The 56,887-nt window shown below is 61.7% G+C and carries 52 protein-coding genes (1 of these 52 cut by a window edge); 10 read left to right on the forward strand and 42 right to left on the reverse strand.

Going from position 1 to position 56,887, the window contains the following annotated elements:
• From ACE3OO_RS00005 to rpsL, 4 genes are all read right to left on the reverse strand, one after another.
• A partial coding sequence (locus ACE3OO_RS00005; protein ID WP_374304638.1) for a GTP-binding protein occupies window positions 1–126 on the reverse strand: 126 nt, incomplete at its 3' end.
• Window positions 127–180: 54 nt separating this feature from the next.
• Window positions 181–2,259, reverse strand: a complete 2,079-nt coding sequence (gene fusA / locus ACE3OO_RS00010) for an elongation factor G (protein WP_374298379.1) — start codon at window positions 2,257–2,259, stop codon at window positions 181–183.
• Between the two features lie 30 nt (window positions 2,260–2,289).
• On the reverse strand, window positions 2,290–2,760 hold the full coding sequence (gene rpsG, locus ACE3OO_RS00015; RefSeq protein WP_374298382.1) for a 30S ribosomal protein S7: 471 nt from the start codon (window positions 2,758–2,760) through the stop codon (window positions 2,290–2,292).
• A gap of 15 nt (window positions 2,761–2,775) precedes the next feature.
• Window positions 2,776–3,147 (reverse strand): 30S ribosomal protein S12, encoded by a 372-nt coding sequence (gene rpsL / locus ACE3OO_RS00020; protein ID WP_341896894.1) that lies wholly within the window; start codon window positions 3,145–3,147, stop codon window positions 2,776–2,778.
• A gap of 1,198 nt (window positions 3,148–4,345) precedes the next feature.
• On the opposite strand from rpsL, the gene gltA reads away from it, so the two are divergent.
• Together gltA and ACE3OO_RS00030 are read left to right on the forward strand one after the other, a co-directional pair.
• Complete coding sequence (gene gltA, locus ACE3OO_RS00025; protein WP_374298385.1) at window positions 4,346–5,650, forward strand: citrate synthase; 1,305 nt, start codon at window positions 4,346–4,348, stop codon at window positions 5,648–5,650.
• Window positions 5,651–5,697: 47 nt separating this feature from the next.
• On the forward strand, window positions 5,698–5,907 hold the full coding sequence (locus tag ACE3OO_RS00030) for a hypothetical protein (protein WP_374298387.1): 210 nt from the start codon (window positions 5,698–5,700) through the stop codon (window positions 5,905–5,907).
• A gap of 71 nt (window positions 5,908–5,978) precedes the next feature.
• Here ACE3OO_RS00030 and gloA read toward each other — a convergent pair whose 3' ends face one another.
• The 16 genes from gloA to rpsB form a co-directional block, all read right to left on the reverse strand.
• Window positions 5,979–6,419, reverse strand: a complete 441-nt coding sequence (gene gloA / locus ACE3OO_RS00035) for a lactoylglutathione lyase (RefSeq protein ID WP_374298390.1) — start codon at window positions 6,417–6,419, stop codon at window positions 5,979–5,981.
• Window positions 6,420–6,476: 57 nt separating this feature from the next.
• Window positions 6,477–7,697, reverse strand: a complete 1,221-nt coding sequence (gene lpxB / locus ACE3OO_RS00040; RefSeq protein WP_374298392.1) for a lipid-A-disaccharide synthase — start codon at window positions 7,695–7,697, stop codon at window positions 6,477–6,479.
• Window positions 7,687–8,517 carry an LpxI family protein gene (locus tag ACE3OO_RS00045; RefSeq protein WP_374298394.1) on the reverse strand — a complete coding sequence of 277 codons (831 nt, stop codon included), beginning with the start codon at window positions 8,515–8,517 and terminating at the stop codon, window positions 7,687–7,689. Before ACE3OO_RS00045 ends, lpxB begins: the two co-directional genes overlap by 11 nt.
• Window positions 8,498–9,304 carry an acyl-ACP--UDP-N-acetylglucosamine O-acyltransferase gene (lpxA, locus tag ACE3OO_RS00050; RefSeq protein WP_374298396.1) on the reverse strand — a complete coding sequence of 269 codons (807 nt, stop codon included), beginning with the start codon at window positions 9,302–9,304 and terminating at the stop codon, window positions 8,498–8,500. The genes ACE3OO_RS00045 and lpxA overlap by 20 nt, the downstream gene beginning before the upstream one ends.
• Window positions 9,305–9,308: 4 nt before the next feature.
• Window positions 9,309–9,779, reverse strand: a complete 471-nt coding sequence (gene fabZ, locus ACE3OO_RS00055; RefSeq protein ID WP_374298397.1) for a 3-hydroxyacyl-ACP dehydratase FabZ — start codon at window positions 9,777–9,779, stop codon at window positions 9,309–9,311.
• Complete coding sequence (gene lpxD, locus ACE3OO_RS00060) at window positions 9,772–10,803, reverse strand: UDP-3-O-(3-hydroxymyristoyl)glucosamine N-acyltransferase (protein WP_374298399.1); 1,032 nt, start codon at window positions 10,801–10,803, stop codon at window positions 9,772–9,774. The genes fabZ and lpxD overlap by 8 nt, the downstream gene beginning before the upstream one ends.
• A gap of 2 nt (window positions 10,804–10,805) precedes the next feature.
• Window positions 10,806–11,372 carry an OmpH family outer membrane protein gene (locus ACE3OO_RS00065; protein ID WP_374298401.1) on the reverse strand — a complete coding sequence of 189 codons (567 nt, stop codon included), beginning with the start codon at window positions 11,370–11,372 and terminating at the stop codon, window positions 10,806–10,808.
• A 15-nt stretch (window positions 11,373–11,387) separates the two neighbouring features.
• Window positions 11,388–13,658, reverse strand: a complete 2,271-nt coding sequence (gene bamA / locus ACE3OO_RS00070) for an outer membrane protein assembly factor BamA (RefSeq protein WP_374298404.1) — start codon at window positions 13,656–13,658, stop codon at window positions 11,388–11,390.
• Between the two features lie 85 nt (window positions 13,659–13,743).
• Window positions 13,744–14,880, reverse strand: a complete 1,137-nt coding sequence (rseP, locus tag ACE3OO_RS00075) for an RIP metalloprotease RseP (protein ID WP_374298406.1) — start codon at window positions 14,878–14,880, stop codon at window positions 13,744–13,746.
• Window positions 14,881–14,900: 20 nt separating this feature from the next.
• Window positions 14,901–16,127 (reverse strand): 1-deoxy-D-xylulose-5-phosphate reductoisomerase, encoded by a 1,227-nt coding sequence (locus ACE3OO_RS00080; protein WP_374298407.1) that lies wholly within the window; start codon window positions 16,125–16,127, stop codon window positions 14,901–14,903.
• The gene (locus ACE3OO_RS00085; RefSeq protein ID WP_374298409.1) at window positions 16,118–16,846 is read right to left on the reverse strand and encodes a phosphatidate cytidylyltransferase; all 729 of its coding nucleotides are present in this window, start codon (window positions 16,844–16,846) and stop codon (window positions 16,118–16,120) included. The genes ACE3OO_RS00080 and ACE3OO_RS00085 overlap by 10 nt, the downstream gene beginning before the upstream one ends.
• Window positions 16,827–17,564: an isoprenyl transferase gene (locus ACE3OO_RS00090; RefSeq protein ID WP_374298411.1), complete on the reverse strand. Its 738-nt coding sequence runs from the start codon at window positions 17,562–17,564 to the stop codon at window positions 16,827–16,829. Before ACE3OO_RS00090 ends, ACE3OO_RS00085 begins: the two co-directional genes overlap by 20 nt.
• Before the next feature lie 2 nt (window positions 17,565–17,566).
• A complete protein-coding gene (gene frr, locus ACE3OO_RS00095; RefSeq protein ID WP_374298413.1) occupies window positions 17,567–18,124 on the reverse strand; it encodes a ribosome recycling factor in 558 nt (185 codons plus the stop codon).
• Window positions 18,125–18,177: 53 nt separating this feature from the next.
• Entirely contained in the window at window positions 18,178–18,888 is a 711-nt protein-coding gene (pyrH, locus tag ACE3OO_RS00100) for a UMP kinase (protein ID WP_374304639.1), read from the reverse strand.
• A 192-nt stretch (window positions 18,889–19,080) separates the two neighbouring features.
• Window positions 19,081–20,004 (reverse strand): translation elongation factor Ts, encoded by a 924-nt coding sequence (tsf, locus tag ACE3OO_RS00105; RefSeq protein ID WP_374298415.1) that lies wholly within the window; start codon window positions 20,002–20,004, stop codon window positions 19,081–19,083.
• A gap of 110 nt (window positions 20,005–20,114) precedes the next feature.
• Window positions 20,115–20,909 carry a 30S ribosomal protein S2 gene (rpsB, locus tag ACE3OO_RS00110; protein WP_374298417.1) on the reverse strand — a complete coding sequence of 265 codons (795 nt, stop codon included), beginning with the start codon at window positions 20,907–20,909 and terminating at the stop codon, window positions 20,115–20,117.
• A gap of 290 nt (window positions 20,910–21,199) precedes the next feature.
• Between rpsB and ACE3OO_RS00115 the strand changes: the two genes are divergently transcribed.
• Window positions 21,200–22,513, forward strand: a complete 1,314-nt coding sequence (locus ACE3OO_RS00115) for a pentapeptide repeat-containing protein (RefSeq protein ID WP_374298419.1) — start codon at window positions 21,200–21,202, stop codon at window positions 22,511–22,513.
• Window positions 22,514–22,577: 64 nt separating this feature from the next.
• Window positions 22,578–23,900 (forward strand): pentapeptide repeat-containing protein, encoded by a 1,323-nt coding sequence (locus ACE3OO_RS00120; protein ID WP_374298421.1) that lies wholly within the window; start codon window positions 22,578–22,580, stop codon window positions 23,898–23,900.
• Here ACE3OO_RS00120 and ACE3OO_RS00125 read toward each other — a convergent pair.
• On the reverse strand, window positions 23,897–25,156 hold the full coding sequence (locus ACE3OO_RS00125; RefSeq protein WP_374298423.1) for an MFS transporter: 1,260 nt from the start codon (window positions 25,154–25,156) through the stop codon (window positions 23,897–23,899). The genes ACE3OO_RS00120 and ACE3OO_RS00125 overlap by 4 nt on opposite strands.
• Before the next feature lie 162 nt (window positions 25,157–25,318).
• Here ACE3OO_RS00125 and ACE3OO_RS00130 point away from each other — a divergent pair, with 162 nt between their 5' ends.
• Genes ACE3OO_RS00130 through ACE3OO_RS00140 form a run of 3 tightly spaced genes read left to right on the forward strand, consistent with a single transcriptional unit; the run spans window position 25,319 to window position 28,612 of the window.
• The gene (locus ACE3OO_RS00130; protein ID WP_374298425.1) at window positions 25,319–26,389 is read left to right on the forward strand and encodes an HlyD family secretion protein; all 1,071 of its coding nucleotides are present in this window, start codon (window positions 25,319–25,321) and stop codon (window positions 26,387–26,389) included.
• A 4-nt stretch (window positions 26,390–26,393) separates the two neighbouring features.
• A complete protein-coding gene (locus ACE3OO_RS00135; protein WP_374298427.1) occupies window positions 26,394–27,974 on the forward strand; it encodes a DHA2 family efflux MFS transporter permease subunit in 1,581 nt (526 codons plus the stop codon).
• The gene (locus ACE3OO_RS00140) at window positions 27,971–28,612 is read left to right on the forward strand and encodes a TetR/AcrR family transcriptional regulator (protein WP_374298429.1); all 642 of its coding nucleotides are present in this window, start codon (window positions 27,971–27,973) and stop codon (window positions 28,610–28,612) included. Before ACE3OO_RS00135 ends, ACE3OO_RS00140 begins: the two co-directional genes overlap by 4 nt.
• Here ACE3OO_RS00140 and pepN read toward each other — a convergent pair.
• Window positions 28,609–31,239 carry an aminopeptidase N gene (gene pepN, locus ACE3OO_RS00145; protein WP_374298431.1) on the reverse strand — a complete coding sequence of 877 codons (2,631 nt, stop codon included), beginning with the start codon at window positions 31,237–31,239 and terminating at the stop codon, window positions 28,609–28,611. The two genes, ACE3OO_RS00140 and pepN, sit on opposite strands and share 4 nt — an antisense overlap.
• Window positions 31,240–31,248: 9 nt before the next feature.
• On the reverse strand, window positions 31,249–34,719 hold the full coding sequence (gene dnaE / locus ACE3OO_RS00150; protein ID WP_374298433.1) for a DNA polymerase III subunit alpha: 3,471 nt from the start codon (window positions 34,717–34,719) through the stop codon (window positions 31,249–31,251).
• Window positions 34,720–35,013: 294 nt separating this feature from the next.
• Between dnaE and ACE3OO_RS00155 the strand changes: the two genes are divergently transcribed.
• Complete coding sequence (locus ACE3OO_RS00155) at window positions 35,014–35,547, forward strand: GNAT family N-acetyltransferase (RefSeq protein WP_374298435.1); 534 nt, start codon at window positions 35,014–35,016, stop codon at window positions 35,545–35,547.
• An 84-nt stretch (window positions 35,548–35,631) separates the two neighbouring features.
• Window positions 35,632–36,552 carry a DMT family transporter gene (locus tag ACE3OO_RS00160; RefSeq protein ID WP_374298437.1) on the forward strand — a complete coding sequence of 307 codons (921 nt, stop codon included), beginning with the start codon at window positions 35,632–35,634 and terminating at the stop codon, window positions 36,550–36,552.
• 3 nt (window positions 36,553–36,555) lie between these two features.
• On the opposite strand, the gene ACE3OO_RS00165 is transcribed toward ACE3OO_RS00160, so the two are convergent.
• Window positions 36,556–37,287, reverse strand: coding sequence for an SDR family oxidoreductase (locus tag ACE3OO_RS00165; protein ID WP_374298439.1), 732 nt, complete (start codon window positions 37,285–37,287; stop codon window positions 36,556–36,558).
• A gap of 127 nt (window positions 37,288–37,414) precedes the next feature.
• On the opposite strand from ACE3OO_RS00165, the gene ACE3OO_RS00170 reads away from it, so the two are divergent.
• Window positions 37,415–38,017, forward strand: coding sequence for an NAD(P)H-dependent oxidoreductase (locus ACE3OO_RS00170; RefSeq protein ID WP_374298441.1), 603 nt, complete (start codon window positions 37,415–37,417; stop codon window positions 38,015–38,017).
• 8 nt (window positions 38,018–38,025) lie between these two features.
• Here ACE3OO_RS00170 and ACE3OO_RS00175 read toward each other — a convergent pair whose 3' ends face one another.
• The 18 genes from ACE3OO_RS00175 to nuoF all read right to left on the reverse strand — a co-directional run.
• The gene (locus ACE3OO_RS00175) at window positions 38,026–38,703 is read right to left on the reverse strand and encodes an ABC transporter ATP-binding protein (protein ID WP_374298443.1); all 678 of its coding nucleotides are present in this window, start codon (window positions 38,701–38,703) and stop codon (window positions 38,026–38,028) included.
• Window positions 38,696–39,949, reverse strand: a complete 1,254-nt coding sequence (locus ACE3OO_RS00180; protein ID WP_374298445.1) for a lipoprotein-releasing ABC transporter permease subunit — start codon at window positions 39,947–39,949, stop codon at window positions 38,696–38,698. Before ACE3OO_RS00180 ends, ACE3OO_RS00175 begins: the two co-directional genes overlap by 8 nt.
• A 17-nt stretch (window positions 39,950–39,966) precedes the next feature.
• A complete protein-coding gene (gene proS / locus ACE3OO_RS00185; RefSeq protein ID WP_374298447.1) occupies window positions 39,967–41,295 on the reverse strand; it encodes a proline--tRNA ligase in 1,329 nt (442 codons plus the stop codon).
• Between the two features lie 108 nt (window positions 41,296–41,403).
• The gene (locus tag ACE3OO_RS00190) at window positions 41,404–41,742 is read right to left on the reverse strand and encodes a hypothetical protein (protein WP_374298449.1); all 339 of its coding nucleotides are present in this window, start codon (window positions 41,740–41,742) and stop codon (window positions 41,404–41,406) included.
• Between the two features lie 461 nt (window positions 41,743–42,203).
• Complete coding sequence (locus ACE3OO_RS00195; protein WP_374298451.1) at window positions 42,204–42,467, reverse strand: DUF1467 family protein; 264 nt, start codon at window positions 42,465–42,467, stop codon at window positions 42,204–42,206.
• A gap of 14 nt (window positions 42,468–42,481) precedes the next feature.
• Window positions 42,482–42,886, reverse strand: coding sequence for a methylmalonyl-CoA epimerase (mce, locus tag ACE3OO_RS00200; RefSeq protein WP_374298453.1), 405 nt, complete (start codon window positions 42,884–42,886; stop codon window positions 42,482–42,484).
• A gap of 107 nt (window positions 42,887–42,993) precedes the next feature.
• Window positions 42,994–44,658 (reverse strand): ribonuclease J, encoded by a 1,665-nt coding sequence (locus ACE3OO_RS00205; RefSeq protein ID WP_374298455.1) that lies wholly within the window; start codon window positions 44,656–44,658, stop codon window positions 42,994–42,996.
• 5 nt (window positions 44,659–44,663) lie between these two features.
• Window positions 44,664–45,428, reverse strand: coding sequence for a type III pantothenate kinase (locus ACE3OO_RS00210; RefSeq protein WP_374298457.1), 765 nt, complete (start codon window positions 45,426–45,428; stop codon window positions 44,664–44,666).
• 12 nt (window positions 45,429–45,440) lie between these two features.
• Entirely contained in the window at window positions 45,441–46,175 is a 735-nt protein-coding gene (locus tag ACE3OO_RS00215) for a biotin--[acetyl-CoA-carboxylase] ligase (RefSeq protein ID WP_374298459.1), read from the reverse strand.
• 25 nt (window positions 46,176–46,200) lie between these two features.
• On the reverse strand, window positions 46,201–47,634 hold the full coding sequence (gene nuoN, locus ACE3OO_RS00220) for an NADH-quinone oxidoreductase subunit NuoN (RefSeq protein WP_374304640.1): 1,434 nt from the start codon (window positions 47,632–47,634) through the stop codon (window positions 46,201–46,203).
• 36 nt (window positions 47,635–47,670) lie between these two features.
• Complete coding sequence (locus ACE3OO_RS00225) at window positions 47,671–49,185, reverse strand: NADH-quinone oxidoreductase subunit M (protein ID WP_374298461.1); 1,515 nt, start codon at window positions 49,183–49,185, stop codon at window positions 47,671–47,673.
• Window positions 49,186–49,189: 4 nt separating this feature from the next.
• Complete coding sequence (nuoL, locus tag ACE3OO_RS00230) at window positions 49,190–51,118, reverse strand: NADH-quinone oxidoreductase subunit L (protein WP_374304641.1); 1,929 nt, start codon at window positions 51,116–51,118, stop codon at window positions 49,190–49,192.
• 13 nt (window positions 51,119–51,131) lie between these two features.
• Window positions 51,132–51,440, reverse strand: coding sequence for an NADH-quinone oxidoreductase subunit NuoK (gene nuoK / locus ACE3OO_RS00235; RefSeq protein WP_300298993.1), 309 nt, complete (start codon window positions 51,438–51,440; stop codon window positions 51,132–51,134).
• A gap of 2 nt (window positions 51,441–51,442) precedes the next feature.
• Window positions 51,443–52,057, reverse strand: coding sequence for an NADH-quinone oxidoreductase subunit J (locus tag ACE3OO_RS00240; RefSeq protein ID WP_374298464.1), 615 nt, complete (start codon window positions 52,055–52,057; stop codon window positions 51,443–51,445).
• A gap of 26 nt (window positions 52,058–52,083) precedes the next feature.
• Complete coding sequence (gene nuoI / locus ACE3OO_RS00245; RefSeq protein ID WP_374298466.1) at window positions 52,084–52,572, reverse strand: NADH-quinone oxidoreductase subunit NuoI; 489 nt, start codon at window positions 52,570–52,572, stop codon at window positions 52,084–52,086.
• Window positions 52,573–52,575: 3 nt separating this feature from the next.
• Entirely contained in the window at window positions 52,576–53,607 is a 1,032-nt protein-coding gene (nuoH, locus tag ACE3OO_RS00250) for an NADH-quinone oxidoreductase subunit NuoH (RefSeq protein ID WP_374298468.1), read from the reverse strand.
• On the reverse strand, window positions 53,600–55,663 hold the full coding sequence (gene nuoG, locus ACE3OO_RS00255) for an NADH-quinone oxidoreductase subunit NuoG (protein WP_374298470.1): 2,064 nt from the start codon (window positions 55,661–55,663) through the stop codon (window positions 53,600–53,602). The genes nuoH and nuoG overlap by 8 nt, the downstream gene beginning before the upstream one ends.
• Window positions 55,664–55,696: 33 nt before the next feature.
• A protein-coding gene (nuoF, locus tag ACE3OO_RS00260; RefSeq protein WP_374298472.1) for an NADH-quinone oxidoreductase subunit NuoF crosses the window boundary here: on the reverse strand, window positions 55,697–56,887 show its 3' portion. The gene runs 108 nt beyond the window's last position; only the last 1,191 of its 1,299 coding nucleotides appear in the window; the start codon falls outside the window, past its right edge — the gene reads right to left on this strand; it ends in the stop codon at window positions 55,697–55,699.

The raw sequence follows: 56,887 nt of genomic DNA on the forward strand, positions 1-56,887 counted from the left end.
CGCGCCGCCGCTCTCAGCCAGAACCTTCGTGATCGCAGCCGTCAAAGACGTCTTGCCATGGTCAACGTGACCAATCGTACCAATGTTGCAATGCGGTTTCGTACGCTCAAACTTTGCCTTGGCCATCTGCCTTCTCCGCTATTCGGATCTGTGTCTGTTTCGGTGCCTAGTGTCTTCGGATCAGCCAGCGAGCTTCGCCAGCACTTCGTCCGACACGTTCTGCGGCACCTGGGCGTAATGATCGAAAGTCATGGTGTACTGCGCGCGCCCCTGGGTCATGGAACGCAGGTTGTTCACGTAGCCAAACATATTGGCCAGCGGCACCATCGCGTTGATGACCTGCGCGTTGCCGCGCGGCTCGGTACCGGTCAGCTGGCCGCGGCGGGACGAAAGGTCGCCCATCACGTCGCCGACGAAGTCTTCCGGCGTCACCACCTCGACCTTCATGATCGGCTCAAGCAGCTTGGCGCCAGCCTTCGGCGCAACTTCGCGGAACGCCGCGCGGGCGGCGATTTCGAAGGCGAGCGCCGAAGAGTCGACGTCATGGTAGGCGCCGTCATACAGCGTGGCCTTGAAGTCGATGACCGGGAAGCCGGCCAGCACACCCGAAGCGGCGACCTGACGGATGCCCTTTTCGACGGCCGGCACGTATTCCTTCGGCACGTTGCCGCCAACCACATCATTCTCAAACTGCACGCCCGCACCGGCTTCCAGCGGTTCGAAGCGCAGCTTGACGCGGGCGAACTGGCCCGAACCACCCGACTGCTTCTTGTGGGTGTAGTCGATTTCGGCGGTCTTGGTCAGGGCCTCGCGATAGGCGACCTGCGGGGCGCCCACGTTGGCCTCGACCTTGAACTCGCGCTTCATGCGATCGACGATGATTTCGAGATGGAGCTCGCCCATGCCCTTGATCACGGTCTGACCGCTTTCCTGGTCGACCGACACGCGGAAGGACGGATCCTCGGCGGCCAGGCGGTTCAGGGCGATTGCCATCTTCTCCTGGTCGTTCTTGGTCTTCGGCTCAACCGCGACCTCGATGACGGGCTCAGGGAATTCCATGCGTTCCAGCACGATCGGATGGTTCGGATCGCACAGGGTGTCGCCAGTGGTGGTGTTCTTCAGGCCGGCCAGCGCAACGATGTCGCCCGCGCGGGCTTCCTTGATTTCCTCGCGGCTGTTCGCATGCATCTGCAGCATGCGACCGATACGCTCGCGGTTTTCCTTCACAGTATTCAGGACGCCCGAACCGGCTTCCAGAACGCCCGAGTAGATGCGCACGAAGGTCAGCGAACCGACGAACGGGTCGTTCATGATCTTGAACGCCAGGCCAGCGAACGGCTCGTCGTCCGAGGTCTTGCGGGTCATCTCTTCGTCGGAGCCGGGCTTCATGCCCTTGACAGCGTCGACGTCGACCGGCGACGGCAGGTAGTCGATCACGGCATCCAGCAACGGCTGCACGCCCTTATTCTTGAAGGCCGAGCCGCACAGGACCGGCACGAACTTGCCGGCAATGGTGCCCTTGCGGATACAGGCCGTCAGGGTCTTATCGTCAGGCTCCTTGCCTTCGAGATAAGCCTCAAGCGCGGCATCGTCCATCTCAAGCGCAGCTTCGATCATCTTCTGACGCCACTCGACGGCCTGATCCTTCAGGTCAGCGGGAATCTCGTCGTAGAAAAACTCGGCGCCCAGGCTTTCATCCTTCCAGATGATGGCGCGGTTACGCACCAGATCGACTACGCCCTTGAAGTCGGCCTCAGAGCCGATCGGCAGCGTCAGCACCAGCGGGGTGGCGCCGAGGCGATCGACGATCATGTCGACGCAACGGAAGAAATTGGCGCCCATGCGGTCGAGCTTATTGACGAAGCACATGCGCGGCACGCCGTACTTGTCGGCCTGACGCCACACCGTCTCCGACTGAGGCTCAACGCCGGCAACGCCGTCGAACAGGCAGACCGCGCCGTCGAGCACACGCAGCGAACGCTCCACCTCAATGGTGAAATCGACGTGGCCAGGGGTGTCGATGATGTTGATGCGATGGTCGTTCCAGAAGCAGGTGGTAGCAGCCGAGGTGATCGTGATGCCACGCTCCTGCTCCTGCTCCATCCAGTCCATGGTGGCGGCGCCGTCATGCACTTCGCCGATCTTATGCGAACGGCCGGTGTAATAGAGGATGCGCTCCGTCGTGGTGGTCTTGCCGGCATCGATGTGGGCCATGATGCCGATATTGCGGTAGCGCTCGTAGGGGGTCGTGCGAGGCATGACGATCTCCGGGTACTCTCTAAGCCGCTCTTACCAGCGGTAATGCGAGAAGGCCTTATTGGCCTCCGCCATACGATGGGTGTCTTCGCGCTTCTTCACCGAACCGCCGCGACCATTGGCAGCATCCAGCAATTCGCCCGACAGACGGTCGATCATGGTGTTTTCACCGCGCGAACGGGCCGCCGAGATCAGCCAGCGGATCGCCAGCGCCTGACCGCGATCGTGGCGAACCTCAACCGGAACCTGATAGGTCGCACCGCCGACACGACGCGAGCGCACTTCGATCTGCGGCCGCACGTTGTTCAGCGCATCATGGAACATCTTGACCGGATCGTTGCCGGTCTTGGCCTTGATACGATCAAGAGCGCCATAGATGATGGCTTCGGCGGCAGATTTCTTGCCGTCATACATCAGCATATTCATGAACTTGGTCAGCACGAGATCGCCGAACTTCGGATCCGGCAGGATTTCGCGCTTTTCAGCAGCGTGGCGACGCGACATCGGGTCTCTCCTGGATTACTTCGGACGCTTCGCGCCGTACTTCGAACGGCGCTGCTTGCGGTCCTTAACGCCCTGCGTGTCGAGCACGCCGCGGATGATGTGGTAGCGCACACCGGGCAAATCCTTGACGCGGCCGCCACGGATCATCACCACCGAGTGTTCCTGCAGGTTATGGCCTTCGCCAGGAATGTAGCTGGTGACTTCGAAGCCGTTGGTCAGGCGCACACGGGCGACCTTACGAAGGGCCGAGTTCGGCTTCTTCGGCGTCGTGGTGTAGACGCGCGTGCAGACGCCGCGGCGCTGCGGGCATTCCTGCAATGCAGGGACCTTGTCACGGACCGGCTTCGGCGAGCGCGGCTTGCGGATCAGCTGGTTGATCGTCGGCATACGAGTGGAAACTCCGCCAAGTTTGGTTCAACACACAAAAACAACCCAAGGCGAACCACCGACGGCCCTTACGGCCCGGCAATCCGCCTTGAAACTTCGCTCCCGACCCATCCTTACGATCCATCGATCGCGGAGAGGGGTCATTATGTCTCTTGCGTAAGCCTAGCCTCGACGTGAGCGCTACGGAGACCCTGGCCGTTCATCGATCTGTGTCTAGGTAGAACCTACCACCAAGTCGAATCGCGGGGCGGACATTACTCACCGCCCCCTGCGCGGTCAAGCGCGATTTGAGCAATTCCGATGAAGTTTTTCGGCCTGGTCGAGATCACTGAAAAAGACTGGGATTCACGGCCATTCCCGGTCCCAGACGGTTCGGTCACGCGGCTCCGAAAATGGGTACAATAAGAGAACGCCGCGCCCCTTCAGGAGCCGAGGCGAGGACGGCGCAGAAAAAGCCTGGTCGAATCGCCGTAACCGAGATGGCACGCAGAGTTATATTTCACAAATCTTCAGTGCCAAACCTTTGCCCTCCCCGCCTTGGCATTGTCGAAAGCCCGACAATCGGTCCACGATCAAGGCCAACGCGCCTAGCCCCATGTTGAAATAGACCCTGCAGGCTTCCGTTGCGGAAGGTCGCCGCCTCTGCCCCCGTCGGGTCATCAGCAAACCAACTCCGGACCTTAGGGTTGTGAGGAAAAAGTTAGGGCCGCCGATCATGGAATTCATACCTGAAGGCGTTTATCGACGCGACCGGCACAGCCATGGCCTTTTCCTGATTGCCCCGGACAGCAGCCGTTCACGGCCTCCTGGGCCGCAGCAAGACAATGGACCGGCGAAGACTTGGCGCTGCTTGGGCCCCATCACTATCAGTTCGGATAGCTGATGCAGTTGTAGTGGCTGATCGGCTGGTCCAACCCGCCGTTATGGGTCCGCGCGCGGCGCGACAGGGGATCAAGGGCACAGACACCCAGCATTGAAAACCTCGGGTAAGCAACGGCCGCGCGTTGCTCCACCGCCAACATGCCCCTTGCCGCCTGAAACCATGGTTACATCGCGGTAATGCCGCCGGATGGAAAATTATTCATCCAAGGTCGGATATTTTGCGACGGACGGAACACTTTCCTCCGGCGCGCTGCCCCCCCTATAATCATTTGCACAACAACCAGATACGCAGTCACCCAACCCTGGGGGTAAACGAATGACCGCCGGCAGCAAGCCCGTCACGCTCAACGATCCCAACACCGGTAAGACGATCACCCTGCCCATGATGGACGGTTCGGTCGGTCCGTCGGTGATCGACATCCGCAAGCTCTATGCCGAGTCCGGCCATTTCACCTACGATCCGGGCTTCACCTCGACTGCCAGCACCGAAAGCAAGATCACCTACATCGATGGCGATGAGGGTGTGCTGCTGTATCGTGGCTACGACATCGCTGATCTGGCCGAGAAATCGACCTTCCTGGAAACCTGCTACCTGCTGCTGAACGGCGAATTGCCGAATGCCAAGCAGCGCGAGGATTTCGAGAAGTCGATCACCATGCACACCATGTTGCATGAGCAGATTCACTTCCTCTTCCGCGGCTTCCGCCGCGATGCGCATCCGATGGCCGTAATGTGCGGCGTCGTCGGCGCACTGTCGGCCTTCTATCACGACCAGACCGATTATGACGATCCGCACCAGCGCATGATCGCGCAGCATCGTCTGATCGCGAAGATGCCGACCATTGCGGCCATGGCCTACAAGTATTCGGTGGGTCAGCCCTTCATGTATCCGCGCAACGATCTGGGCTATGCCGAGAACTTCCTGCAGATGACTTTCGGCGTGCCGGCTGAGCCCTACAAGATCAGTCCGGTTCTGGCCCGTGCGATGGATCGCATTTTCATCCTGCATGCCGACCACGAGCAGAACGCCTCGACCTCGACTGTCCGTCTGGCCGGCTCATCGGGCGCCAATCCGTTTGCCTGCATTGCCGCTGGCATCGCCTGCCTGTGGGGGCCCGCTCATGGCGGCGCCAATGAGGCCGTCCTGAAAATGCTGGAAGAGATCGGCTCGATCGACAAGGTCGGCGAGGCGGTCAAGAAGGCCAAGGACAAGAATTCCGGCTTCCGCCTGATGGGTTTTGGCCATCGCGTCTATAAGAACTATGACCCGCGCGCCAAGGTGATGCGCCAGACCTGCTACGAAGTTCTGGACGAGCTGGGCGTCAAGGACGAACCCCTGCTCAAAATGGCCATGGAGCTGGAGCGGATCGCTCTGGAGGACGATTACTTCGTTTCCAAGAAACTGTATCCGAATGTCGACTTCTATTCGGGCATCATCCTGCGGGCGATGGGCTTCCCCACCGCCATGTTCACCGCCCTGTTCGCCTTGGCGCGCACGGTCGGCTGGATCGCCCAGTGGAACGAGATGATCGAGGATCCGGCCCAGAAGATCGGCCGTCCCCGCCAGCTTTATACCGGTTCGCCCAAGCGCGCGTTTATTCCACTCGACAAGCGTAAATAATCCGCGTTTTATAAAGGCTGTTGGCGGCACCGATGGGAGGCGGGCCGATGGGCAAGCGAGCGGAACAGCATGGCGGTGAACCGCCGACGGGCAACCGGACGACCGGTTATGGCTGGCTGCGTCCGGGCTATCTGACCATGCCGGCGCCATCCAACGACAACCGGATGCCGCCGGGGTCCCTGCTGCGCAAGCCGCAACTCTGGGTCTGGATCGGCCTGATGGCTCTCGGCCTGACCTGGGTCGCCACCCGCTTCTAAACAGCCCGATCCTCTCAAAACACAAAAAGGCCCGGCAATGCCGGGCCTTTCGTTTTTCGGAGCGGTCCGACTTATTTCTTCTCGATCAGCTCGACTTTATAGCCGTCTGGATCCTCGACGAATGCGATCACGCTGCCACCATGTTTCATGGGCCCGGGCGGGCGCGGAATTTTCACGCCGGCGGACTGGAGCGTCTCGCACAAACCGTAGATATCGGGCACCCCGATGGCGATGTGGCCGTAGCCGCTGCCGATTGTGTATGGCTCCTTCTGGCCCCAGTTATGGGTCAACTCGATCACGGCCTGATCCTTCTCATCCCCGTAGCCAACAAAGGCCAGGGTGAACTCGCCGCCCGGATAATCCTGCCGGCGCAGCAGTTTCATGCCCATTTTATTGACATAGAAATCAAGCGACTTATCCAGATCCAGCACCCGCAGCATGGTATGGAGCATACGGAATGGCGCGGTCTGACCGGCAGTTGCTGGTTTGGCGGTGGTTGCGGTCTGGCTCATGAAAATCCTCCGGGGCAAGACGAATGCAATATGGTGATTCGACAGCAGAAGTCGAGATCAGGTCGGCGGCGACAAAAGCGGCCGATGATGCTGTGCCGCAACCGCCAGCAAGGTGCGTGCCGCACGGTGGCTTGGCGAAAATGCCTCGTCAGCGCCAAGTTGGTTTGCCACTGCGGCACATGCCTCGATCTGACGCTGGCGTGCGGCCGGATCGGTCAACAACGCTTTCAAGGCCGGGGCGATCAGGTCGGCACGACAATCCTGTTGCAGGAATTCCGGCATCACCAGCTTCTTTTGCAGGATATTGACCAGTCCCGCATAAGGGATGCGGATCAAGCGCCTGACAATCGCCGCTGTCAGCGGATTCACCTTATAGGCCAGTACAGTCGGCGTACCGGCCAAACCCAACTCCAGCGTAGCGGTGCCGGAAGCGGCAAGTGCGGCCTCGGCAGCCAGCATGGCGGCATAGCGCTCATCAGCCCGATCCAGCACGATGACAGGGTAAGGCAGACTGGGCGCAGCCTCCCGCACCATCTGAGCAACGGTTCCGACCGTCGGCAGCAGCAATTGCAATTGCAGCCCCTCGGCCTTCAAATGCAATAACGCGTCCCTGAAAACCGGCAGCAACCTCGCCACTTCGCCGCGCCGGCTACCTGGCATCACGGCCAGCAGGCGGGTATCCGCTGCCAAGCCGTGGCGACAGCGGAAATCAGTCCCCTTGGCCGCGGCTGCGGCTTCGCGTTCGCGGGCGGCCCGCAGGGTTTCAACGGCAGGATGGCCAACAAAAGTGGTGGGCAGGCCGACCACTTCGAAATATGGCGGTTCGAAAGGCAGCACAGCCAGCAGATGATCATACAGCCGCGCCAGGCGCCGGGCCCGTCCCGGCCGCCATGCCCATACGGTGGGGGCAACGTAATGAACCAGAGGAAAATCCCGCACCATCAGCTTCTGTGCCACGCGACGCGTAAAACCCGGGCTGTCGATAGTCACGACGATATCGGGCGGATCGTTCAGCAGGAATTGCGCAGTCTGCCCGATGCGGCGCAGCAGGGCCTTCGCCCGTGGCAATACTTCGACCAGGCCCATCACAGCCAGATCAGCAATCGGGAACAGACTTTTCAGTCCCTCTTCCGTCATCTGCTCGCCGCCGATTCCGGTAAACACCACATTGCCGCCGGTCTCCACCTGCAGAGCCCGCATCAGTCCGGCACCGAGCACATCGCCGGATGGCTCGCCGGCAATGAGCGCAACGCGCAACGGTCTGGCTTCATCCGCCATGGCGTTGCCCGATCAGAAACAGACCCAGACGGTCAGCCGCAGCAGCGGTCGCAGCCGCATCCACAATCAATGCCGCACCGGCCTCGACCGCAATGCCGGACAATCCAGCAGCGGCGGCATTCTCAATGGTCGTTACGCCGATGGTGGGCAAATCGACCCGACGATCCTGCTGCGGCTTCACACATTTTGCCAGCACGCCGCCTCGCGCTTCCGGTCGCGACGTCATGCGCAGCAACAATGCATCCGTACCCGCATCGTCTTCCAATCCGACCACGATTCCATGCGCCGCCACGGCGGCCTGCCCATGATCGGCGATGCCCAGATCCCGCGCGGCCGCCATAGCCAGCTTGATATCGCCGGCCTGCTGCTCGGTCGGCTGTCGTGCTGAATACACCTGTTCGCGTACCAGCAATCCCTGCATCAGGGCATCGACGCCAACAACATGGAAACCTTCACCCTCAAAAGTATCTGTCACCACCCGCAATAAAGCATCGTCGCCAATCAGTGCGGCTTTGATCAGTTTCGGCAGCAGCATGGCGCCGCGCCAATCAGGTTTCAGGGCTGAGAAGTCAGGCTTCGATACACGGCCGCAGAGGCAGACCTGCTGCACGCCTGCGGCCTTCAGGGCTTTGAGCAACCGCCCCACCTGCGGCAAGTCGAACCAATCGTGCTCGGCATCGCCAACATTCTCGGGTTCGCAAAAACCGTTCAAGGCCGCGATGAAAAGCGGTCGGCCTTCGGCCTGGCAGACATCGCGGATCAGCGCGGGAATCTGCCCCCCGCCTGCGATGAGGCCAAGCTTAGGCGGATTTGGGTCCATCCGGCAGCGGCTGACAGACGCCTCGCGCCGAGGCGTTGCGGATGAAATCGACAACGTCCTGCACTAGACCGACACTGGGGAAAAGCTGGGCAACATCTTCCATGCGCTCGGCCAGCGTGCCCTCATCGGCAAACAGCATGCGATAAGCCGAGCGCAGCTTGTGAATTTCATCCCGATCGAAGCCACGCCGTTTAAGGCCGACCAAGTTGAGACCCGACAGATGTGCCCGGTTGCCGGTCACCATCCCGAATGGGATGACATCCTGCTCAACGCCCGACATGCCACCGATCATGGCGTGCTTGCCGATGCGGCAGAACTGGTGCACGGCCGCAAGACCGCCGACGAAAGCATAATCGCCCACCTCGATATGGCCGGCCAAGGTGGCATTATTGGCCATGATCACGTGATCACCGACAATGCAGTCATGCGCCACATGAGCACCCGCCATAAACAAGCAATTATCGCCCACCTTGGTCAGCATGCCGCCGCCTTCGGTGCCGGGATTCATGGTCACGCCTTCGCGGATCATGTTGTTTTTGCCGATCACAAGGCGAGAAGGCTCGCCCTTGTATTTCAGGTCCTGCGGTTGATGGCCGACCGATGCGAAGGGGAAAATCTTCGTTCCGCTGCCAACGCTGGTGAAACCGGCCACGACGGCATGGCTGACCAGTACGACCCCGTCGCCGAGTTCAACACTGGAACCCACCTGACAGAACGGCCCGATCCGCACGTCAGCGCCGAGCTTGGCGCCGTCTTCGATGACGGCTGAGGGATGGATCTGGGCCATTCGCTTACTTCTTGTCGAGGATCATGGCCGAGAAGATCGCCTCGGCCGCCAGCTTGCCATCCACCATGGCCTTGCCCTCGAACTTCCAGACCGGACCGCGCTGCTTGATGGCACTGACATGGATGTGCATCTGATCGCCTGGAGTCACCGGTTTGCGAAACCGCGCCTCATCGATGGTCATGAAATACACCAGCTTACCTTCAGACTCCTTGCCAAGCGTGTAGACAACCAGCACGGCGGCCGTCTGCGCCATGCTTTCGACAATCATCACGCCAGGCATTACCGGCTGGCTGGGGAAATGGCCGGTGAATTGCGGCTCGTTGATCGTGACATTCTTGATGCCGACCGCACTTTGGCCTGCATGCATGTCCACCACGCGGTCGATCAGCAGCATCGGATAGCGATGCGGGATCATCTCCATGATCCGCAGGATGTCGACGGTCCCGATGCTGGCGCCCGTCTGGCCTTCACTCATTCTGCCCACCCTTCTTCTGCGCCAGACGCCGCAGAACGGCCACCTGGCGGAAATATTCCTTCACCTTGGTCGCCGGGATGCCGAAATAGCTGTCCCCGGCCGGGATATCGGTCATGACGCCCGATTTCGCCCCGATCCTGGCGCCAGTGCCGATCTTGAGGTGGCCGGCAATGCCGCTCTGTGCCGCCAACACGACGAAATCGCCGAGTTGGGTCGAGCCCGCGACACCGGCCTGGGCCACAATGATACAGCCGCGCCCGAGGGTTACGTTGTGCCCGATCTGGACCAGATTATCAATCCAACAACCCGGGCCGATCACCGTGTCTGGGCCGGCGCCACGATCAATCGTGCTGTTGGCGCCGATTTCGCAATCATTCCCAATCAGTACCCGCCCCAATTGCGGCACCTTCACATGGCCTGCCGGGTCTGGTGCAAAACCAAAACCATCCTGGCCGATCCTCACACCGGGATGCAGAGTGACACGATCACCAATCAGGCAATGGGACAGGGTGACATTGGCGCCAATGCGGCACTCCGCACCCACCGACACATTGCGACCGATCACGCTGCCTGCACCAACCACACTGCCCGGCCCGATTTCGGCGCCAGCCTCGATCACAGCGGCCGCAGCCACCGTCACACCCGCCCCCAGCCTGGCCGTGGGGTCAACAATCGCCGAGGCATGAATGCCGGCAGCCGGACGCGACGGCGGATAAAATGCCTGCGCCGCCCGCGCATAGCTCAGGTATGGCTTGGCCGAGAACAACAAAGCCACGCCGGCTGGCGCGAGCCCGGCATGCTTTTCATGCAGGATACAAGCCCCCGCCCCGGTAGCGGCGAAGCTTTCGGCGTATTTGGGATTGTCAAGGAATGCCAACTGATCTGGACCGGCCTGATCCAGAGACGCCACATCACTGACCGAACGGCCGGCCTGCCCGGGATCTGCCAGCCTGGCACCACATCGCGCGGCAAGCTCGCCCAGCGTGAAAGGCCCTGCCCGCTCGAAGAAGCGAGAGTCAGCCATCCTTATTTACCGGCGGGTAGAGCCACCTTGACCGACGGCAGACGTTGATCCAGGCGCTTGAGCACTTCGGCGGTGATATCGATATTCTCACCAATGAATATCTGCACCTGAGCGCGGTCCAGCACGATATTGAAGCCGCGTTCCTGGGCCAAGCCCTTCAGAATCTCGACCACCTGCAACGTTACCTGGTCGCGTACGCTGTTCAGCATCTTCTCCAGCGACTGCGAGCGCTCCTGGATACGTTTTTGCAGGTCGATCACCTTACCCTGAAAGGCCTGGCGACGCTGCTCGAAGGCCTCCGGTGCCAGAACTGAGCGCTGCCGTGCGATTTCCTGCTCCTCAGCACGCAGCTTCTCTTCTTCCTTGGCAATCTCGGACTGGAAATTGAAACGATACTGCTCGAGCTGCTGACGGGCATTCTTCAGCGCGGCGGCCTCGCGATTGATCCGCTGGCCATCGATAACAGCAATGACGGCGGGCGGGACCTTGGCCTGGGCCATGGCAAGCCCTGGCATCGCCACACAGAGCAACGCCGCCACGGCAACCAGAAACTTGGAGATCGGGTTCATAACTCTCAAACCTTGTTAGAAGCGGGAACCGAAATTGATCCGGACAAGTTCTTTCCGGTCATAGTCTTCCTTGACGATGGGAATGCCGAAATCGACGCGGATCAGGCCAAGCGGCGACTTCCACTGCACGCCGGCACCCGTGGAAACACGCAGGCTGTTTTCGTCAACGACCTCGGGGCCGACATCGCTGGTTTCCCACAACGAGCCAGCCTCGGTAAAGACGCGCCCCTTGATGCCAAATTCATTCGGCAAGCCAATCGGGAAAGTGAGATCGGCTTCCGCCTTGTAATAGCGTTCGCCACCCAAGGCATCGTTCGTCGTGGTATCCCGTGGGCCGATACCGCCGGTACGGAAGCCTCGGAAAGTGTCGCCACCGATGAAGAAGCGGTTTGGCAAGCGAACATCATCCTGCAGGGCGGTTATGATGCCGGCTTCGGCACCAACGCTCAGAACCACTTCGTCGGATACCGGGAAATACTTCATCGCATTGATGACGTTTTTGAAATAATACTCTGTGCCGCCAAGGCCAGCGCCTTCCTGCGAAAGACGCAGGACGTAGCCTGTGGTGGGATCGATGCGGTCATCGCGACGGTCATAGGTCAGCACATGACCGATCGACGACGTCACATAACCGCCTTCCTGTGCCCGGATGAACCGCGATGCCGTATCGTTGACGTCAGTGATTTCATCATGACGGATACGATAATAGACCTGTTGCGACAGGTTTTCCGTGATCGGGTAGGACAGGCGCGGCGAAGCCGAAGTCGTGGTCTGATCCAGGCTGCTGCGGCGTGTGTAATCGGTGCGCCGGCGTTGCAGGTCGATACCAGCCGCCAGTTCACGGTCAAGGAAATACGGTTCGGTAAACCCGAGGTCGATCTGTTGACGGCGTGTCGACAGGCTGAAACCGAGCTTCAGATCCTGGCCACGACCCAGCAGGTTACGCTCGCGGATACTGATATCGCCCAAAACGCTTTCCGTAGTCGAATAACCGACGCCAAATGACAGCTCGCCAGTCGACTTTTCGGTCACTTCGGCAGTCAGCACTACCTTGTCGGGCGTACTGCCCTTGTTTTCGGTGATCTCGACCTTATCAAAGAAATTCAGGCCACGCAGGCGAGTTCGCGTGCGCCGCAGCTTGGCCGAATTGAAGGCATCACCCTCCGCCAGGCGGAATTCGCGGCGAATGACCTTGTCCAGCGTGCGCACGTTGCCAACGATATCGATGCGTTCGACGAAAACGCGCGGGCTCTCGCCGATGCGATATGTCACGTCGATAATGCGCTTCTCGCGGTCTTTCTTGATATCGGGCCGGACATCGGCAAAGGCATAACCGAACCGTCCCAGTTCGGTGGTCATATTCTGTACGGTCTTTTCGACCAGATCGGCGTTATAAATATCGCCTTTTTTGGTGGCCACGAATTCCTTGAGCTGCGCGCCCTCGACACCCTTCATCTCGCTGATGACATCCATTTCGCCGAAGCGATAGCGCTCACCCTCATCCACCGTGAAGGTGATGATGAATTTCTCGCGATCCGGCATCAGTTCAGCCACGGCATTGATCACCGAGAAATCGGCATAACCCTTGCTGAGGTAAAACTTGCGCAGTTTCTCGCGGTCGAAGGTCAGACGATCGGGATCATAGCTGTCATCCGATGACAGGAAACGGTACCACGCGGTTTCCTTGGTCTGGATTTCTTCACGCAGCCGGGAATCGCTGAAATGTTTATTGCCAATGAAGCGAATGCGGCTCACGCCGGTCAGCGGACCTTCGGTGATTTCGAAAACCAGATCGACACGGTTTTGCGGCAGTTGCACCACCTTCGGCTCAACCGTGGCGGCAAAACGGCCGGTACGACGATAAATCTGCTGGATGCGCTGGGTATCGGCCTGGACCTTGGCGCGGGTATAGACTTGGCGGGTCTTGAGCTGCAGTTCCGAACGGAGCTGGTCGGCCTGCACCCGGCGATTACCTTCAAAAAGGATGCGATTGATCACCGGGTTCTCAGTCACCCGCACCACCAGACTGCTGCCCTGCAGGCGCAGATTGACGTCGGCAAACAGACCGGTGGCAAACAAGGCTTTCAATGACTTGTCGGCCTCGGCGCTGGAATAGGTCGCGCCAGGCTGAAGGGTCAGGTAGTTCTGGATCGTGGAAATCTCGATCCGTTGATTGCCCTCAATGACGATATCCCGGATCTGCGGGCCGCTTTGGGCAAGAACCGTATTCGAGCAGAAAAGCCCGACTGCAAACATGAGCAGGGCAACCACCGGCAGCAATGCCATATGGCGCAACCTACGCGGCGTTTCGTTTCGGACCATATCCGCCACAATCCCCTTAGCCAATCGAGCCCCCCTCACTTAGCCGGATTCACGAAAAAAGCCCAGTGAGGAAATTGAAAATTGGCAGGCGGTTCAAGTCGTTCCATGTGGCGAACAGGAACAGGGACATGACCAGGGCAAAGCCGATGCGGAAACCATATTCCTGGGCCCGCTCACCCAGCGGACGGCCGCGTACAGCCTCGATGCCATAGAACATAAGATGGCCGCCATCCAGCATCGGCACCGGAAACAGGTTGATCAGGCCAATGGCCACCGACAGGGTTGCCATCAGGGAAACCAGGCCCAGCCAGCCATTTTTGGCCACATCGCCTGACATCTTGGCGATCCCAAGCGGACCGCTCAGTTGGTCGCCGGATTCCCGCCCATCGATGATCCGTCCCAGGTAAGTGAAGGTATTGGCCACCACATGCCAGGTTTCACGCACGGCCTGCACAATGGCAGTTGCCGGGTCATGGCGGACAAAATCGATGCCGGTCGTCCGGATGCCGATCTGGCCGACACGCTGGGTACCCCCCATGCCGTCTGCCACATCCACCCGCGATGGCACGACCGTCAGAGGGATTTCACCGCCATCGCGCAGCACTGTCAGGGCAATCGGGGTTTCTGCACGCAAGGCAACATACGAGCGCAACTCCTCGAAGCGCTGGATATTGGTACCGTCCGCACTCAGGATCCGATCACCAGCCCGCAGGCCGGCAACCTCGGCGGCGCTGCCCGGCACCACATCACCCACCACGGGTGGCGTAAAAGGCTGGCCGACAAGACTGAACAGCGCCGCATAGATGAAGATCGCAAAAATGAAGTTTGCCACCGGGCCGGCAGCAACAATGGCCATGCGATTGCGCAGGCGTTGGTGATGGAACGAAACCTTGCGCTCGTCTACGGTCATCGCGGCGACCGCGTCATTATCGGCGCTGGACGTCGCATCCGCATCGCCGAAGAATTTGACATATCCACCCAGCGGAACCGCGCTGATCTTCCAACGCGTGCCGTGCTTGTCGTTCCAGCCGAAGAGTTCAGGGCCAAAACCTATGGAAAAGACTTCCACCCGTACGCCGCACCGGCGCGCCACCCAGTAGTGACCCAATTCGTGGATGAACACGATGATGGTCAGGACCACAACGAACGGAATGACGTATCCGGCAAGACTGGCGATAAAATCCATGGTTCCTCGATCACCGGCGGTTAAGGCCGATTCCGTCCTCTCGTTTGCACCCGCACCACCCGGCCGTCATCGGTCGGGTCAATCAGGCGGGCGGCATACTGCCGGGCCGCCTGATCAGCCTGGCGCACTGCGTCCAGGTCGCCCAGCGCTCCGCCGGGAAGCCGGGCCAGGCTCTGTTCGACAATCCGGGTGATATCGAGGAAGCCGATCCGACCGTTCAGGAAGGCATTAACGGCAACCTCGTTAGCCGCGTTAAGAATTGTAGGTGCGGCGCCCCCGGTTTGCAAGGCCTGCCGGGCCAGGTTCAGGGCGGGAAACCTAGCAGAATCAGGTACTTCAAAGGTAAGCTTGGCAATAGCGGCCAGATCCAGCCGCCCGGCTGGGGTTGCCATGCGGGCCGGCCAAGCCAACGCGACTGCAATCGGTGTGCGCATATCCGGCGTGCCGAGCTGGGCCAATACCGACCCATCGACATAGGACACCAGGCTGTGGATCACCGATTGGGGGTGGATCAGCACTTCGATCCGCGGTTCCGGCACCGGGAACAGGAAACTGGCCTCGATCAGTTCCAGCCCTTTGTTCATCAAGGTGGCGGAATCAACTGAAATCTTGGCTCCCATGCTCCAGACCGGATGGGCAATGGCCTGCGCCGGGGTAACCTCGCGCATTTCCCCCAGGCTCAGCGTGCGGAACGGGCCGCCGGAAGCGGTCAGAATCACGCGGTCGACACTTTCCGGGGCATCGAAATCGAAAACCTGAAAAATCGCGTTATGCTCGGAATCAACCGGCAGAATCGTTGCGCCATGCATCGCCGCTTCATGCATCACCAGCGCGCCAGCACACACCAGGCTCTCCTTGTTCGCCAACGCGATAATCGCGCCGCGCCGTACGGCGGCCAGGGTCGGCTCCAGTCCAGCCGCCCCCACGATGGCAGCCATGACCCAATCAGCCGGCCGCGCGGCCGCCTCGACGATGGCGCGGCTGCCTGCCGCAGCCTCAATCCCGCTGCCCGCCAGGCGTTGCCGCAACTCGGGCAACAAAGCCTCATCGCCGATCACGGCCAGCCGCGCCTTCAGCATCTGGGCCTGTTCAGCCAGCAGCGCAACATTGCTCTGCGCCGTCAATGCCTCAACCGGAAAGCGCTCAGGCTCACGGCTCAGCAGATCGACGGTGGAACGCCCAACCGAGCCCGTAGACCCAAGAATAGTAACGCGCCGCGGCGCCGCGGTGGAGGGAATCACGACCATATCGCATGTCCCCACAACAGGTCGCAGAGCGCCACAAAAGGCGCCGCGAACAATAGGCCGTCGAGCCGATCCAGAACCCCCCCATGACCAGGTATCAGATGGCTTGCATCCTTCAAGCCGAAGCTGCGCTTGATTCCCGACTCCGTAAAATCACCGGCCTGCGAAACAACGGCGACAAAACTTGCGAAGCCCGCCAGCGCAAATGCCGGTAACACCGGATTGATTGCGGCCACCAGGCCGCCGATAAGGGACGCACTGGCCATGCCGCCCAGCAAACCGGCCCAGGTCTTGTTGGGACTAATGCTCGGGATCAGCTTGGGGCCGCCAATGGTACGTCCGGCAAAATAAGCTCCGGTATCGGTGGCCCAGACCACACAAAACAGCCAGAACACAATATGACGGCCATGCACTGGCTGCTCTCGCAGCCAAATCAGAGCCAGGCAAGGTAAGCCGACATAGAAAAGGCCAGCAGCCGTCCAAAGCAGCGAATTGCTGGACCAGCCTTTTGTCGCGCAAAGGCGCGGCAGGCGTCGCCATTCCCACATCATCAGCAATCCGGCCAGAACAACCAGGATAATGAAAGCCGCATCGCCGAACCATGCTGCCGCCACCGCCAGCGGCAGCAGCACGGCTGCCGAAATGGCCCGCTTGATCAGACCGCTGCCGCCCAAGGCCGGCTTTGCGGCTGTCTGGCCCGGTTCATTCACCGCTTGCGCCATATCGCCGCTCGCGTCGCTGGAATTCGCCGACGGCAGCAGCCAGATCCTCGGCCGCGAAATCCGGCCAGAGCTTGTCGACAAAAACGAGTTCGCTATATGCGGTCTGCCAGAGCAGGAAATTCGACAACCGCTGTTCCCCGCTGGTGCGAATTACAAGATCGGGATCCGGGATGCCAACTGTCTGCAGGTTGCCGGCCAGTATATCGGCGGTGATCTGTTCGGGCGCCAACTTACCGGCTGCGACCTGTTCGGCAATGCGACGGCAAGCCATCACGATTTCATCCTGGCCGCCATAACTGAGCGCAATCACCAAAGTTAGAATGCGATTGTCGCGGGTCTTGGCTTCGGCATCCTCGATCAGGGATACGATATCTGGCGCCAGCCTGGTGCGATCGCCAATCACACGGATGCATACGCCATTCCGTCGCAAATCCTCAAGCTCGCGCCGGATATAGAGGCGCAGAAGTTCCATCAGCCCGGCAACTTCACTTTCCGGGCGCTTCCAGTTCTCGGAGGAAAAAGCATAGAGCGTGAGATATTCGATGCCCAGCTTGCGGCAACTGCGCACCACCTCACGCACCGCATCCACACCCTGGCGATGGCCAAGATTCCGCGGCAGGCCACGTGCCTTCGCCCAGCGCCCATTGCCATCCATGATGATGGCAACGTGACGCGGCAACGGCGGGGCCAGGGCCTGGGATGCGACCGGGTGCGACATGCTCAGACCTGCAGGATTTCCTTGGTCTTCTGTGCCAGCAACTCGTCAATCTTCTTGGTGGCGTCGTCAGTCAGCTTCTGGATCTCGTCCTGATACATCTTGACGTCGTCCTCGCCCAGATCGCCGTCTTTCTCCGATTTTTTAAGGTGATCCATGCCGTCACGACGCACGCCACGCACGGCCACCTTGGCCTGTTCGGCATACTGGCCGGCCACCTTGGTCAGCTCTTTGCGCCGCTGTTCGTTCAACTCAGGGATCGGGATACGGATCAGAGTGCCGTCTGCCTGCGGGTTCAAACCGAGCCCGCTGGCCGCGATGGCCTTCTCTACCGCTTTGACATTGCTCTTGTCCCAGACCTGCACGCTGATCATGCGCGGCTCTGGCACGCTCACCGTGCCAATCTGGTTGATCGGCATCATGCTGCCATAAACCTCGACGCGGACCGGATCGAGCATGCTGATGCTGGCGCGGCCGGTGCGCAGGCCGGCATATTCATGCTTCAGCACGTCAACGGCCTTGTTCATACGCCGTTCGATGTCGTCAATATCAGGCTCGGCCACGTGCCTTCTCCCGTTTCTTCTTATGAAATCAAAAGCTTGTGCGGCAAAGCCGCTTACTGGTCCTGGATGACCGTGCACCGCCCGGTGCCGGCCAGCACTTTGGCGAAGCCGCCTGCCTCGTGCAAGGAAAACACCAGAATGGGGATCCGGTTTTCCCGCGCCAGACTGACGGCGGAGGCATCCATCACCTTCAGGTCGCGTTGCAGGACATCCATATAGGTCAGCGTGTCATACCGCGTGGCGGCCTTGTTCTTCTTGGGATCATCGCTGTAGACGCCATCCACCTGCGTTCCCTTCAGCAGGGCATCACAACCCATTTCCGCCGCCCGCAAGGCCGCGGCCGTATCGGTCGTGAAGAACGGGTTGCCGGTGCCAGCGGCAAAGATCACCACCCGGCCCTTTTCCAGGTGGCGGATGGCGCGACGACGGATATAGGGCTCGCAGACCGTGTCCATGCGAATGGCCGACATCACCCGGGTCGGCACATCGTGGGATTCCAGCGCATGCTGCACCGCCAGGGCGTTAATCACGGTCGCCAGCATGCCCATATAATCGGCCGAGGCGCGCTGCATCCCCTGGGTGGCACCGGCCACGCCGCGGAAGATGTTGCCACCGCCGATCACCAGGCAGACCTCTGCCCCCAGGGCATGGACCGCCTTGATCTCGGCGGTAATACGGTCGACTGTTTCGAAATCAATGCCGTACGGCGTCGGGCCCATCAGGGCTTCACCCGAGCATTTCAGCAAAACACGACGGTATTTCATGGCCATGGGGGTGTTTCCCTAAGGATGCCTCGACGCGGCGGCGCCAAGGGATGACGGAAAAGCGCGGCGATTCTGTGGCGGACTTATAGCATGGCGGCTGGGATGAAACGACCGGGCCAGGCACCCGGCACCTTGCTGACATGGAAAGGGGGGCTTACGCCCCCCTGCCCGATCCAGTCTGAAGCCCGGCAATCAGCCGGCCATCTTGGCGACCTCGGCCGCGAAATCGTCGGCCTTCTTCTCGATGCCCTCACCAAGCTGATAGCGAACAAAACCGGTCACCTCAATGGGGGCGCCAGCGTCCTTGGCAGCCTTCTCAACCACCTTGCCAACCTGGGTTTCGCCGTCGATGACGAAGGTCTGCTCCAGCAGCACCACTTCCTGATAGAACTTGCGAATACGGCCCTCGACCATCTTCGCGATGATATCGGCCGGCTTGCCCGAAGCGGCGGCCTGATCGGTCAGCACCGTGCGCTCACGCTCCACTAGGCTCTGGTCCAGGTCCTTGGTGCTCAGCGACTGCGGATTCGCAGCTGCGATGTGCATAGCCAGCTGCTTGCCGATCTGCTCCAACACTTCGCGCTTGCCGGTCGACTTCAGGGCGACCAGAACGCCCAGCTTGCCCAAACCATCGGCCAGGGCGCTATGCACATAGGCAACGACGACGCCACTATCGACGCTGAGCGTCTTGGCGCGACGCAGGGTCATGTTCTCGCCGATGGTGGCGATCGCCTGGGTCACTTCGTCCTTCACGTTGCGGCCGGTGCCCGGGAAGGCTGCCGCTTCCAGCTTGGCGATGTCGTCACCGGCGGTCAGCGCCACGGTGGCAATGCCGCTCGCCAGGGTCTGGAACTGCGGATTGCGGGCAACGAAGTCGGTCTCGGCATTCACCTCGACAATGGCGCCCTTGTTGTCCTTGATCGCAACGGCAACCAGGCCTTCGGCCGCCACACGGCCGGCCTTCTTGGCCGCAGCCGAAAGGCCCTTCTTGCGCAGCCAGTCGATGGCGGCATCCAGATCGCCATTGGTCTCGGCCAGCGCCTTCTTGCAATCCATCATGCCCGCGCCGGTCTTCTCGCGCAGATCCTTCACCAGGGCCGCAGTGATCTCAGCCATGTCGTCCTCTCAGGTTTAAACGTTGGGCCGCGATGTCACGGCCATGTCACCAAAATAGTTGCGGCGCCCCGTCGAATCCGACAGAGGCGCCGCAACCGGATGCATCAGGCTCAGGCCTGCGCTGCGGCTTCGCCACCCTCGGCGACCGCTTCCGCGATCACCTCGGCCGGCATGTCCTCGGCCGCGCCGAGATCGGCGCCGCTGGCCGACAGCTGTTCTTCAATGCCGCCCAGGACGGCCAGCGAGAACAGGTCGCAATACAGATTGATAGCGCGCAACGCATCATCATTGCCCGGCACCGGATAGGTGATGCCCTGCGGATCCGAGTTTGAATCCAGGATGGCGACCACCGGGATGTTCAGCGTGCGAGCCTCGGCGATGGCAATGTCTTCCTTCACCGTGTCGATCACGATCATGATGTCCGGCAGGCCACCCATGTCCTTGATGCCGCCCAGCGCACGATCAAGCTTCTCGCGCTCGCGGGTCAGGTTGAGCACTTCCTTCTTGGTCAGGCCGGCGGTGTTCTGCTCACCCGACAGCAGCTCTTCCAGCTCCTTCAGGCGCTTGATCGACTGGGAGATGGTCTTCCAGTTGGTCAGCATGCCGCCAAGCCAGCGGTGGTTCACATAATACTGGCCGCACTTCTTGGCCGCTTCGGCCACCGCCTCAGAGGCCTGGCGCTTGGTGCCGACGAACAGCACACGGCCACCGCCGGCGACGGTATCGCGCACGGCCTGCAGGGCACGGTGCAGCAGCGGAACGCTCTGCTGCAGGTCGATGATGTGAATGTTGTTGCGCTCTCCGAAGAGATACGACTTCATTTTCGGGTTCCACCGATGGGTCTGGTGGCCGAAATGGACGCCAGCTTCGATCAGCTGACGCATAGTAAAGGTCGGCAGGGTCATCCTCTGTCCTTTTCCGGTTGGGCCTCCGCAGACGTCGTCTTCGCCCTTTATCGGGGCTTGGACACCGGAACGCGGCAATGGGGATGTCTCCCCCAAGGCTGCGCAAGCCTGCGTGTGGGTTTAAGCGCCGCGCTTTTACCCGGTTCCTCGGCCGGGCGCAAGCGACATGGCCGTCGGCACCACCCACCCACTGTGGCGGAGGCACCCTAAAAACGTTAACCATATGATTTTTCAGTGCTCTGACAACAGGATACTGGCGCCGGGCGCAGCGGCATGGTGATATACTGGTCATGTCTGACTCGGCGATTCAGCAAAAAGACCTAGACCCTCTGCTGGTCAGCCATGAGCGTTTCGCCCGCGGCATGCGGGGGGGCGTCCGCCTCAACCTGCAATTCCGCGATGCATCGGGCCTTAACTTTGCCAACCGTGACTTGCGCGAAGTCAATATGGTTGGAGGCGTGTTCCGCGCCACCGTCTTCAAATTCGCCAAACTGACACGCGCCAATTTCTATGGCGCCGTTATGGAGAATGCCGATCTCTCCTCCGCCGACCTGACACGATCAGATCTGCGCGGCGCCATCCTGCGCGGCGCCATCCTGGAATTTGCCGACCTTTCCGGTGCCGATCTGCGCGACGGTCGCCTGCTCAAGCCCGATGAGGACGGCAATTTGGTGCCTATTGCTGTCGGCGGCGCGGTAACCGAAAAAGCGCAGATGACCCATTCAAAGCTGGTGGGCGCCAAGCTTGGGCGCATCATGAGCCAGCAGGCCGACCTTACGCATGCCAATCTGGCAAATGCGCGGCTGGTGGATGCCGATCTGTCGAATTCCGATCTCCGTGGCGCAATCTTCGTTGGCGCCGACCTGACGAACACCAACATGAGCGGCTGCACGCTTTCGGGCGCGGTGCTGGCCGGGGCAATGCTGAACGGCACCCGTTTCGACGGCGCGGATCTCGCCGGCGCGTTCTTTCGCACCGGCGAAATGCGCGATGCGCGCATGGGCGGCGCCTTGCTGCCCAAGATGGTGGCCGAACTGGACAAGCCGCTGCAGATCATCCTGCGCGAGCATCTTGCCTGGGCAGATTCCCTCGGTGCCAAAGGTCGCCGCGCCGATTTCAGCCGCATCGACATGTCGGGTGTCAAACTCGCGCAGATCGACCTGTCTGCCGCGCTGTTCGTACAATCGACCCTGGTGGAAGCCGATTTTGGCGGTGCCAGCCTCACCATGTGCGACTTCACCGATGCCATGTTGCTGAATGCGCAATTTGCTGCCGCCGACCTACGTGGTGTGAAGTTCTCCGGCGCGAACCTGATCGGCAGCAACTTCCGCGGCGCCAAACTGAATCCGATGCCGATTTCTTCGATGCATGGCAAACGCTGGCACGCCAATCTGGAAAACGCCAACTTGAGTCAGGCAAATCTGAGTGCCTGCGATCTGGAGGGCGCGAATCTTACGCGCAGCATCCTGATGCATGCGGATCTGCGCGATGCTAACCTGAGGGGAGCCAATTTCCGCGGCGCCGACCTGACCGGGGCCGACCTGCGCGACGCCGAGGTGAGCGGTGCCGATTTCACCGGCGCCACAGGCGTCAACCTGTCATGAGGATTGCCGCAACCGCCGTCCCCTGTGCTAGGCTGGCTGGCGCAAACCGGATAAAGCGGCCCGCATGAATAACCCCGTCAAGGTCATTGCCCAATACGAAATCGACGAGCTGTTCGAAAACCATGCCAATTACGTGCGTGGCGTGCGTGGCGGCAAGCGCATGGTGTTACATTTCCGCGATGCATCACGCATCGATTTCAGCGGCAAGGAACTGACCTCGGCTGACTTCGTTGGCAGCAAGATGAATTACGCGGATTTCAGCCATGCCGTTCTGGTTGGCTCGTCGTTCTTCGCCGCCGATCTCCAGGGTGCCGATTTTCGGCGCGCCGATCTAACCAAGGCTGACCTGCGCGGCGTGAATCTGCGCAATGCCAATCTGGAAAGCGCGAATCTGACCAACGCCGACATCCGCGACGGCGTTCTGCTTCGCCCTGATGAAGACGGCAACCTGATCGCGGTGCTCAAACGCGCCACATCTATCGACAACGCCAAGATGGCTGGCGCCAACCTGACTTCGGCCAAACTGGGCAAGGTGGTCGGCCGCAACACCGACCTGAGCAACTGCAACTTCTCCAATGCAAAACTGAATGGCGCCGATCTATCCGGCTCCAATCTTGCCGGCTGCCTTTTTACCGGCGCCGACCTCACCGGTTCGAACCTGTCACATTGCGTGCTGCACGGATCAGTGCTGGCCGGCGCGGTGCTTAACGAGACCAATTTCGATGGGGCCGATCTGACAGCCGCCTATTTCCGCCCTGTCGACCTGCGCGATGCCGATGTCACCAAGGCGATCCTGCCGCGCAGCCTGGATAATCTCGACCGTTCGCTGCAGTTTATCGTTCGCGAACATCTGACCTGGATCGAGACCCTGGGCAAGCAGGGTATGCGGGTTGATTTCAGCCGCTACGACCTCTCCGACCTCAAACTCACCCAGATCAATTTCTCGGCTGGCGATTTCTCCTATGCCATCCTGCGCAACACCGATTTCTCCGGCTCGCGCTTTGTGCTGTCAGATCTGCGCGGCGCCATGATGCTGAATGCCAACTTCGCTACCTGCAACCTGCAGGGCGCCAAGTTCGACCGCGCCATCATGACCAATGCGGATTTCCGTGGTGCCAAGATGTCGCCGGTGAGTATCTCTGGCGCCATGCATCGACGCCAAGCCGCCAGCCTGCAGGAATGCAATCTGACCCAGACCAAGTTCCAGGGCGCCGATCTGGAGGGCGCGATCTTCAATCGCTCGATCCTGACATTGGCCGACCTGCGCAGCGCCAACCTGCGCGGTTGCTCGTTTCTGGATGCGGATTTGACCAACGCCGATTTGCGCGGCGCCGACCTGGAGGGCGCAGACCTGCGCGGTGCCATCGGTTTCAAACTGCCCGGCTAGGCGGTCTCTTCTGCCAACGCCTCGGGCAGCTCACTCAGATACGGCATCGGCGATAGCAGGATGACGGCCAACTGCACGCCGTAACCGGCAACGGCCAGCCAGATCGCCGCCGTCAGCCCGTATTGCCCGCCGACCCAGCCGCCCGCCAGTGCGCCGAGCGGCCGCATGCCAAGCGTCGCCACCTGCTGGATCGCGCTTACCCGGCCGATCAGCCGCGCGGGCACGATGGCCTGCCGCAGGCTGGTCTGGCCGATGGTCCACAGCATCGGCCCGAAGCCGAACAGGAAGAAACCGGCACAGAGCGCAGCGAAGGCTCCCATCCCCTGCAGCAACGTCGCTCCGCCAACACTCAGGGCTGCAAATACCGACATCGCCGGCCCCAGCAGGATCATCGTGCCAAGCCGCAACGATGCATGGATGAAGGGCATGCACACCGTGGCTAACAACATTCCTAGCCCCTGCGCGCCCAGCGCAAAGCCGATCTGCGCCGGAGTGAGCCTTAGATCGTTTGTGGCAAACAGCACCAGCACCGCCATCAACACGAACCAGCTGAAATTCCAGGCCATGGCACAGCCGGCGATCGCCCGCAGCAGCGCATGGCGCCAGACCAGCGTAAAGCCTTCGGCCAGTGCTCGGCCAATCGGCAGACCCGACTGCGCTTGCGGCACGTCGCGGCGCATCATCGGCGCAGCCAGCAGCCAGGCCGCGAGGGCCGACGTGACACCTGAAACTGCCAGCGCCGCCACCGGCGAGGTCCAGCCGGCCACCATGCCGGCCAGGCCGGGGCCGAGGAACACGGCCGCCGCACGGGCGAATTCCAGCCGCGCGTTGGCGCGCGCCAATCCCTCGCGGCCGACCAGCGCGGGCAGATAGGCTTGGGCGGCGACATTGAACAACACGGTGGCGGCCGAAAGGGCGAAACCCAGCACGGCCAGTCCCGCCAGGCCCAACCAGCCGGTAAAGGCCAGCAACGGCAACCAAAGCAGCAGCAGCGCACGCACCGCCTCCGAACCAGCCATCAGCCAGTGCCGAGGGAACCGATCGGCCCAGATTCCAGCCACCAGCGACAGCAGCAGGTAAGGCAAAGTCTGCAACGCGCTGAGGCCCCCCATCTGTTCGGGCGTGGCCCCCAGCGCCAACGCCGCCATCAAGGGGATGGCCGCCAGGGCAAGCTGCTCCCCGCCATTGGCGGCAAGATTGGCAAACCAAAGGCGGCGAAAAGCGGGGTCGGCGGGTATAGCGGGTATATAGCTCATGTCTCTGGAATAGTGCCTCGGCCGCCGCCCGGGCTATCCGCCTTTTGCGTCCTCATCCGGCCTTATCCGTGACCGGGGTCACGCCGGCCGCGGTAATTTATGGACATATGTGTCCAGTAATCATATAACCCGCCCAGAAGATCGCCACCCGGACGCTGCACCATGAAAAAGAAGATCATCCTGTCCTCCATCGCACTACTGGCCTTGAGCGGGGCCGGTTATGGCGCCTGGCATTGGTGGAGCTACAGCCGTTTCATCGAAAGCACGGACAATGCCTATATCGGGGCCGATATCACCGTGATTGCTCCGAAAGTGACCGGCTATATCAGCAGCATGGCGGTGGGCGACAACCAGAAAGTGACGGCCGGCAACGTTCTGTTCGAGATCGACGCCAGTGATTACCGGGCCAAGCTGGCGCAGGCTGAGGCCGCCGTTCAGGCCCGGCGCGCCGCATTGGAAGTGATCGAGCGCCAGATCGCCACCCAGCAATCGGCAATCGCCGAGGCAGACGCCCAGCTACGCAGCACCCGCGCCGACCAACAGCGCACCGACGAAGACCTGAAGCGCTACCGCCAGCTTGCGGCAGCGAGCTTCGTCTCGAACCAGAAACTTGAACTGGCCCAGACCGACCAGCGCAAGGCCCGGGCCGCTGTCGACCGGGCCGAAGCAGCCCGGGCGCTGGAGCAGAACCAAATCGCCGTGCTGCGCGCCAATCGCGAGCAGGCCATGGCCCAGATCGCCCAGGCCGAAGCCGACCTCGCCGCCGCCCGCCTCGATCTCGAAAATACCGTGGTGCGCGCGCCGGTGGATGGCGTGATCGGCAACCGCACAGGCCAGACCGGCCAGTATGTGAAGCCCGGCACTCAGATCATGGTGATTGTGCCGACCACCGACATTTACGTGGTCGCTAATTTCAAGGAAACCCAACTGCGAGGCATGAAACCAGGTCAGCCGGCTCGGTTGAAGATTGATGCCTTCCCCGATCAGGTGCTGCAGGGCCATATCGACAGCTTCGCCCCCGCCTCCGGCGCAAAATTCAGCCTTCTGCCACCCGATAACGCGACCGGCAACTTCACCAAGATCGTGCAACGCGTACCGGTCAAGCTGCGGATCGACAGCACCGACGGCCAGAAGCCCCTTCTGGTGCCGGGCATGTCGGTGATCGTGGATGTCGATCTGCGTCAGCACAGCGAAACTGTCGCCAGTCCGAAAAGCGCCACTCCCGCCGGCTGACCCCATGACCGCCGCCACTGCAACGGCAGCCCCCGCCCCGCCCGCGCCTATGCCGAAAGGCCGGTTGATCGGCTATTTCGCCATGGTGCTGGGCATGTTCATGGCGATCCTCGACATCCAGATTGTCTCTTCATCGCTGACTGAAATCCAGGCCGGCCTCAGTGCATCGGCCGACGAGATCAGCTGGGTGCAGACTTCCTATCTGATCGCCGAAGTGATTATGATCCCGTTCAGCGGCTACCTCTCGCGGCTGCTCTCCACCCGGGTCTTGTTCACGATCTCGGCCGCCAGCTTCACGCTGGCCAGCGTCGGCTGCGCGCTGGCCACCAACCTGGAAACCATGATCGTGTTGCGCGCCCTGCAGGGCTTCCTGGGCGGTGCGATGATCCCCACCGTATTCGCCAGCACCTACATGATGTTCCAGCGCAACCGCATGGCGAGCGCCACGGTGATCATCGGCCTGGTGGCGACGCTGGCCCCCACCATCGGTCCAACGCTGGGCGGGTACCTGACCCAGCTTTTTTCCTGGCATTGGCTGTTCCTGATCAACATCGTGCCGGGCGTGATCGTCTGCATGCTGGTCTGGATTTTCATCGATATCGACCGTCCTGATTACAGCCTGATGAAGGGTTTCGATTATATCGGCCTCGCGGCACTGGCCGTCTTTCTAGGCAGCCTGGAATATGTTCTGGAGGAAGGCACCCGCAACGACTGGTTCGCCGACGAGGCGATCCGCGACTTTACCATCGCCTGTGTTATCGGCGCGGTAGTGTTCTTCTGGCGCAGCCTCACCTATGCCAATCCCATTGTCGATCTGAAGGCTTTCCGCAACCGCAATTTCGCCACCGGTTGCCTGTTCAGCCTCACCATCGGCGTCGGCCTGTATGGCCTGGTCTATCTGCTGCCGCTGTACCTGGGTCGCGTACGCGGATTGAACAGCCTGCAGATCGGCGAAGTGATGTTCGTGACTGGCCTGGCGCAATTCATGAGCGCGCCGCCGGCCGGCATCCTGGCACGCCGGTTGTCCGACCCTCGTCTCGTCCTGGCCTTCGGTTTCGCTCTGCTGGGAGCCTCGACCTGGTCGATGACCGGCCTGACCGGCGACTGGCAATTCGATGAACTGCTGTTGCCCCAGATCATGCGCGGCATGGCCCTGATGTTTTGCATCGTGCCAATCAATGTCATCGCACTGGGCACCCTGCCTCAGCATGAGCTGAAGAATGCCAGCGGTCTGTATAACCTCACCCGCAACCTGGGTGGCGCCTTTGGGCTGGCCGGCATCAACACGGTGATGACGGAGCGCACTAATTTCCACTGGAACCGCATGGTTGATTTCATCAATCCCGGCCGCTGGGAGGTGCAGCAGTATATTGATACCGTTGCAGCAGCCTTCGGCGACCGCACGCCGGCCGACCAGATGCAATTCGCCATGAAGATGCTGACCGCGAAGATACAGGGCCAAGCTTATCTGATGAGCTTTATCGATGTCTTTACCCTGCTTTCGCTGCTGTTCGGCGCGGCTGCCGTGGCGGTGTTCCTTGCAAAGAAGCCCAAGCAGGCGCCTGCCCCGGGAGACGCCCATTGAGCCGCGCAACCGCAAAAATCCAGCCCCCGCGCCGCGGCCGTCCCGTCGACGCGAGCAAGCGTACGGCCATTCTTGAAACGGCCCGCGAACTGTTCCTCGAGCATGGTTATGGCGTCGGCCTTGAAATGATCGCGGCCAAGGCAGGCGTGTCGCGTCAGACCATTTACAATCTGTTTGAATCCAAGGATGACCTCTTCGCTGCCATCGTGCAGGAAAGCTCCAGTCAGATCACCGCCGCACTGGCGGAACTGTCACCCGATGCCCGCCCCCGCGAAGTGTTGACGGCCCTTGGCGTTGGTTTTCTCACCAAAATCCTGTCAGACCGCGCGGTGCAGTTCCAACGTCTGCTGATCGGCTCCTCGGCCAGCTTCCCGACTCTTGGCCCAACCTTCTATGCCAACGGCCCCGGTCGGGGCCTGGCTCGTCTGGCCGCCTATCTGGACCGCGAGACCGAGGCCGGACGCCTGACCGTGGACGACCCCGTTCTGGCGGCGGAACAATTCTTTGGCATGCTGATGGGTCATCGCAGCATGCGGCGCACGCTGCGGATCGACGGCGAAATGCCGGAAGCAGAAATCCGTCGCCGCGTCGATAGCGCCGTCGCGGCGTTCCTGCGGGCTTATGATAAGCCAGCTTAGCCGGCCAGCGATTTCGAGGCGATCTCGTAGGTCTCGCGCGAAAGTTTCGGTACGGCCAGGATCCGTTCCAACTCGGCCTTCATCTTCGCCTGGCGTCCGGGATCGACACGGCGCCAACGCCCCAGCGGCGCCAGCAGGCGGGCAGCCACCTGCGGATTGATCGGATCCAGTTCGATGATTCGGTCAGCATGGAAGGCGTAGCCCGAACCGTCAGCCGCATGATAGCGCAGGGCGTTCGCCGTGAAGCTGCCGATCAGGGCGCGGACCTTGTTAGGCTTATGCATCGAGAAGGCTGAATGATGCAGAAGCGCCTTCACCCGCTCCAGCGCATCCGGCAGGGCCGAGATGGCCTGCAAGGCCAGCCATTTATCCAGCACCAGCGCATCACCGCGGAACCGGTCATGGAAATCATCCAGCGCCGCCTGCCGCTCGGGTACGTTCAGGTCCACCAGCAGACGCAGGGCTGCCATGCGATCGGTCATGTTATCGGCATCGCGATACTGGCCGGCGATACGGTCGAGAATGCCGCGCTCCTCTGCCGCCAGTTCCGCAAGATAAGCTAGCGCCGCATTTTTCAGCGCACGTCTGCCGGCGGGCCCGGCATCCGGGCTGTATGGCCCCGAGATGCGGTTTTGGTCATATGTGGCCAACAGCAGATCGCGATGCGTTTCCGCGATCTGCCGGCGCAAGGCTCGCCGCGCCGTATGGATCGCCTCGACGTCGATCACCGCCATGTGGTCGGCGATATAATCCTCGCTGGGCAGCGTGACGGCCTCGGCAGCGAAGGCCACCTCCAGAGCATCATCACGCAGAATCTGTCCTACGGCAGCAGCGAAAGCTGGATCGAAGGGTGTCGAGGGATTGGCGATGCGCTGCAACAGCAGGTCGGTGGCATATTGCTGGCCGGCCTCCCAGCGGGCAAAAGCATCGGAATCATGCGCCATCAGGAAGGCGCGCTCGACACCGCTCTGTTTTACCTTGATGTTCACCGGTGCCGAGAAGCCGCGGTTGAGCGACAGTGCCCGCGGCTCAGGTATTCCCCTGAAACGGAAGGTCTGTTTTGCCGCCGTCAATGACAGGAGCCGACCGTTACGCTGCGGCACGGCCGATTCTTTATCCAGGCGTAATGGAATATCCTGGCCCTGCGCATCCAGCAGGCCGACATGCAGCGGGATATGCATGGGCTTCTTTTCTGGCTGCCCCGGCGTGGGCGGACAATGTTGCGCCACGGTCAGAACATATTCCCCGTTTTGCGCCTCGTAATGCCCTTCGACCTGCAGTTCAGGCGTGCCGGCCTGGGAATACCAGAGCCGGAATTGCTCAAGGTCGGCGCCATTGGCATCGGCCATGGCGGCCACGAACTGGTCGCAGGTGGCCGCCTCGCCATCATGGCGATCGACATAAAGCTTCATGCCCTTCTGGAAACCATCTTCACCCAGCAGGGTATGCATCATGCGGATGACTTCGGAACCCTTTTCATAAACCGTAGCGGTATAAAAGTTATCGATAGCGATGTAGCTGTCGGGCCGAATTGGATGCGCCAGCGGGCCGGCATCCTCGGGAAACTGGCGGGCACGCAGATTGCGCACATCCTGGATGCGCTTCACCGGCCGCGAGCGCATGTCGGATGAGAATTCCTGGTCGCGGAAAACGGTGAGACCTTCCTTCAGACTGAGCTGGAACCAGTCGCGGCAGGTGATGCGATTGCCGGTCCAATTGTGGAAATACTCATGCGCCACCACGGCCTCGATGGCAGCGAAATCGCCATCTGTTGCGGTTTCCGGATCGGCCAGGATGTAACGATCATTGAAGACGTTGAGGCTTTTGTTCTCCATCGCGCCCATATTGAAATCGCTGACGGCAACGATGTTGAACAGATCAAGGTCGTATTCCAGGCCAAAGCGGGCCTCGTCCCAACGCATGGAACGTTTCAGCGCATCCATGGCATAGGCGCTGCGCCCCTCCTTACCGTGCTCGGTGAAGATGCGCAGCTTCACCTGCCGGCCACTCTGCGTGACAAAGATATCTTCATTGCAGGCCAGATTGCCGGCCACAAGCGCAAAGAGATAACAGGGCTTCGGATACGGATCGTGCCAGACGGCATAATGGCGGCCATCGGGCAAAGTGCCCTCCTCCACCAGATTGCCGTTGGACAGCAACACCGGGCAGGTTTTTCTGTCTGCCCGTATGGTCACGCGATAGACCGTCATCACATCGGGGCGATCGAGAAAATATGTGATGCGGCGAAAACCTTCTGCTTCGCACTGGGTGCAGAAATTACCGCTGGATTGATACAGGCCAGAAAGCTGCGTGTTGCCTTTCGGGTTGACTTCAGTCTCGATCTCCAGGGTAAAACGCGCCGGTGGATTGGGGATCGTCAGCGTGCGCTCGGCAAGCAGGTACTCGCTCGTGCCCAGCAAGCGGCCATCCATTTTTACCGACAACAGCTTCAGATCCTCACCATCCAGCACCAGGGGTTTCCCGGGATTGACGGCTGCCATGCTCAGCTTCGATTTCACCCGCGTCGCCTCGGGGAGCAAATCGAATTCCAGCGCGATGCCTTCGAAACGATAATCCGGGGCGCGGTAATCCTTGCGGTGAATGGCCTGGGGTTGAACCTGATTCATGCAATGCTCTCAAATATCGTAAACCTCCACCACCCCCGGCAGCACGCGGATCTGGTGGCGGATGGTCGGGTTGATGGCATAGCCGCTGGGCAGTTTGATATCGGCCTCCAGCCCGCCGGGCAGCCCTGATTCATCCAGCTTCAGGCCCAGCAATACCTGCCCCTTGCCACGCCCGGCCTTCTCAAGCAGGCCTTTGATCTGGGCGAAGGGCTTGTCGTTTTCCACCATGATGCGAATGCCGGCGGCGGCACGGGCCGCCACGTCGTCCAGCTTCTCGGCTTTCTGGGCACTGAGTCGCTGCTGCTCACCATCGGCACGGGCGGTCAATGTCCACACGATATTCGCGCCGGCCTCCAGCAGGTCGCGATACTGCGCCAGCACCTCGGAGAACAGCATCACCTCGAACATGCCCGAAGCATCCGAACATTGCACGAAGGCGAAGCGGTTGCCGGTCTTCTGCGACGTGCGCTCCTGTTTCGAGATCACCGTGCCGGCAACTTTGAATATCTGGTCGCCAGAATGCAGCAGTTTCAGCATATCGGCATAACGCTTCACGCCCACGCGGTTCAGCGTGGCCTGATAGGCGTCGAGCGGATGGGCCGAGAGATAGAAGCCGATCGCCTCGAATTCCTTGGCCAGTTGTTCCATCGGCGTCCAGACTTCGCCTTCGGGCAGTTTGGGCAGGCTTTCATCGGTCTTGCCGCCTCCGAATAGCGACACCTGGTTGGAAGCGCGTTCTTCCGCCTTGCTCTGGGCATAGCGGATCAGCGTCTCCAGCCCGGCTAACACTCTGGAGCGGCTTTTTTCCAGCCCGTCGAAAGCGCCTGCCTTGGCAATGTTCTCCAGCATGCGTTTGTTCAGCGCCGACGGATCGACCCGTCCGGCGAAATCAAACAACGATTTGAATGACCCGCCGGCCTTGCGCTCCTCAACGATCTGGCCCATCGGCGCGGCGCCGACATTGCGCACGGCGGCCAGCGCGTAGCGGATCGCCCCCTTCTCGGCCTTGTCATACTCCACAGAGAATTCGACCTCGGAGCGGTTCACATCCGGTGGCAGCAGACCGATACCCTGACGGGCGCATTCCTGGCGGAAGACATTCAGTTTATCGGTGTTGGACAGATCGAGCGTCATCGAGGCGGCGATGAATTCGACTGGGAAATTGGCTTTCAGATAGGCGGTCTGCCACGCCACTAGGGCATAGGCAGCCGCGTGGCTCTTGTTGAAGCCGTAGCCAGCGAACTTTTCCACCAGCTCGAAGATGAAGGCGGCGCGGTCGGGATCGACGCCCTTTTCCTTCGCGCCGGTAACGAAGCGCTCCTTTTGCGCATCCATCTCGGCCTTGATCTTCTTGCCCATGGCGCGGCGCAACAGGTCGGCTTCGCCAAGCGAATAGCCGGCCAGCACCTTGGCGATTTCCATCACCTGTTCCTGGTAGATGATGACGCCGTAAGTTTCTTCCAGCACGGGCTTGAGCCAGTCATGCAGGTAGTCGGGCTTTTCCTTACCGTGTTTGCGGGCGATGTAGCTCGGGATGTTTTCCATCGGACCCGGGCGATAGAGCGCAACCAAGGCGATGATGTCTTCGAATGCGTCGGGCTTCATGTTGCGCAGCATGTCGCGCATGCCCGAACTTTCGAGCTGGAACACGCCCACCGTATCACCCCGTCCCAATAGTTCGAAGGTCGGTTGGTCAGCCAGCGGAATGGCGGCCAGATCGATCTGCACGCCTTTCTTTCGGATCAGCTCGACGGCCTTCTCAAGCACGTCGAGCGTCTTGAGGCCAAGGAAGTCGAATTTCACCAGGCCGGCAGCTTCGGCATATTTCATCGAGAACTGCGTCGCCGGCATGCTGGCATGGGGATCACGATAGAGCGGCACCAGCTCCACCAGCGGGCGGTCGCCGATCACCACACCGGCGGCATGGGTCGAGGCGTTGCGGTACAAGCCTTCCAGCTTCAACGCTACATCCATCATGCGTGCCACGGCCTCGTCGCGGTCGCGCTCCTCGCGCAGGCGCACCTCGTCCTTGATCGCCTGGGCCAGCGTTACCGGATTGGCCGGGTTGTTCGGCACCAGCTTGCAGATGCGATCCACCTGGCCGAGCGGCAATTGCAGCACGCGACCGACGTCGCGCAGGGCCGCGCGGGCTTGCAGTTTACCGAAGGTGATGATCTGCGCCACGTTGGCGGCGCCGTATTTGTGCTGCACGTATTCGATCACCTTTTCCCGCCGCTCCTGGCAGAAATCGATATCGAAGTCGGGCATCGACACGCGTTCCGGATTGAGGAAGCGTTCGAACAGCAGGCCGAAACGGAGCGGATCAAGGTCCGTGATGGTCAGCGCCCAGGCCACCACCGAACCGGCACCCGAACCACGACCTGGTCCGACGGCCACGTTGTTGCGCTTGGCCCATTGAATGAAATCGGCCACGATCAGGAAGTAGCCGGGGAATTTCATGTTGATGATCGTCTCGCATTCAAAGTCGAGACGGTCGTAATAGGGTTTGGCGGCCTCGCCGCTCACGCCAATCTGCTTCAGGCGTTTCTCCAGACCCTCGCGCGCCATGCGGCGCAGCGTATCAGCCTCGGACTCTCCCTTGCCGTCGCCAAAGCTGGGCAGGATCGGCTTACGCTCCTCGGCCTTGATGGCACACCGTTTCGCGATAACCAGCGTGTTATCGATGGCCTCGGGCAGATCGGCAAACAGCACCCGCATTTCCTCGGCCGACTTGAAACGATGATCGGGTGTCACGCGGCGGCGGTTCTGCTCGCCCACATAAGTACCCTCAGCGATGCAGAGCAATGCGTCATGCGCTTCATACATGCTCTCGTCGGGGAAATAGCAGTCGTTGGTGGCGACCAGTGGCAGATCCAGCGCATAGGCCAGATTCAGCAGGCCTGGCTCGGTCTTGGCTTCGATGGCCCAGCCATGGCGCTGCAATTCCACATAGAGGCGGCCGGGGAAGATGCGTTTCAGCATTTCGAGCTGTTGTCGCGCGGCATCGGTCTGGCCTTCGGACAGCAGCCGCGCGATCGGACCGCTGGGCCCGCCGCTCAGGCAGATCAGCCCCTCGGCGCAGCGCTCCAGATCGTCCCAGTTCACCTGCGCCGCTTCACCCGGCGGCGGTTCAAGATAGGCTTTGGTGGAAAGCCGCATCAGGTTGGCATAGCCGGCAGCGTTCTGGGCCAGCAGGACGATACGGTCGGGGTCTGGTTTCTTCAGGGACTTGCCGAAACCGGCTTGGGCCTGGTCGGCGCGGGTCAGGCTGAGCTGGCAGCCGATGATCGGCTGGATGCCCTTGCCGGCCAGTTCCTTGGAACCTTCCAGGGCGCCGAAGAGGTTGTTGGTATCGGTGATCGCCGCGGCGGGCATACGCAGCTTGACGCACAACTCGGCCAGTTTCGGCAGCCGGATCGCCCCCTCGGTGAGCGAATAGGCGGTATGGACGCGCAGATGGACGAAGTCGGCAAAGCTCATGGCGATTTTCGATTCCCGTTCGCGAAATACGATACGCGACCTAGGCGCCGGAAACCAGAACGCAAGGAATCCGAATCCCATCCTGAGTATGACGGATTCGCGTTGATTCCCAATATCTTGTGGATAAGTGCCGACGTCGCGGAGCTTGTTGCGGAACGCTTGCGGACGAATCCCATACCTAGGCGAACAAACCAGAAAAATCAATTTATTGTAAGATAGATATAGTATTCACATAGAACGCTGCATAAATCCTCATTCCTTTGGCAGCGCTGTTATATGAGTCAGAAGCAAGCCATGATCACACACTTGGAAACCGAACGCTTGGTGCTGCGCCCGCCCATAGCCGCCGATCTCGACGGCTGGGCCGCTTTCATGGCCGATCCGGAAAGCCAGCGCCATCTGGGCGGCGTCCAGGAACGCCCGATCGCCTGGCGTGGCCTATGCGTCATGGCCGGGGCGTGGGCGATCGACGGCTTCGCCATGTTCTCGGTGATCGAGAAGACTAGCGGCCGCTGGATCGGCCGGCTTGGTCCCTGGCGGCCGGAAGGCTGGCCCGGCACCGAGGTCGGCTGGGGCCTGATCCGCGATGTTTGGGGTAAAGGCTATGCCACCGAAGGTGCTACGGCGGCCATTGACTGGGCATTCGATCATCTGGGCTGGAACGAAGTAATCCACTGCATCGTGCCCGAGAACGGGAACTCGCAGAAGGTGGCCCAGCGCCTGGGGTCACGCTGGTTGAGGAAGGACCGCCTGCCCGCCCCGATCAGCATAGACACCGACATCTGGGGGCAAACGCGCGAGGAATGGAAAGCCCGGCGCTCACGATAATTCGTTCGGGACCGTAGCGTCGATCGGCAGACAGCCATCGGGCGTCATGGCAGGGTGCACGGCGATTAACGAAAGATGCCATGCATGCCCGGCTTCAGCCCTGCGCCCCGCCTTTTTGTCGACTTTGCCCTGCTTGGCCTGCTGGCAACGCTGTGGGGCGCCTCTTACACCTTCATCAAGCTGGGCATCGCCACCATCCCGCCGGTGACGCTGATCGCCGCCCGCACCCTCATCGCTGGCCTGCTATTGCTGGCGATTCTGCATATGCGCGGCATCCGCCTGCCGCGCGACGCCGAAACCTGGAAACGCTTCCTGTTCCAGGCTTGCCTCAACAGCGTGGTGCCTTTCACCCTGATCGCCTGGGCGGAGTACAGCGTTGATGCTGGACTAGCGGCGATCCTGAATTCCACCACACCGATCTTCACCTTCCTGCTGACCGTGGCAATCACCCGCCACGAGCCGACATCGACACGCAAGCTGTTCGGTGTGATCGCTGGCATGGCCGGCATATGCCTGATCGTCGGCCTGCAGGCCCTGAACGGCCTGGGCCGCGAGTTGATCTCGCAACTGGCCATCATCGCCGCCACCATCAGCTATGCTGGCGCGGCGATCTTCGGTCGTAGCTTCAAGGGACTCGATCCGCTGGTGCCGGCGGCAGGTTCGCTGCTTTGCGGCACCGCCCTGCTGATCCCGGCCAGCATCGTCATCGACCGGCCCTGGACACTGGAACCATCGACAAGTTCGCTGCTCGCCCTGCTTGGTCTGTCGGTATTTTCCACGGCGCTGGCCTTCGCCATTTATTTCCGGCTGATCCACACTCTGGGTTCAGTCGGCACCACTGCGCAGTCTTACCTGCGCGTGCCGATCGGCGTGGGTATCGGTGTGCTGTTCCTGGGCGAAAGCCTCGGCCCCACCGCCTGGATCGGCTTTATCTGCGTCTTTATCGGCGTGGTGGCAATGACCATGCCGGCAAAGCCAAAAGCGGTGGCCGCCCCAGCCGACTGACGCTTACGCCCAGCCGCCGGCGATGGGTATGACATGCCCGGTGACGAAACCGCAGCGACCGCTGGCAAACAGCGCCACCAGTTCGGCCACCTCCTCCGGTTCGCCCAGACGGCCAAGCGGAATGTTCTTCACCATCTTGGCGACCGCCTCCTTGTTGGCGAGCAGCTCGGGCGGGAAGTAATCCGGATTCTTGATATAGTTGGCGGCGATGGCATTCACCGGGATGTTCCAGCGTGCCAATTCCTTCGACAGCGTCGGCACCATGGCATTGGCGCCGCCGCGCGCGATGGCATACATGGAATAATTCGGGATGCCGGTGAGCGGCGCGGCGGATGAGACGATCAGGATGCGACCACCATTCTGCGCCTTCATCTGCGCCGCCGCGCGGCCGATAAGCGTATAGGGCCACACCATCATGGCCTCGATGGCACGGCGGAACTCGGTCGGGTCGGCCTCATCGACGGCGGCACGCACTGCCGGATAGGGATCGTTGGAAACCAGCGCATCCAGACGGCCGAAACGGTCGATGATTTCGGCGACCAGTTCGATGGGCGCAGTAGCGGCGCAGACCTCCGCGCCGGGCACTTCGGCCCGGAAAGCCTCGCGGACAGCCGGATCGGCGAAGGCCATGTCATGACAGACCACCGTCATCCCCTCGCGCAGCAGGCGGTGCACCGCGGTCGGGCCGATGAAATGCTTCACATGGGTGAGCAGGACGATCTGCGGCTGCGTCATGGTTTCCTCCGTTGACGGGAAAATCCTAAGCCCTTCCCGGGCCGACGCAATCGCCATATGGCGGTGACGTCACGGCAACCGGCGTCACAGTCTGGCCCTGATACAGATCAAGGCATGCCGCCCCCGCATGCTGCATTTTGTGGCCATGGGCAAGCGCATCCTGATCCTGCTGGGCCATCCTGATCCGTCGCATGACCGGCTCTGCCGGGCGTTGGCCGATGCTTATGCTGACGGGGCGCAACAGGCCGGCCACGAAATCCGGCGCATAGACATCGCCACGCTCGACATTCCCTACCTGCGCGGCCAATCGGAATTCGAGCATAGCTCGCCGGCCAGCGCATTGACCGAGGCGCAGGCCGCAATCGCCTGGGCCGAGCATATCCTGGTGGTGTTCCCGCTCTGGCTCGGTGACATGCCGGCAATGCTGAAAGCTTTTTTCGAGCAGGTACTGCGACCGGGCTTTGCCTTCGTATACCGCGCCACGGGATTTCCGGAGCAAAGACTGGCCGGCCGCACCGCGCATGTGGTGATTACCATGGGCATGCCTGCCCTCGCCTATCGCTGGCTCTTCTTCGCCCATGCCCTGCGGCTGCTCAAGCGCAACATCCTGGGCTTTGTCGGGATCCGGCCGGTGAAGGATACGATCTTCGGCGGCGTGGCCGCTGCGGGCAATGCACAGCGGCAGCTCTGGCTCAAACGGATGCGTGAGGCCGGCACCAACGCCGCCTGAGCCGGTTGTCAGGCCGCCCGCAGCCGCCCCTCATGCAGGGTGACGATACGGTCCATGCGCCGCGCCAACTCCATGTTGTGAGTGGCGATCAGCGCACCGATGCCGTTGTTGCGCACCAGGCCGGTCAATTCGGCGAACACCGTCTCGGCGGTCTTTTCATCCAGATTGCCAGTCGGCTCGTCTGCCAGCAACAGATCCGGCTTTCCAACAACAGCGCGGGCTATGGCCACGCGCTGCTGTTCGCCGCCCGATAGGCGCGCCGGGCGATGACTCAAGCGATGGCCCAAGCCGAGATCGGTCAACAATTTGGTGGCCTTCGCCCCGGCGGCGGAGGCGCCTTCGCCACGCACGCGCAGCGGCATGGCGGCGTTCTCGAGTGCCGAGAATTCCGGCAGCAGATGGTGGTACTGGTAGACGAAGCCGATGCGATGGCGCCGGGTCAGGGTGCGCTCGGTATCGTCCATCGCGCTGCAATCCTGACCGCCGATCACGATGCGGCCGGAACTCGGCCGTTCCAGCAGGCCGGCGATATGCAGCAGCGTGGATTTGCCCGAACCTGAGGGTCCCAGCAGGGCGACGATCTCGCCACCCTTTACAGTGAGGTCGACGCCACGCAGCACTTCGACCGTTTCGCCGCCCTGACTGAAGGTACGGCGGATATCCTGCAACTCCAGAACGTTACTCATACCGCAGCGCCTCCACCGGATCGAGGCGGGCCGCGCGCCAACTGGGATACAGCGTTGCCAGCAACGACAGCGCCAGACCCATCGCCACGACATACACAACCTCGGTGGAATCCACCTTGGACGGCAACTGCGACAGGAAATAGATCTCGGCGGGGAAAAGCTGCCAGCCAGTCAGGCTCTGCAGGAACTGGCGGATATGCTCGATATTGAGCGAAAAGGCCAGGCCAAGGGCGAAGCCGCTGGCGGTGCCCAGCATACCGATGCTGGCGCCGGCAATCACGAAGATGCGCATGATCGAGGCGCGCGAGGTGCCCATGGTACGCAGGATGGCGATGTCGCGGCCCTTGTCCTTCACCAGCATGATCATGCTGGAGATGATGTTGAACGCCGCCACCACGATGATCAGCGTCAGGATCAGGAACATCACGTTGCGCTCGACCTCCAGCGCGCTGACGAAATGGGCATTGGCCTGCTGCCAGTCGTAGATGCGGTATTGCGGGCCCAGCCGCTGCATGATCTGCCGCGCCGCCTGGCGCGCCTGGTCGGGATTCTCCAGCCGCACTTCCACGGCGCTGGCCGCATTGGGCAGTCGGAAATAGGTCTGCGCCGCCTCGAAGGGCACATAGACAAAGGCCGAGTCATACTCGAACATGCCAACGTCGAAGATCGCCGCCACGCGATAGCGCACCAGCCGCGGCACGCTGCCGAACGGTGTGGTGTTGTTCTGCGGCGAGACCAGCGTAATCTGGTCGCCCAGCCGCAGGCCCAGCTTGCGTGCCAGCCGGTGGCCGATGGCAACTGCGTCGTCACCCTGGAAATCGCGCAAGGAGCCCTCGCGGACGCCTTTGGCGATGGCGCTTTCCTGCATCAGGTCGACCTGCCGCACGCCGCGCACCATCACGCCGGCGGCCGCGTTGTTCGCCGTGGCCATCACTTGGCCTTCGACCATCGGATTGGCCAGCACCACGCCGGGCATCTTGCCCACTGCCTCGGCCACGAATTCGTAATCCGGCAGGCTGTTGCGTGATTCCAGCTGGATGGTGAGATGCCCGTTCAGGCCGAGGATACGGCCCAGCAATTCGGCGCGGAAGCCGTTCATCACGCTCATCACGATGATCAGTGTTGCCACCCCCAGCATGATGCCGAGGAAGGAGAACACCGCGATCACCGAGATGAAGCCCTCCTGCCGGCGGGCGCGCAGGTAGCGCAAAGCCAGCAGCCACTCAAACCGGGAAAAGAAGGGCATGCGTGATCCTTGGGTGATTACGCGTTACGCAGGGCAGAAAGCTTGTTCAACACGGCCTCGGGCGTGATCTCTTCCTTCTCGCCGGTGGCACGATTCTTTACCTCGACCACACCGGCCTTCACGCCACGCGGACCGATGGTCACCTGATACGGCAGGCCGATCAGATCCATGGTGGCGAATTTGGCACCAGCGCGCTCGTCGCGGTCGTCATACAGCACATCGAAGCCGGCAGTCTGCAGCTTGGCATAGAGCGCTTCCGCAGCCGCGTCGCAATCCTTGTCGCCGACCTTCAGGTTGATCAGGCCGACATGGAACGGCGCCACGCTGAACGGCCAGATGATGCCATTATCGTCATGGCTCGCTTCGATGATGCCGCCGACCAGGCGCGACACGCCGATGCCGTAGGAGCCCATCTCAAGCGTGATGCTCTCACCGCCTGGCCCCTGAACCACTGCGCCCATCGGCTTGGAATACTTGGTGCCGAAATAGAAGATGTGCCCGACTTCAATGCCACGAGCCGCCACCTGGCGCTCGTTGGGCAGGGCCTCGAAACGGGCCATGTCGTGTTTTTCCTCGGTGGCCGCATACGGCGCGGTCCAGGAATCCACGATGGGCTGCAGGTCGCCATTATAATCGACTTTTTCGCTCAACACGTCGCGCTCGATCAGGGCCTTGTCGCAGAACACGCCGCTTTCGCCGGTTTCGGCCAGCACGATGAATTCATGACTCAGATCACCGCCGATCGGGCCGGTGTCGGCCTGCATGGGGATCGCCTTCAGGCCGAGCCGCGCGAAGGTGCGCAGATAAGCCACGAACATGCGATTATACGAACGACGCGCGCCAGCCTGATCAAGATCGAAGGAATAGGCATCCTTCATCAGGAATTCGCGGCCACGCATCACGCCGAAACGCGGACGCACCTCGTCACGGAATTTCCACTGAATGTGATAGAGAATCTTCGGCAGGTCGCGATAGCTCTTCCACTCCGACGCCACGATGTCGGTCAGCATCTCCTCATTGGTCGGGCCATAGAGCATCGGACGCTCGTGGCGGTCGGTGATGCGCAGCATCTCCTTGCCGTAATCCTCGTAGCGGCCGCTTTTCTGCCACAGCTCGGCCGACTGGATGGTCGGCATCAGCATCTCCTGCGCGCCGGCGGCATCCTGTTCCTCGCGCACGATCTGCTCGATCTTCTTCAGCACGCGATGGCCCAGCGGCAGCCAAGCATAGATGCCGGCGGCGGTCTGCCGGACCATGCCGGCACGCAGCATCAGCCGATGGCTGACGATCTGCGCTTCGCTCGGGTTTTCCTTGAGAACGGGCAGGAAATAGCTGCTGAGCCGCATGGGTGTGACGATCCTGATAAGAAACGGAGATGGCGGGATAATGGGGCGTTTTTAAGGCCGTAGCGGAAGGGTCGCAAGGACCCGGACAAGGCAACTGTCGGCGGGCGACTATCGGCGGGGGGCCGGGTGCTTGGCCAGATAGTCGCGGCAGGCCGCAGCCAAGGCATCCTCGCCCTTCGGCTCCAGCGGCTGGCCATTGAAGGCCAGACGGCCGGTCTTGGGGTCTACGGCCACCTTGCCCACGCTGGTCTCAGCCTTGCCCATGCGCGGCGGCGTACGGCTGCCCAGCAGGGTTTCCAGCGGGATCAGCAGGTCGAGCGTGATCGGTCCGTCCATGGGAAACGGATTGCTGCCCGGCAGATCGGCCTGGGCGATGGGGCGGCCCTGGGAATCGACGTCTCGGCCCGGCTGGTAGGTCACGTCCGGGGCCGGCTGGTGCATGGTCACGCTGCCCTGCCGGGCCAGAAGGCGGCGGCAGTCGGCGGCATCCAGCACAATCACAGTTTGGAGAGGCTCAGGCTGCGACTCGGGGGCTTTTTTCGGGACCTGTGAGGTCTGTGCCAGGACGCCAGAAGCCAGCAACAGGGTCGCCAGCAGGCCGGGTAGAATTACAGCGGTCGCAAACCGAGGCATCCCACAACCTTGACGGCGTATTATTACCATTTTGTTAGGAACCTATAACTTTTCGGGTGACACCGGTTTCATCATTCGGTATAGAAAATACGCAACCGCTTGGTAACAGGCGGCCCAAGTCTGGGGAGGCTTAAACTTACCCGCGAGACGGGATACGGAGCGAGGCACGTCCTTGCTCCTTTCTTTTTTGTGCTTCCCTGTTCTTCTGAATCCCGGGACTTTCGCGCATAAGTAGCGATCAGCGGCTATCAAATACGCCGTTTTGGAGCTCGCTCTCAGAGCCCCCGGCCGAGCAGAACATTCAGGCCCAGCAGGTCGTAATAACCGATCACGTAATAGACCCCGAACAACGCACCGCTGATCCCTAAAGCCAGCAGGAATTTGAAGCCCAGCCTCGGATTGACCGGCGCGGAATCGGCCTGGCCGGGCAGCTTGTTTTCGCCCATTTCGTCCGGCGTCTTCACGCCGATGGGCAGCACGCAGAACAGCACCACCATGTAGATTATGACGAAGGCTATGCTGTTGTTGAACCAGGTCATGCTTAAGGGCTCGCTCAGATCTGCTCGATCTCGACCAGGGTGCCGCAGAAATCCTTCGGATGCAGGAACAGCACCGGCTTGCCGTGCGCGCCGATCTTCGGCTCGCCATCGCCCAGCACACGGGCGCCGTCGGCCTTCAGCTTGTCGCGGGCGGCGATGATGTCGTCCACCTCGTAGCAGACATGATGCATGCCGCCCGAGGGATTGTTGGCCAGGAATTTCGCGATGGGCGAATTCTCGCCGAGCGGATGCAGCAGCTCGATCTTGGTGTTGGGCAACTCGACGAAAACTACCGTCACGCCGTGGTCGGGCTCATCGACCGGATCCGAGACCCTGGCACCCAGCGTGTTGGCATAGGTGGCCGCGGCGGCGGCAAGGTTGGGCACGGCAATGGCGACGTGGTTGAGGCGGCCGATCATGGCGGTCGTTTCCCTGTGGTCTGTGGTCGTTTCTGCGCTGCAATATGGGGCCGGCCGGGCCCGGGGGCAAGGCGTGACGCTGCGTCAGAAGCGCGCGACGCCGCCCCCTAATCCGCCATCCGGATGATATGGACCTGGGTGATCGGCTTGCGGCCGGTCAGCCCCTTCAGTACCGACCGCAGGGCCCGGTGGGCGGCCTGTTCCAGATTATTGTCGTCGCGGTGGGCACCGGGTTTCAGCCGGTCGATGGCAGCGGCGATCTCGGCGGCGATCTCGGCGGCGATCAGGTCGACATCGCCGTTCACCACGCCCGACAGCTTTACATGGGGCCGGGTCTGTAGCCGGCCCTCGCCGTCCACCACCAGGCTGACCGAGGCAGCGCCGTTGAAGGCGAGCTTGCGGCGCACCTGCAGCGCACCGCCTTGCACAGGCACCAGCTCGTCGCCGTCGATGGCCAGCCGGCCTGAGGGCACCTGCTCGACCACGTCAGGCGCGCCGGGCGCCAACCGGATCAGGTCGCCATTGCGCGGCACGATGCCGTGCGGCACCTGCAGGCTCTGGGCGAAGCGGGCATGCTCCACCAGATGACGTGGCTCGCCATGCACCGGCACGGCGATCTGCGGCCGGGCAAGGCGATACATCTCAGCCAGTTCGTCGCGCGATGGGTGGCCCGAGACATGGATGAAGGCATCCTTCTCGGTGATCACCTCGATGCCGTTGCGCACCAGTTCATTATGCAGGCGGAACAGCGTGCGTTCGTTGCCGGGGATGATCTTGGAGGAAAAGGCCACCGTGTCGCCGGGCGACAGCACCACATGGGGATGGCTGTTGAAAGCGATGCGCGCCATGGCGCCGCGCGGCTCGCCCTGGCAGCCGGTGCAGACATACATGACTTTCTCGCGCGGCAGGAAACCGGCCTCGCGTTCATCGACCAGATTTGGGATGTGCTCCAGATAGCCATTCTCGCGCGCCGCCTGGATGAAGCGGTGCAGCGAACGGCCGATCAGGCAGATATGCCGACCGAGATGGTTCGCCACATCGAACAGGCTTTCCAGCCGAGCGAGGTTTGACGAAAACGTGGTCACGGCGATGCGGCCGGGCTTATTGGCCAGCACCTGCATCAGGCTGTCGCGCACGTCGCCTTCCGAACCGGACTGGCCGCGATTGAACACATTGGTACTGTCGCAAACCAGCGCCAACACACCCTTGTCGCCATAGGCACGCACGGTTTCGATTTCGGTCTGCGGGCCCAGCACCGGCCGTGGATCGAGTTTCCAGTCACCGGTATGCAGCACCACGCCGGCCGGCGTTTCAATGGCCAGCGCCTGGCTCTCGGGCGTGGAATGCGTGATGTTCATCGAGCGGACCTTGAACGGCCCCAGATCGATCAGCTCGCCGGGCTTGTAGACATGTACCGGCACCTCGTCGGCCAGCCCCTTCTCTTCCAGCTTCTTGCGCAGCACGCTGGCCGCGAAGCCGGTGGCCCAGACGGGACAGCGCAGTTCCTCCCAGACATGGCTGATGGCACCCAGATGGTCCTCGTGGGCATGGGTCAGCACGATGCCCAGCAGGCGTTCGCGCCGGCCGGCGATCCAGGTCACATCCGGCAGCACCAGATCGACACCCGGCATGCCCTCATCGGCAAAACTGGTGCCCAGATCGACCATCAACCACCGGTCGCCGAACCCATACAGGTTCAGGTTCATGCCGATCTCGTTTACCCCGCCGAGCGGGAGGAAATACAGGCTGTTCTGGTCCAGGCGTTCGGACATACAGATTATTTAGTGCTGCGCCGGTGGATTTCGATCAGGCCGCGCACGGTGATGTCAGGCACGATCTGCTCGATCACGGCGGTGGCGCCATCAAACACCGGGGCCAGACCGCCAGTGGAAATCACCTTCATCGGCCGCCCGAATTCCTCGCGGATGCGGGCAACAATGCCCTCGATCAGGCCGACATAACCCCAGAACACGCCGGAATGCATGCAGGCGATGGTGGTGGTGCCGATCACGGTCTTGGGCTTTTCCACCACGATGCGCGGCAACAAAGCCGTGGCATTCACCAGCGCCTCGATGGACAGGTTGATGCCCGGCGCGATCACACCGCCGCAATAGCTGCCCTCTTCATCGACTACATCGAAGGTGGTGGCGGTGCCGAAATCGACGACGATCATCGGGATATTCGGATACAGGACGCTGGCGCCCACGGTGTTGCAGATGCGGTCGGCGCCGGCGCCCTGCCCCTTGATCTGGATGCCGTATTTAACGTTCGGCTCGCCCAGCACCATCGGCTCGGTATTGAAATAGCGGGTGCAGAGCCGGCGCAGGTTGAAGGTGGCCTGCGGCACCACGCTGGCGATGATGGCGGCATCGATACCTTTGGGATCTATGCCCTCGATCTGCATGAGCTGCAGCAGCCAGACGGCATGTTCGTCCGCCGTGCGCATGCCTGACGTATGCTGGCGCCATTCGCCCACGATCCGGTCGCCGTCGATGACGCCGAATTTCACATTGGTGTTGTTGGCATTGATGGCGAGCAGCATGGCGTCGTCCTTTCAAGCAGCCGGGAATACGTCACCGGCCGTGACAGTCTGCACGCGGCCGTCGGGCAATTCCAGCAGCAAGGCGCCACTATCGTCCAGCGCCACGAAACGGCCATGCAATTCCCGATCCGGCAGACGCACCACAGCCGAAAGACCAAGCCCCTGCGCTTTTCTCAGCCATGCCTCACGCACCGGCGCAAAACCTTCTGCCCGCCAGCGACCATACCAATAGCCGTAGCGCGCCAGCAGCCAAGGGGCAAAATCCTCTGGCGCAACCTGAACACCATGCGCGGCGAGCGCCGTGGCCGGATATGGCGTCTGGTCGGGATGGTGCGCCAGATTCACGCCGATTCCGACCGTGACCCAATCCATGGCGCCATCAGGTCGCGTACGGGACTCCAGCAGGATGCCGGCGATCTTGGCGCCATTCACCAGCACGTCATTGGGCCATTTGCATGTGATCTGCGCCCCGAGCTGCGGCGCGGCCAATTCGAGAGCTTCGGCCAAGGCAACGGCCGTAAGGAAAGATAGCGTGGCGGCCTGCGCAGGACTGGCTTTGGGGCGCAGCAGCAGCGAGATAAACAGGTTGCCGGCTGGCGACTCCCAAGCCCGGCCACGGCGACCGCGGCCGGCGGTCTGGCTGTGCGCCAGCACGGCAAGCCCTTCCGCCATGCCCGTTTCGACCTGACGGCGGATTTCCTCGTTGGTGCTATCGAGGACGTCGAATATCCGCAGATCCCACTTCATCGGGTGGGTCCGCGCCCGGTCCCGCTTACGGGAACAGCGCCTTGGCGGCGGTTTCAGCGGCAGCGAGCAGCGGGCCGGGCATCACGAAGAACAGAATCGTGAACAGGCCGGTCACGGTCATCACCGCGCCAAGTTCGCCGCGCACCGGTTTTGCCAGTGGCTCGGCTGCCTCGTCGAAATACATGATCTTCACGATGCGCAGATAATAATAGGCGCCCACCACCGAGCTGAGCACGCCGAGCACCGCCAGCACATAGAGCTTGGCGTTGATGGCGGCCATGAAGACGTAGAACTTGCCGAAGAAGCCGGCCAGCGGCGGCACACCCGCCAGCGAGAACATGAAAGCCGCCAGCAGCAGCGCCATGCCCGGATGGGTCTTGGCCAGGCCGGCCAAATCCTGCACGCCTTCGACCATGCGGTCCTTCTGGCGCATGGAGAGGATGATGGCGAAGGTGCCGACATTCATGGCCAGATAGATGGCCAGATAGATCAGGATGCCGCGTACGCCTTCCTGCGTGCCGGCGGCAAGACCGATCAGGGCATAGCCGACATGACCAATCGAGGAATAGGCCATCAGGCGTTTGACATTGCTCTGCGCGATGGCCGCAAAGGCGCCGAGAATCATGCTGAGCGCGCTGACCACGATGATGATCTGCTGCCAGTCATGGGCGATCTCGCCAAACGGGCTGAGCAGAGATCGGACGAACAGCGCCATCGCCGCCACCTTGGGTGCCACGGCAAAAAAGGCCGTCACCGGCGTGGGCGCGCCCTCGTAGACGTCAGGCGTCCACATATGGAACGGCACCGCAGAAACCTTGAAGGCCAAGCCTGCGCAGAGAAAGACGATGCCAACCACCAGGCCGATGGACGCCCCGCCGCCACCAGCCAGGGCTTTGGCGATCAGCGGGAAGCTGGTCGAACCGGCGAAACCATAAATCATCGAGCTGCCATAGAGCAGCATGCCGGACGACAGCGCGCCGAGCACGAAATACTTCAGGCCCGCTTCGGTGGCACGGCCGGAATCGCGTTTGAACGCCGCCAGCACGTAAAGCGATAGCGACTGCAGCTCCAGACCCAGATAAAGCGCGATCAGGTCGTTGGCCGAAACCATCATCATCATGCCGGTGCTGGCCAGCAGGATTAGCACGGGATATTCGAAACGCTCCATCCGCTCGTAGCGGATATAGCCAAGCGACTGGATGATCGAAAACGCCGAGCCCAGCAGGATCAGCACCTTGGCAAAACGACCGAAGCCATCGGCGATGAACATGTCGCCGAAGGTCGTCACGCTGCCGGCCGGCTGCATGGCAACAAGCAGGATGGCGACGGCCAGCACGGCCACCGCGAGCCAGGATACCAGGCGGGTCGAGGTATCGCCGCGGAAGACGCCGAAAATCAGCAGAGCCATCGAGGCCAGGGCAAGCCAGATTTCCGGATAGGCCGGCGCCAGGGCGGGCATGGTCGAAGCGGTCACGGGTCGAACTCCTCTTCCGCTTTAGCGGGCGGCGGTCGCCACCGCCTTGGCGGCGGCAAGGGCGGTCTGATGCTGTTCCAGCAAATGCTTGGCCGAAGCGGCGATCACATCGAAGAAGGGCGCCGGATAGATGCCCATCCACAGGGTCATCACCACCAGCGGAGCGAAGATGGCGATCTCGCGCGGGCTTAGGTCCAGCATGTTCTTCAGATCAGCCTTGGTCAGTTCGCCGAACACCACGCGACGATACAGCCAGAGCGCATAGGCCGCGGCGAAGATCACGCCAGATGTGGCGATCAGGGCCACCCAGGTATTCGCCTGGAAGGCGCCGACCAGGGTGAGCAGCTCGCCGACGAAACCGCCGGTGCCCGGCAGGCCCACATTGGCCATGGTGAAGAGCATGAAGACGAAGGCGTATTTCGGCATGTTGTTGACCAGACCGCCATAGCGCGCGATCTCACGGGTATGCAGGCGGTCGTAAACCACGCCGACACAGAGGAACAGCGCACCCGACACGATGCCGTGGCTGAGCATCTGGAAGATCGCGCCCTCAACTCCCTGGGTATTGAAGGTGAAGATGCCCATGGTGACGAAGCCCATATGGGCCACCGACGAATAGGCGATCAGCTTCTTCATGTCTTCCTGCACCAGCGCCACCAGCGAAGCATAGACGATGGCGATCACGCTGAGCGCGAAGACAAACGGCGCGAAATATTCGCTGGCCAGCGGGAACATAGGCAGCGAGAAACGCAGGAAGCCGTAGCCGCCCATCTTCAGCAGCACGGCGGCCAGGATCACCGAGCCGGCCGTCGGCGCTTCCACGTGGGCATCCGGCAGCCAGGTATGCACCGGCCACATCGGCATCTTAACGGCAAACGAGGCAAAGAAGGCCAGCCACAACCATGTCTGCGCCTGCGCGGAGAACAGGCCGGTCTTCATCAGGCTCGGGATGTCGGTCGTGCCGGCGGTGAAATACATGTACAGGATCGCCAGCAGCATCAGCACCGAGCCGAGCAGCGTGTAAAGGAAGAACTTGAAGCTGGCATAGATGCGACGCTTGCCTCCCCAGATGCCGATGATCAGGAACATCGGGATCAGACCGGCTTCGAAGAACAGGTAGAACAGCACCAGATCGAGCGCACAGAACACGCCGATCATCAGGGTTTCCATGACCAGGAAGGCGATCATGTATTCCTTGACGCGGGTCTCGATCGCTTCCCACGAGGCCAGGATGCAGAACGGCATCAGGAAGGTGGTGAGGATGACAAACAGCATGGAGATGCCGTCGACACCCATATGATAGTTGATGCCGGTCGCGACCCACGCGGTCTTCTCGACGAACTGGAAGGCCGCGGTCGAATTATCGAAGTTCAGCCAGATCAGCAGCGACACCGCGAAGGTGATCGTGGTGGTCCACAAGGCTACCGCGCGGGCATTGCGGGCCACAATCTCCTCCGGCCCGCGGGCCAGGAAAATGAACGCAGCACCCGCCAGCGGCAGGAAGGTGACGATGGACAGCAAGGGCATGCTCGACATCGGATTAGTGCCCCATCGCACTGAAGAAATAGGTCACCAGCGCCGCCACGCCGATCAGCATGGCGAAAGCGTAGTGATAGACATAGCCGGTCTGCAGGATCGACGCCCGCTTAGCCAGCCGGACCACGGTGGCGGCAAGTCCATCCGGCCCGAGGCCATCGATGATCTTGCCATCGCCGCCTTTCCAGAACACGCGGCCGAGCCACATCGCCGGCCGCACGAAAATGCGGTCGTAAAGCTCGTCGAAATACCACTTGTTCAGCAAGAACTGATAGAGCATCCGGTGCTGCCGGGCGGCTTCCACCGGCAGGCTGGTGTCGCGGATATAGGCCAGCCAGGCGATGGCGATGCCGATGACACCGACGATGATTGGGCCCACCTTGACCAGGAAAGGCACATGATGGGCGTCTTCCATCGCCTTGTGGTTTTCCAGAATCAGGATCGAATTGCCCCAGAATTCCTTCCAGTGATGGCCGATGAAGCCGTCGTGGAAGGCGATGCCGGCGAAGACCGCGCCGAAAGCCAGCACGAACAGCGGCAGCAGCATCACCATCGGGCTTTCATGCACGTGCTCCATCACGTGATGGTCGGCACGCGGTTCACCGTGGAAGGTCATGAACAGTAGACGCCAGGAATAGAAGGCCGTCAGGATCGCCGCGGCCATGCCCAGCACATAGGCATAGGTACCCACGCCACCGGCCGCATAGGCCACTTCCAGGATCATGTCCTTGGAATAATAGCCGGCAAAGATCGGGAAACCAGCCAGCGCCAGCGAGCCGATCCACATCATCACGTAGGTGATCTTGATGTGCTTCCACAGGCCGCCCATGTTTCGCATGTCCTGCTCACCGCTCACGGCATGGATCACCGAACCGGCGCCCAGGAACAGCAGGGCCTTGAAGAAGGCATGCGTGAACAGGTGGAAGATCGCGGCCGGATAGGCCGAGACGCCGAGCGCGAAGAACATGTAGCCGAGCTGCGAGCAGGTCGAATAGGCGATCACGCGCTTGATGTCGTTCTGCGCCAAGCCGACCGTGGCAGCGAAGAAGGCCGTGCTGGCGCCGATCACGGCCACGAAGGCCAGCGTGTCGGGCGCGTATTCGAACAGCGGCGAGCAACGCGCCACCATGAAGACGCCGGCGGTGACCATTGTTGCGGCATGGATCAGGGCCGAAACCGGGGTCGGACCTTCCATCGCATCCGGCAGCCAGGTGTGCAGGCCAAGCTGGGCCGACTTGCCCATGGCGCCCAGGAACAGCAGGAAGGTGGCGACCGTCAGGATGTCCCAGTCCTTCCACAGGAAGTGGAAGGTCTTGCCGGCCAGATCCGGCGCGGCCTTGAACACGGCATCGAAGGTGACCGAACCGGTGGCGAGGAACAGCGCGAAGATGCCCAGCGCGAAACCGAAATCGCCGACGCGGTTGACCACGAAAGCCTTGATGGCGGCGGCATTGGCCGATGGCTTCTTGAACCAGAAACCGATCAGCAGGTAGGAGGCCAGACCTACGCCTTCCCAGCCCATGTAAAGCTGCACGAAATTATCCGCCGTGATCAGCATGAGCATGGCGAAGGTAAACAGCGACAGGTAGGCGAAGAAACGCGGCCGATGCTCGTCGTGGCTCATATAGCCGACGCTGTAGACATGCACCACGGCCGACACGGTATTGACCACCACCAGCATGACGGCGGTGAGCTGGTCGATCTTCAGTGCCCAGTCCACGCTGAAACTGCCGGAGTCGATCCAGTCCAGCACCTTCACGTTGACGGTCATGCCCTTCGAGATCACCAGATAGAAGGCGACCCAGGACAGGATGGCGGAAATGCCCACGGCAACGCAGGTGACTGCCATGGCGGCGGCATCGCCGATACGGCGCCCGAAGAAGCCGGCGATGATCGCGGCCAGCAGGGGCAGGAAAACGATCAGATGGTACATCGTCATCGCCGCCTCAGCCCTTCATCATGTTGATGTCTTCAACCGCGATAGTGCCGCGGTTGCGGAAATAGACCACCAGGATCGCCAGACCGATCGCCGCCTCGCCTGCCGCCACGGTGAGCACGAACAGCGCGAAGACCTGGCCGACCAGATCATTCAGGTGGGTGGAAAACGCCACCAGGTTCAGGTTTACCGCCAGCAGCATCAGCTCGATCGACATCAGGATGACGATGACGTTCTTGCGGTTGAGAAAGATGCCAATGATCCCGAGCGTGAACAGGATCGCCGCCACAGTGAGGTAATGTCCGAGGCCGATAGTCATGGTCAGATTCCCTTCCGCGGCTCGACCTTGCGGATCGCCACCGCCGCATCGCGCGGGCGGCTGACCTGCTCGGCAATGTTCTGGCGCTTCACGCCCGGACGCGAACGCAGTGTCAGCACGATGGCGCCGATCATGGCGACCAGCAGGATCAGGCCGGCACCCTGGAACAGGTAGATGTATTTGGTATAGAGCACCGCGCCCAGCGCATGAGTGTTTGTGACCTGATCCAGCGCCGGAATCGGATCGGTCGCAACCGACTTGGCCGCCGGCGTGATCACCCAGCCGCCCAGCACCAGCGCCAGCTCGACCAGCAGGATGAAGCCGATCAGCCCGCCGATCGGCAGGTATTGCAGGAAGCCCTGGCGCAGTTCGACGAAGTTGATGTCGAGCATCATCACCACGAACAGGAACAGCACCGCGACGGCACCGACATAGACGATCACCAGGATCATGCCGAGGAATTCCGCCCCCATCAGCACGAACAGCCCGGCCGCATTGAAGAAGGCCAGGATGAGGAAGAGCACGGAATGCACCGGGTTGCGCGAAGCGATCACCATGAAGCCGGAGGCGACGGTGATCGCTGCGAACAGGTAGAAGGCCAAAGCCTGGATGATCATAGTTTACCCCCTCGCCTGCGATGCGCTCAGCGGTACGGCGCGTCAGCGGCGATGTTGCGCGAAATCTCGTATTCCCAACGTTCGCCATTCGCGAGCAGCTTTTCCTTGTTGTAGAAAAGCTCTTCGCGGGTTTCGGTGGCAAACTCGAAATTCGGCCCCTCGACGATGGCATCCACCGGGCAGGCTTCCTGGCAGAAGCCGCAATAGATGCACTTGGTCATGTCGATGTCGTAACGCGTGGTGCGGCGCGAGCCGTCTTCACGCGGCTCGGCCTCGATGGTGATGGCCTGGGCCGGGCAGATCGCTTCGCACAGCTTGCAGGCGATGCAGCGTTCCTCGCCATTGGCATAGCGGCGCAGGGCATGCTCACCGCGGAAGCGCGGGCCCAATGGGCCCTTTTCATAGGGATAGTTCAGCGTCGCGCGCTTCTTGAACATATAGCTGAAAGTCAGGCCAAGCCCCTTCACCACTTCCCAGAGGAAGATCGTGCGGGCGCCGCGGTCGAGCAGAGCCATGGCTTACACCCCTTTCGGCAGCAGATCGAAGGCGACGAGCACGCCCGCGGTAGCCACCACCCAGAACAGCGAGAACGGCAGGAAGACCTTCCAACCCAGGCGCATCAGCTGGTCGTAGCGGTAGCGCGGCACGGTGGCGCGCACCCAGATGAACACGAACAGCAGCACAAAGATCTTGAGGCAGAACCAGACAATGCCCGGAACCCAGTTGAACGGCGCGATGTCAAACGGCGGCAACCATCCGCCGAGGAACAGGATCGTGGTCATGCCCGACATCAGGATCATGTTCGCGTATTCGCCCAGGAAGAACAGAGCGAAGGTCATCGACGAATATTCGACCTGATAACCGGCCACCAGTTCGGCTTCCGCTTCCGGCAGGTCGAAGGGGTGTCGGTTGGTCTCGGCCAGGGCCGAGATGAAGAAGACGATGAACATCGGGAAAAGCGGCAGGGCGAACCACACCGTCTTCTGCGCTTCCACGATTGCACTCAGGTTCAAAGAGCCGACGCAGAGCAGCACGGTGATGATCACGAAGCCCATCGAAACTTCGTAGGACACCATCTGCGCCGAAGAACGCAGCGCGCCGAGGAAGGCGTAGCGCGAATTCGACGACCAACCGGCGATGATGATGCCGTAGACGCCCAGCGACGAGATCGCAAAGAGATACAGCACGCCGACATTGATGTTGGCGATCACCCAGCCTTCCGAAACCGGGATCACCGCCCAGGCGATCAGCGCCAGGATGAAGGTGATGCAAGGGGCCATCACGAACAGGAACTTGTTCGCACCCGAGGGGATGATGGTTTCCTTGAAGATCAGCTTCGCCGCGTCGGCAAAGGGCTGCAGCAGGCCGAAAGGCCCGACCACGTTGGGCCCCATGCGCAGCGACATCGCCGCCAGCACCTTGCGTTCCATCAGCGTCAGATAGGCCACCGCGATCAGCAGCGGCACCGTCAGCATCAGGATGTGAACGAGGATCAGACCGCCCGGAAAGACGTAGCCGGTCCAGAGCGTGTTCCAGAAAGCGTCAGTCATGGGTACCCGTCTTCGGCATGGCGGCGCCACGTGCAAGGGCCGAGCATTCGGCCATCGTCGCCGAGGCGCGGGCGATCGGATTGGTCAGGTAGAAATCGGCCACCGGCGACACGAACGGCAGGTCGCCGACCGTGCCGGCTGCGCCGAAATTGCCCCAGGCAGCCGGCGTGATCTTGTCGACGGCACCGAAATGCGGCGCGGCCTGCAACATGCGACGGCGCAGCATGCCCAGGTTGTCATAGGGCAGTGTCTGGCCCAGCACATCAGAGAGCGCGCGGATGATCGCCCAATCCTCGCGGGCCTCGCCCGGCGGTGCCGCAGCGCGGCGGCCGAGTTGCACGCGCCCCTCGGTATTCACCCAGGTCGCATCCTTCTCGGTATAGGCGGCACCAGGCAGGATCACGTCGGCACGCTTGGCGCCGGCATCGCCGTGGCTGCCCTGATAGATCACGAAGGCCGAGCCGAGCTTGGTCGTGTCGATCTCGTCGGCGCCCAGCAGATAGACGGCCTTAATCTCGCCCGCCTGCGCGCCGGCCAGGATGCCGGTCGCATCCTTGCCGCCCGAGCCAGGCACGAAACCGAGATCCAGTGCGCCAACGCGGCTGGCGGCCGTGTGCAGCATGTTGAAGCCGTTCCAGCCGTCCTTCACCAGACCGCAGCCATCGGTCACCTGCCTGGCCAGCGCCAGAATGGCGGCGCCGTCGGCGCGGGCAATCGCGCCCTGCCCGAGAATCAGCATGGGTTTCTGCGCGCCCTTCAGCACCTCGGCGAAAGCATGGCGCCCTTCGGCGATATCTTTCAGCGTGGCAGGGCCGGCACCGAGATAGTCGTACTTGTAGGTCAGCTGCGCCTGCTCGCCGATCAGGCCGATCTTCACCTTGCCGGTGAGATAACGTTTGCGGATACGGGCATTGATCAGCGCGGCTTCGCGGCGCGGGTTGCTGCCCACGATCAGGATCGCGTCGGCCTCGTCAATTCCGGCGATGCCGCTGTTGAAGAGATAGCCCGCACGCACCGTTGGGTCGATCCGGGCGCCATCCTGACGGCAATCGAGGTTCGGCGACCCCAGCTTCTCCATCAGATCCTTCAGCGCGATAACGCTTTCGGCGCAGGCCAAGTCGCCGGCAATCGCCGCGATCTGGCTGCCGCCCAGGCCCTTCAGACCAGCGGCGACGGCGGCAAAGGCTTCGGCCCAGCTGGCTTCCTGCAGCTTGCCGTTCTTGCGCACGTAGGGGCGATCGAGACGGCGCGCCTTCAGGCCATCATAGGCGAAGCGGCTCTTGTCGGAGAGCCATTCCTCGTTCACGTCCTCGTTCAGGCGGGGCAGCACACGCATCACTTCGCGGCCGCGCACATCGACGCGGATATTGGCGCCGACGGCATCCATGGCGTCGATGCTTTCGGTCTTGCGCAGTTCCCACGAGCGGGCGGTGAAGGCATAGGGCTTGGAGGTCAACGCGCCCACCGGGCAGAGGTCGATCACATTGCCCGAAAGTTCGGACGTCATCGCCTTTTCCAGATAGGTGGTGATCTGCATGTCCTCGCCGCGGCCAATGGCGCCGAGTTCCGGCACGCCGGCCACTTCGGTAATAAAGCGGACGCAACGCGTGCAATGGATGCAGCGGGTCATCACCGTCTCGACCAGCGGGCCCATGTATTTGTCTTTGACCGCACGCTTGTTTTCGTCGTAGCGGGAAGCGCCGCGACCGTAGCCCATGGCCTGGTCCTGCAGGTCGCATTCGCCGCCCTGATCGCAGATCGGGCAATCCAGCGGGTGGTTGATCAGCAGGAATTCCATCACGCCTTCGCGGGCCTTCTTGACCATCGGCGAATCCGTGTGGATCACCATGCCGTCGGCGGCCGGCATAGCGCAGGAGGCGATCGGCTTCGGCGCCTTTTCCTGTTCGACCAGGCACATGCGGCAATTGCCGGCGATGGTCAGGCGCTCGTGATAGCAGAAACGCGGAATTTCCTTGCCGGCCAGTTCACAGGCCTGCAGCACGGTGGTGCCGGGATCAACCGTCACTTCGATGCCGTCGATGGTCAACTTGGGCATGCTTGTACCCTTCCCCGCCTACTCAGCCAGCCGTCACTCGGCCGCCGCCGGCAGAACCGGCGAACCCGAATGGTAGGCGTCGATGCGGCGTTCGATCTCGCCGCGGAAATGCCGGATCAGGCCTTGGATCGGCCACGCCGCGGCATCGCCGAGCGCGCAGATCGTATGGCCTTCCACCTGCGTCGTGACTTCCAGCAGCATGTCGATCTCGCGCTTCTCGGCGCGGCCTTCGACCAGTCGCTCCATCACGCGCCACATCCAGCCGGTGCCTTCGCGGCACGGCGTGCACTGGCCGCAGGATTCATGCTTGTAGAATTTCGACAGGCGGGCAATGGCACGCACGATGTCGGTGGATTTGTCCATCACGATCACGGCGGCGGTGCCCAGGCCCGAACGCTGGGCGCGCAGGCTGTCGAAATCCATCAGCACGTCGTCACAGATCGCCTTGGGCAGCAACGGCACGGACGAGCCGCCCGGGATCACGGCCAGCAGGTTATCCCAGCCGCCGCGCACGCCGCCGGCATGCTTCTCGATCAGCTCCTTGAGCGGGATACCCATCTCCTCTTCCACGTTGCACGGCTTGTTCACGTGGCCGGAGATACAGAAAACCTTGGTGCCAGTGTTGTTCGGACGACCGATGCCGGCGAACCATTCGCCGCCGCGGCGCAGGATGGTCGGCACCACCGCGATGCTTTCCACGTTGTTTACCGTGGTGGGGCAGCCCCAAACACCCATGTTGGCCGGGAATGGCGGCTTCAGGCGCGGCTGGCCCTTCTTGCCTTCCAGGCTTTCGATCAGCGCGGTCTCCTCGCCGCAGATATAGGCGCCGGCGCCGCGATGCACGAAGACGTCGAAGTCGAAGCCGGTGCCGCAGGCATTCTTGCCGATCAGGCCTGCGGCATAGGCCTCGTCGATGGCGCCCTGCAGGTTCTCGGCCTCGCGGTAGAACTCTCCTCGAATGTAGATGTAGGCGGCCTTGGCGCGCATGGCAAAGCCGGCGATCAGGCAACCCTCGACCAGCTTGTGCGGGTCATGCCGCATCATGTCGCGGTCCTTGCAGGTGCCGGGCTCGCCCTCGTCGGCATTCACCACCAGATAGCTGGGGCGGCCATCAGACTGCTTGGGCATGAACGACCATTTCAGGCCGGTCGGGAAACCCGCGCCGCCACGGCCGCGCAGGCCGGACTTCTTCATCTCCTCGATGATCCAGTCCTGGCCTTTCTC

It is taken from the genome of Ferrovibrio sp. (genome assembly GCF_041906005.1).
Lineage (GTDB): Bacteria > Pseudomonadota > Alphaproteobacteria > Ferrovibrionales > Ferrovibrionaceae > Ferrovibrio.

What these genes read in the sequence shown, in the direction of transcription:
- fusA (WP_374298379.1), bottom strand. Translation starts at nt 2,259, where the DNA reads ATGCCTCGCACGACCCCCTACGAGCGCTACCGCAATATCGGCATCATG.
- rpsG (WP_374298382.1), bottom strand. Translation starts at nt 2,760, where the DNA reads ATGTCGCGTCGCCACGCTGCTGAAAAGCGCGAAATCCTGCCGGATCCG.
- rpsL (WP_341896894.1), bottom strand. Translation starts at nt 3,147, where the DNA reads ATGCCGACGATCAACCAGCTGATCCGCAAGCCGCGCTCGCCGAAGCCG.
- gltA (WP_374298385.1), top strand. Translation starts at nt 4,346, where the DNA reads ATGACCGCCGGCAGCAAGCCCGTCACGCTCAACGATCCCAACACCGGT.
- ACE3OO_RS00030 (WP_374298387.1), top strand. Translation starts at nt 5,698, where the DNA reads ATGGGCAAGCGAGCGGAACAGCATGGCGGTGAACCGCCGACGGGCAAC.
- gloA (WP_374298390.1), bottom strand. Translation starts at nt 6,419, where the DNA reads ATGAGCCAGACCGCAACCACCGCCAAACCAGCAACTGCCGGTCAGACC.
- lpxB (WP_374298392.1), bottom strand. Translation starts at nt 7,697, where the DNA reads ATGGCGGATGAAGCCAGACCGTTGCGCGTTGCGCTCATTGCCGGCGAG.
- ACE3OO_RS00045 (WP_374298394.1), bottom strand. Translation starts at nt 8,517, where the DNA reads ATGGACCCAAATCCGCCTAAGCTTGGCCTCATCGCAGGCGGGGGGCAG.
- lpxA (WP_374298396.1), bottom strand. Translation starts at nt 9,304, where the DNA reads ATGGCCCAGATCCATCCCTCAGCCGTCATCGAAGACGGCGCCAAGCTC.
- fabZ (WP_374298397.1), bottom strand. Translation starts at nt 9,779, where the DNA reads ATGAGTGAAGGCCAGACGGGCGCCAGCATCGGGACCGTCGACATCCTG.
- lpxD (WP_374298399.1), bottom strand. Translation starts at nt 10,803, where the DNA reads ATGGCTGACTCTCGCTTCTTCGAGCGGGCAGGGCCTTTCACGCTGGGC.
- ACE3OO_RS00065 (WP_374298401.1), bottom strand. Translation starts at nt 11,372, where the DNA reads ATGAACCCGATCTCCAAGTTTCTGGTTGCCGTGGCGGCGTTGCTCTGT.
- bamA (WP_374298404.1), bottom strand. Translation starts at nt 13,658, where the DNA reads ATGGCATTGCTGCCGGTGGTTGCCCTGCTCATGTTTGCAGTCGGGCTT.
- rseP (WP_374298406.1), bottom strand. Translation starts at nt 14,880, where the DNA reads ATGGATTTTATCGCCAGTCTTGCCGGATACGTCATTCCGTTCGTTGTG.
- ACE3OO_RS00080 (WP_374298407.1), bottom strand. Translation starts at nt 16,127, where the DNA reads ATGGTCGTGATTCCCTCCACCGCGGCGCCGCGGCGCGTTACTATTCTT.
- ACE3OO_RS00085 (WP_374298409.1), bottom strand. Translation starts at nt 16,846, where the DNA reads ATGGCGCAAGCGGTGAATGAACCGGGCCAGACAGCCGCAAAGCCGGCC.
- ACE3OO_RS00090 (WP_374298411.1), bottom strand. Translation starts at nt 17,564, where the DNA reads ATGTCGCACCCGGTCGCATCCCAGGCCCTGGCCCCGCCGTTGCCGCGT.
- pyrH (WP_374304639.1), bottom strand. Translation starts at nt 18,888, where the DNA reads ATGAAATACCGTCGTGTTTTGCTGAAATGCTCGGGTGAAGCCCTGATG.
- tsf (WP_374298415.1), bottom strand. Translation starts at nt 20,004, where the DNA reads ATGGCTGAGATCACTGCGGCCCTGGTGAAGGATCTGCGCGAGAAGACC.
- rpsB (WP_374298417.1), bottom strand. Translation starts at nt 20,909, where the DNA reads ATGACCCTGCCGACCTTTACTATGCGTCAGCTGATCGAAGCTGGCGTC.
- ACE3OO_RS00115 (WP_374298419.1), top strand. Translation starts at nt 21,200, where the DNA reads ATGTCTGACTCGGCGATTCAGCAAAAAGACCTAGACCCTCTGCTGGTC.
- ACE3OO_RS00120 (WP_374298421.1), top strand. Translation starts at nt 22,578, where the DNA reads ATGAATAACCCCGTCAAGGTCATTGCCCAATACGAAATCGACGAGCTG.
- ACE3OO_RS00125 (WP_374298423.1), bottom strand. Translation starts at nt 25,156, where the DNA reads ATGAGCTATATACCCGCTATACCCGCCGACCCCGCTTTTCGCCGCCTT.
- ACE3OO_RS00130 (WP_374298425.1), top strand. Translation starts at nt 25,319, where the DNA reads ATGAAAAAGAAGATCATCCTGTCCTCCATCGCACTACTGGCCTTGAGC.
- ACE3OO_RS00135 (WP_374298427.1), top strand. Translation starts at nt 26,394, where the DNA reads ATGACCGCCGCCACTGCAACGGCAGCCCCCGCCCCGCCCGCGCCTATG.
- pepN (WP_374298431.1), bottom strand. Translation starts at nt 31,239, where the DNA reads ATGAATCAGGTTCAACCCCAGGCCATTCACCGCAAGGATTACCGCGCC.
- dnaE (WP_374298433.1), bottom strand. Translation starts at nt 34,719, where the DNA reads ATGAGCTTTGCCGACTTCGTCCATCTGCGCGTCCATACCGCCTATTCG.
- ACE3OO_RS00155 (WP_374298435.1), top strand. Translation starts at nt 35,014, where the DNA reads ATGATCACACACTTGGAAACCGAACGCTTGGTGCTGCGCCCGCCCATA.
- ACE3OO_RS00160 (WP_374298437.1), top strand. Translation starts at nt 35,632, where the DNA reads ATGCCCGGCTTCAGCCCTGCGCCCCGCCTTTTTGTCGACTTTGCCCTG.
- ACE3OO_RS00165 (WP_374298439.1), bottom strand. Translation starts at nt 37,287, where the DNA reads ATGACGCAGCCGCAGATCGTCCTGCTCACCCATGTGAAGCATTTCATC.
- ACE3OO_RS00170 (WP_374298441.1), top strand. Translation starts at nt 37,415, where the DNA reads ATGCTGCATTTTGTGGCCATGGGCAAGCGCATCCTGATCCTGCTGGGC.
- ACE3OO_RS00175 (WP_374298443.1), bottom strand. Translation starts at nt 38,703, where the DNA reads ATGAGTAACGTTCTGGAGTTGCAGGATATCCGCCGTACCTTCAGTCAG.
- ACE3OO_RS00180 (WP_374298445.1), bottom strand. Translation starts at nt 39,949, where the DNA reads ATGCCCTTCTTTTCCCGGTTTGAGTGGCTGCTGGCTTTGCGCTACCTG.
- proS (WP_374298447.1), bottom strand. Translation starts at nt 41,295, where the DNA reads ATGCGGCTCAGCAGCTATTTCCTGCCCGTTCTCAAGGAAAACCCGAGC.
- ACE3OO_RS00195 (WP_374298451.1), bottom strand. Translation starts at nt 42,467, where the DNA reads ATGACCTGGTTCAACAACAGCATAGCCTTCGTCATAATCTACATGGTG.
- mce (WP_374298453.1), bottom strand. Translation starts at nt 42,886, where the DNA reads ATGATCGGCCGCCTCAACCACGTCGCCATTGCCGTGCCCAACCTTGCC.
- ACE3OO_RS00205 (WP_374298455.1), bottom strand. Translation starts at nt 44,658, where the DNA reads ATGTCCGAACGCCTGGACCAGAACAGCCTGTATTTCCTCCCGCTCGGC.
- ACE3OO_RS00210 (WP_374298457.1), bottom strand. Translation starts at nt 45,428, where the DNA reads ATGCTGCTCGCCATCAATGCCAACAACACCAATGTGAAATTCGGCGTC.
- ACE3OO_RS00215 (WP_374298459.1), bottom strand. Translation starts at nt 46,175, where the DNA reads ATGAAGTGGGATCTGCGGATATTCGACGTCCTCGATAGCACCAACGAG.
- nuoN (WP_374304640.1), bottom strand. Translation starts at nt 47,634, where the DNA reads ATGCCCGCCCTGGCGCCGGCCTATCCGGAAATCTGGCTTGCCCTGGCC.
- ACE3OO_RS00225 (WP_374298461.1), bottom strand. Translation starts at nt 49,185, where the DNA reads ATGTCGAGCATGCCCTTGCTGTCCATCGTCACCTTCCTGCCGCTGGCG.
- nuoL (WP_374304641.1), bottom strand. Translation starts at nt 51,118, where the DNA reads ATGTACCATCTGATCGTTTTCCTGCCCCTGCTGGCCGCGATCATCGCC.
- nuoK (WP_300298993.1), bottom strand. Translation starts at nt 51,440, where the DNA reads ATGACTATCGGCCTCGGACATTACCTCACTGTGGCGGCGATCCTGTTC.
- ACE3OO_RS00240 (WP_374298464.1), bottom strand. Translation starts at nt 52,057, where the DNA reads ATGATCATCCAGGCTTTGGCCTTCTACCTGTTCGCAGCGATCACCGTC.
- nuoI (WP_374298466.1), bottom strand. Translation starts at nt 52,572, where the DNA reads ATGGCTCTGCTCGACCGCGGCGCCCGCACGATCTTCCTCTGGGAAGTG.
- nuoH (WP_374298468.1), bottom strand. Translation starts at nt 53,607, where the DNA reads ATGACTGACGCTTTCTGGAACACGCTCTGGACCGGCTACGTCTTTCCG.
- nuoG (WP_374298470.1), bottom strand. Translation starts at nt 55,663, where the DNA reads ATGCCCAAGTTGACCATCGACGGCATCGAAGTGACGGTTGATCCCGGC.